52 protein-coding genes (2 of these 52 only partly in view) are annotated in these 57,671 nt (G+C 41.1%); 35 read left to right on the top strand and 17 right to left on the bottom strand.

The window, feature by feature from the left end; all coding sequences use genetic code 11:
* Positions 1–78 carry the start of an aspartate aminotransferase family protein gene (locus HG263_RS07295; RefSeq protein ID WP_171625410.1) on the bottom strand. Its footprint begins 1,149 nt before the window's first position, so the window shows 78 of its 1,227 coding nt (coding positions 1–78); the start codon lies at positions 76–78; the stop codon falls past the left edge of the window.
* A gap of 163 nt (positions 79–241) precedes the next feature.
* On the opposite strand from HG263_RS07295, the gene HG263_RS07290 reads away from it, so the two are divergent.
* Positions 242–670 (top strand): Lrp/AsnC family transcriptional regulator, encoded by a 429-nt coding sequence (locus HG263_RS07290; protein WP_171625409.1) that lies wholly within the window; start codon positions 242–244, stop codon positions 668–670.
* 110 nt (positions 671–780) lie between these two features.
* Here the strand turns inward: HG263_RS07290 and HG263_RS07285 are convergent, their stop codons facing one another.
* The gene (locus tag HG263_RS07285; protein WP_171625408.1) at positions 781–1,134 is read right to left on the bottom strand and encodes a hypothetical protein; all 354 of its coding nucleotides are present in this window, start codon (positions 1,132–1,134) and stop codon (positions 781–783) included.
* 420 nt (positions 1,135–1,554) lie between these two features.
* Here HG263_RS07285 and HG263_RS07280 point away from each other — a divergent pair, with 420 nt between their 5' ends.
* The 16 genes from HG263_RS07280 (at position 1,555) to HG263_RS07205 (ending at position 21,355) form a co-directional block, all read left to right on the top strand.
* Positions 1,555–1,974, top strand: a complete 420-nt coding sequence (locus HG263_RS07280) for a helix-turn-helix domain-containing protein (RefSeq protein WP_171625407.1) — start codon at positions 1,555–1,557, stop codon at positions 1,972–1,974.
* 70 nt (positions 1,975–2,044) lie between these two features.
* Positions 2,045–2,461 carry a VOC family protein gene (locus HG263_RS07275; protein WP_171625406.1) on the top strand — a complete coding sequence of 139 codons (417 nt, stop codon included), beginning with the start codon at positions 2,045–2,047 and terminating at the stop codon, positions 2,459–2,461.
* A 24-nt stretch (positions 2,462–2,485) separates the two neighbouring features.
* On the top strand, positions 2,486–2,800 hold the full coding sequence (locus HG263_RS07270; RefSeq protein WP_171625405.1) for a hypothetical protein: 315 nt from the start codon (positions 2,486–2,488) through the stop codon (positions 2,798–2,800).
* A gap of 720 nt (positions 2,801–3,520) precedes the next feature.
* Entirely contained in the window at positions 3,521–3,823 is a 303-nt protein-coding gene (locus HG263_RS07265; RefSeq protein WP_171625404.1) for an isoamylase early set domain-containing protein, read from the top strand.
* A gap of 8 nt (positions 3,824–3,831) precedes the next feature.
* Complete coding sequence (gene malQ, locus HG263_RS07260; RefSeq protein WP_171625403.1) at positions 3,832–5,817, top strand: 4-alpha-glucanotransferase; 1,986 nt, start codon at positions 3,832–3,834, stop codon at positions 5,815–5,817.
* Positions 5,814–8,039 (top strand): 1,4-alpha-glucan branching protein GlgB, encoded by a 2,226-nt coding sequence (glgB, locus tag HG263_RS07255; protein ID WP_171625402.1) that lies wholly within the window; start codon positions 5,814–5,816, stop codon positions 8,037–8,039. The genes malQ and glgB overlap by 4 nt, the downstream gene beginning before the upstream one ends.
* 3 nt (positions 8,040–8,042) lie before the next feature.
* Positions 8,043–10,088 (top strand): glycogen debranching protein GlgX, encoded by a 2,046-nt coding sequence (gene glgX / locus HG263_RS07250; protein ID WP_171625401.1) that lies wholly within the window; start codon positions 8,043–8,045, stop codon positions 10,086–10,088.
* Positions 10,081–12,564 (top strand): glycogen/starch/alpha-glucan phosphorylase, encoded by a 2,484-nt coding sequence (locus tag HG263_RS07245; RefSeq protein WP_171625400.1) that lies wholly within the window; start codon positions 10,081–10,083, stop codon positions 12,562–12,564. Before glgX ends, HG263_RS07245 begins: the two co-directional genes overlap by 8 nt.
* Positions 12,565–12,594: 30 nt before the next feature.
* Entirely contained in the window at positions 12,595–13,893 is a 1,299-nt protein-coding gene (gene glgC / locus HG263_RS07240; RefSeq protein WP_171625399.1) for a glucose-1-phosphate adenylyltransferase, read from the top strand.
* A gap of 12 nt (positions 13,894–13,905) precedes the next feature.
* Positions 13,906–15,447, top strand: coding sequence for a glycogen synthase (locus tag HG263_RS07235; protein ID WP_171625398.1), 1,542 nt, complete (start codon positions 13,906–13,908; stop codon positions 15,445–15,447).
* 225 nt (positions 15,448–15,672) lie between these two features.
* The gene (locus HG263_RS07230; RefSeq protein ID WP_171625397.1) at positions 15,673–16,890 is read left to right on the top strand and encodes an EAL and HDOD domain-containing protein; all 1,218 of its coding nucleotides are present in this window, start codon (positions 15,673–15,675) and stop codon (positions 16,888–16,890) included.
* A gap of 20 nt (positions 16,891–16,910) precedes the next feature.
* Positions 16,911–17,999 (top strand): DUF418 domain-containing protein, encoded by a 1,089-nt coding sequence (locus tag HG263_RS07225; protein WP_171625396.1) that lies wholly within the window; start codon positions 16,911–16,913, stop codon positions 17,997–17,999.
* A gap of 107 nt (positions 18,000–18,106) precedes the next feature.
* Positions 18,107–18,997, top strand: a complete 891-nt coding sequence (rluF, locus tag HG263_RS07220) for a 23S rRNA pseudouridine(2604) synthase RluF (protein WP_171625395.1) — start codon at positions 18,107–18,109, stop codon at positions 18,995–18,997.
* A 325-nt stretch (positions 18,998–19,322) separates the two neighbouring features.
* On the top strand, positions 19,323–19,757 hold the full coding sequence (locus tag HG263_RS07215; RefSeq protein ID WP_171625394.1) for a VOC family protein: 435 nt from the start codon (positions 19,323–19,325) through the stop codon (positions 19,755–19,757).
* Between the two features lie 76 nt (positions 19,758–19,833).
* On the top strand, positions 19,834–20,307 hold the full coding sequence (locus HG263_RS07210; protein WP_171625393.1) for a peroxiredoxin: 474 nt from the start codon (positions 19,834–19,836) through the stop codon (positions 20,305–20,307).
* A 58-nt stretch (positions 20,308–20,365) separates the two neighbouring features.
* Positions 20,366–21,355, top strand: coding sequence for a fatty acid desaturase (locus HG263_RS07205; protein WP_171625392.1), 990 nt, complete (start codon positions 20,366–20,368; stop codon positions 21,353–21,355).
* A gap of 56 nt (positions 21,356–21,411) precedes the next feature.
* On the opposite strand, the gene HG263_RS07200 is transcribed toward HG263_RS07205, so the two are convergent.
* Both HG263_RS07200 and HG263_RS07195 read right to left on the bottom strand, forming a co-directional pair.
* Positions 21,412–24,468 (bottom strand): efflux RND transporter permease subunit, encoded by a 3,057-nt coding sequence (locus tag HG263_RS07200; protein ID WP_171625391.1) that lies wholly within the window; start codon positions 24,466–24,468, stop codon positions 21,412–21,414.
* A gap of 2 nt (positions 24,469–24,470) precedes the next feature.
* Positions 24,471–25,550 carry an efflux RND transporter periplasmic adaptor subunit gene (locus HG263_RS07195; protein ID WP_171625390.1) on the bottom strand — a complete coding sequence of 360 codons (1,080 nt, stop codon included), beginning with the start codon at positions 25,548–25,550 and terminating at the stop codon, positions 24,471–24,473.
* Between the two features lie 106 nt (positions 25,551–25,656).
* Between HG263_RS07195 and HG263_RS07190 the strand changes: the two genes are divergently transcribed.
* The 14 genes from HG263_RS07190 to HG263_RS07125 all read left to right on the top strand — a co-directional run bounded on the left by HG263_RS07190 (position 25,657) and on the right by HG263_RS07125 (position 36,527).
* Entirely contained in the window at positions 25,657–26,553 is an 897-nt protein-coding gene (locus HG263_RS07190) for a LysR family transcriptional regulator (RefSeq protein ID WP_171625389.1), read from the top strand.
* Complete coding sequence (locus HG263_RS07185) at positions 26,537–26,872, top strand: MGMT family protein (RefSeq protein ID WP_171625388.1); 336 nt, start codon at positions 26,537–26,539, stop codon at positions 26,870–26,872. The genes HG263_RS07190 and HG263_RS07185 overlap by 17 nt, the downstream gene beginning before the upstream one ends.
* 58 nt (positions 26,873–26,930) lie before the next feature.
* Positions 26,931–27,506: an LON peptidase substrate-binding domain-containing protein gene (locus HG263_RS07180; protein WP_171625387.1), complete on the top strand. Its 576-nt coding sequence runs from the start codon at positions 26,931–26,933 to the stop codon at positions 27,504–27,506.
* A gap of 116 nt (positions 27,507–27,622) precedes the next feature.
* Positions 27,623–28,189, top strand: coding sequence for a sigma-70 family RNA polymerase sigma factor (locus tag HG263_RS07175; RefSeq protein ID WP_439331985.1), 567 nt, complete (start codon positions 27,623–27,625; stop codon positions 28,187–28,189).
* Positions 28,182–28,832, top strand: coding sequence for a ChrR family anti-sigma-E factor (locus tag HG263_RS07170; protein WP_171625385.1), 651 nt, complete (start codon positions 28,182–28,184; stop codon positions 28,830–28,832). Before HG263_RS07175 ends, HG263_RS07170 begins: the two co-directional genes overlap by 8 nt.
* 12 nt (positions 28,833–28,844) lie before the next feature.
* Positions 28,845–29,801, top strand: coding sequence for a YbgA family protein (locus HG263_RS07165; RefSeq protein ID WP_171625384.1), 957 nt, complete (start codon positions 28,845–28,847; stop codon positions 29,799–29,801).
* Positions 29,801–31,186 (top strand): deoxyribodipyrimidine photo-lyase, encoded by a 1,386-nt coding sequence (gene phrB / locus HG263_RS07160; protein ID WP_171625383.1) that lies wholly within the window; start codon positions 29,801–29,803, stop codon positions 31,184–31,186. The genes HG263_RS07165 and phrB overlap by 1 nt, the downstream gene beginning before the upstream one ends.
* Positions 31,187–31,612 carry a nuclear transport factor 2 family protein gene (locus tag HG263_RS07155; protein WP_171625382.1) on the top strand — a complete coding sequence of 142 codons (426 nt, stop codon included), beginning with the start codon at positions 31,187–31,189 and terminating at the stop codon, positions 31,610–31,612.
* Positions 31,612–32,322 carry an SDR family NAD(P)-dependent oxidoreductase gene (locus HG263_RS07150; RefSeq protein ID WP_171625381.1) on the top strand — a complete coding sequence of 237 codons (711 nt, stop codon included), beginning with the start codon at positions 31,612–31,614 and terminating at the stop codon, positions 32,320–32,322. Before HG263_RS07155 ends, HG263_RS07150 begins: the two co-directional genes overlap by 1 nt.
* On the top strand, positions 32,319–33,572 hold the full coding sequence (locus HG263_RS07145) for an NAD(P)/FAD-dependent oxidoreductase (protein WP_171625380.1): 1,254 nt from the start codon (positions 32,319–32,321) through the stop codon (positions 33,570–33,572). Before HG263_RS07150 ends, HG263_RS07145 begins: the two co-directional genes overlap by 4 nt.
* Positions 33,569–34,303 carry a DUF1365 domain-containing protein gene (locus HG263_RS07140; RefSeq protein WP_171625379.1) on the top strand — a complete coding sequence of 245 codons (735 nt, stop codon included), beginning with the start codon at positions 33,569–33,571 and terminating at the stop codon, positions 34,301–34,303. Before HG263_RS07145 ends, HG263_RS07140 begins: the two co-directional genes overlap by 4 nt.
* A 1-nt stretch (position 34,304) precedes the next feature.
* Entirely contained in the window at positions 34,305–35,567 is a 1,263-nt protein-coding gene (locus HG263_RS07135) for an SAM-dependent methyltransferase (RefSeq protein WP_171625378.1), read from the top strand.
* Positions 35,530–36,051 carry a DUF2878 family protein gene (locus tag HG263_RS07130; protein ID WP_171625377.1) on the top strand — a complete coding sequence of 174 codons (522 nt, stop codon included), beginning with the start codon at positions 35,530–35,532 and terminating at the stop codon, positions 36,049–36,051. The genes HG263_RS07135 and HG263_RS07130 overlap by 38 nt, the downstream gene beginning before the upstream one ends.
* Before the next feature lie 200 nt (positions 36,052–36,251).
* The gene (locus HG263_RS07125) at positions 36,252–36,527 is read left to right on the top strand and encodes an HU family DNA-binding protein (protein ID WP_152087661.1); all 276 of its coding nucleotides are present in this window, start codon (positions 36,252–36,254) and stop codon (positions 36,525–36,527) included.
* Positions 36,528–36,582: 55 nt separating this feature from the next.
* On the opposite strand, the gene ilvN is transcribed toward HG263_RS07125, so the two are convergent.
* The 8 genes from ilvN to HG263_RS07085 all read right to left on the bottom strand — a co-directional run bounded on the left by ilvN (position 36,583) and on the right by HG263_RS07085 (position 46,288).
* A complete protein-coding gene (ilvN, locus tag HG263_RS07120) occupies positions 36,583–37,080 on the bottom strand; it encodes an acetolactate synthase small subunit (protein WP_171625376.1) in 498 nt (165 codons plus the stop codon).
* A complete protein-coding gene (locus HG263_RS07115; protein ID WP_171625375.1) occupies positions 37,080–38,804 on the bottom strand; it encodes an acetolactate synthase 3 large subunit in 1,725 nt (574 codons plus the stop codon). Before HG263_RS07115 ends, ilvN begins: the two co-directional genes overlap by 1 nt.
* A gap of 399 nt (positions 38,805–39,203) precedes the next feature.
* Positions 39,204–40,211, bottom strand: a complete 1,008-nt coding sequence (locus tag HG263_RS07110; RefSeq protein ID WP_171625374.1) for an isocitrate dehydrogenase — start codon at positions 40,209–40,211, stop codon at positions 39,204–39,206.
* 239 nt (positions 40,212–40,450) lie between these two features.
* Positions 40,451–42,142: a WSC domain-containing protein gene (locus tag HG263_RS07105; protein WP_171625373.1), complete on the bottom strand. Its 1,692-nt coding sequence runs from the start codon at positions 42,140–42,142 to the stop codon at positions 40,451–40,453.
* Between the two features lie 2 nt (positions 42,143–42,144).
* Positions 42,145–42,528, bottom strand: coding sequence for a DUF3192 domain-containing protein (locus HG263_RS07100; protein WP_171625372.1), 384 nt, complete (start codon positions 42,526–42,528; stop codon positions 42,145–42,147).
* Positions 42,529–42,594: 66 nt separating this feature from the next.
* Positions 42,595–43,383: a flap endonuclease Xni gene (gene xni, locus HG263_RS07095; RefSeq protein ID WP_171625371.1), complete on the bottom strand. Its 789-nt coding sequence runs from the start codon at positions 43,381–43,383 to the stop codon at positions 42,595–42,597.
* Positions 43,380–44,723, bottom strand: coding sequence for a nucleotide 5'-monophosphate nucleosidase PpnN (gene ppnN / locus HG263_RS07090; RefSeq protein ID WP_171625370.1), 1,344 nt, complete (start codon positions 44,721–44,723; stop codon positions 43,380–43,382). The genes xni and ppnN overlap by 4 nt, the downstream gene beginning before the upstream one ends.
* 14 nt (positions 44,724–44,737) lie before the next feature.
* Positions 44,738–46,288 carry a GGDEF domain-containing protein gene (locus HG263_RS07085; protein WP_171625369.1) on the bottom strand — a complete coding sequence of 517 codons (1,551 nt, stop codon included), beginning with the start codon at positions 46,286–46,288 and terminating at the stop codon, positions 44,738–44,740.
* Between the two features lie 178 nt (positions 46,289–46,466).
* Between HG263_RS07085 and HG263_RS07080 the strand changes: the two genes are divergently transcribed.
* The 3 genes from HG263_RS07080 to HG263_RS07070 all read left to right on the top strand — a co-directional run bounded on the left by HG263_RS07080 (position 46,467) and on the right by HG263_RS07070 (position 50,113).
* Entirely contained in the window at positions 46,467–48,245 is a 1,779-nt protein-coding gene (locus tag HG263_RS07080) for a M61 family metallopeptidase (RefSeq protein WP_171625368.1), read from the top strand.
* Between the two features lie 150 nt (positions 48,246–48,395).
* Entirely contained in the window at positions 48,396–48,773 is a 378-nt protein-coding gene (locus HG263_RS07075) for a SpoIIAA family protein (protein ID WP_216628384.1), read from the top strand.
* 392 nt (positions 48,774–49,165) lie between these two features.
* Entirely contained in the window at positions 49,166–50,113 is a 948-nt protein-coding gene (locus tag HG263_RS07070; RefSeq protein WP_171625367.1) for a heme-binding protein, read from the top strand.
* A 45-nt stretch (positions 50,114–50,158) separates the two neighbouring features.
* On the opposite strand, the gene HG263_RS07065 is transcribed toward HG263_RS07070, so the two are convergent.
* Positions 50,159–50,776: a hypothetical protein gene (locus tag HG263_RS07065; protein ID WP_171625366.1), complete on the bottom strand. Its 618-nt coding sequence runs from the start codon at positions 50,774–50,776 to the stop codon at positions 50,159–50,161.
* A 329-nt stretch (positions 50,777–51,105) separates the two neighbouring features.
* On the opposite strand from HG263_RS07065, the gene HG263_RS07060 reads away from it, so the two are divergent.
* Complete coding sequence (locus HG263_RS07060) at positions 51,106–52,281, top strand: FAD-dependent monooxygenase (RefSeq protein ID WP_171625365.1); 1,176 nt, start codon at positions 51,106–51,108, stop codon at positions 52,279–52,281.
* A 23-nt stretch (positions 52,282–52,304) separates the two neighbouring features.
* On the opposite strand, the gene HG263_RS07055 is transcribed toward HG263_RS07060, so the two are convergent.
* The 4 genes from HG263_RS07055 to HG263_RS07040 form a co-directional block, all read right to left on the bottom strand.
* A complete protein-coding gene (locus HG263_RS07055; RefSeq protein ID WP_171625364.1) occupies positions 52,305–53,441 on the bottom strand; it encodes an alpha/beta hydrolase in 1,137 nt (378 codons plus the stop codon).
* A gap of 34 nt (positions 53,442–53,475) precedes the next feature.
* On the bottom strand, positions 53,476–53,781 hold the full coding sequence (locus HG263_RS07050; protein WP_171625363.1) for a YciI family protein: 306 nt from the start codon (positions 53,779–53,781) through the stop codon (positions 53,476–53,478).
* Between the two features lie 228 nt (positions 53,782–54,009).
* Entirely contained in the window at positions 54,010–55,812 is a 1,803-nt protein-coding gene (locus tag HG263_RS07045) for an alpha-keto acid decarboxylase family protein (protein ID WP_171625362.1), read from the bottom strand.
* A 59-nt stretch (positions 55,813–55,871) separates the two neighbouring features.
* Positions 55,872–57,671 carry the 3' portion of an FAD-dependent L-amino acid oxidase gene (locus HG263_RS07040; RefSeq protein ID WP_171625361.1) on the bottom strand. 168 nt of this gene lie beyond the right edge of the window, so the window shows 1,800 of its 1,968 coding nt (coding positions 169–1,968); the start codon falls outside the window, past its right edge — the gene reads right to left on this strand; the stop codon is at positions 55,872–55,874.

The following is a 57,671-nucleotide window of genomic DNA, read 5'->3' as shown; positions in this document are numbered from 1 at the left end:
ACCTTTAACAGGAATCACTTCTGATGGGTTGTAATTTGGTACCATAACCTGATCGAATAATTCGCGGTTAGTTTGCATGACGACGTCCTCTTAATTTACTTCAACTTGTTGTGCATCTTTTTTAAACAAATATAAAGATGCTGATTTATCAACATTATTACGATGATTTACGTAAATTTGCAGTGCAAAAATAAACAAATTGATTAAAATAAAAAAAAAATTAACGAAATAATTTAGCAAAATGATAAATTCACAAGACGAAAAGCTAATTGCTTTGCTAAGAAGTAACGCCCGCGCCAGTATTTCAGATTTAGCAAGAAGCCTAGATTTATCTCGCTCAACCGTGCAAAGCCGCTTACAAAAATTAGAGCAATCTGGCGTGATCAAAGGCTACAGTGTCGAGTTTGGTCAAGAGTACTTATCTGAACTTGTAGAAGCCCATGTATCTATTAAAGTGAAGCAAAAGCTGACCACCAAAACCAACATTGCCTTAAAACACATGAGCAACATCAGTGCCCTATATGCCATCAGCGGCGAATACGACATGATAGCGGTGGTCGAAGCACAAAGCCTGCAACAGCTCAGTGTTATTTTGGATGACATCGGTAATTTAGAAGGGGTAGAGCGCACCAACTCATCGGTTATTTTAGAAACCAAGTTTAAGCGTTAAGGTAAAGTGCTATAACCTTTGCCTTGAGGAAATTTGGTAGGTCGGATAAGCGAAGCGCCATCCGACATAAAAGTAACGCGACACAGTTGTGGAGTCGTCGTTAAGGGCGCTTAACTATTTGAAGCTGCTAGCGCTGCAAATGGTATTTCGCATATTACAACTATAATCGGGACGAAAATTGAGTAAAGAAGGGCTTTCGTTGCGTTGTAATCAAGCATTAACTTGATCACTAAGAATGGGATCAACAAATAAAATACATAACCTAGTAATGCAAAACCTGGTGTTAGCTCATAAGAAAGTACAAACATATTAAACAACCACAGTACAACCGAGGACACGATAACGATAGCAAATGCCTGCCACCAACCAATTTCGGCATGAAATTCGTCTAACTTTTGATACTTTTTATCTAACAGTTTGTATATGAGAGCTAAAATCAATCCAGCCAATGCAGCATGCAACATAAAGAGGGTTCCTTTTTAATTATTAGTTATTGGTTTTTCTATTAGCAGCCTATTTCGCACAGCCAACTGTGCGAGATACTAGCATAATCGCTATAAGCTGTACCTTTTTTATTAGACCATTTAAATGGCGAAAGCGGATAAAACGCTCGAATTATTGCCGTATTTAAATGAAAATAAACGTGTAGGTTAAATATACCTAAGGCGCTATCCAACTACTTAAAAAGTTACGAATGACCTTCAACGTTCGAGCGAATAAAAAGCGCGTTACAACTGCGCAGAATCAAATAATTCACAGGTCAAATCTTGCCATAAAAGCCAATGGTCAGTAATGAGCATGAGGCGTGTAAACAAGGTCATTTGATTTCTCTTATTACTGAATTAATATGGGTTATATTCACGTGCATTCAAAAAGGACATTTTGTGGCGATAAACCATAAATCTAAACGGTTGACTGCGAGCAGGGATTTTATCGCAGATAATTATCACGCTCCGCTGAGCTTATCCGATATCGCAAAGCGTTCATACATGTCTCGTTATCATTTTTTGCGTGTTTTCAAAGATACCTATGGAGAAACGCCCAACGAGTTTTTAATTCGCCTTAGAGTCGAGCAGGCAAAAAATATGCTTGTTACAGAGAACTTTACTGTCTCAGAAGTTTGCGAAAAAGTGGGTTATACGAGCCTGGGTAGCTTTTCATCGTTGTTTTTAAAGCAAGTTGGTATGGCACCTACTTTATATCGCCGTAAGCTTTGGGCTTTGTCTAGTGAAGCATTTCGTTTTCCTTCACAAGCTATACCAGCATGTTATGCCTATCATTTTTTGCGCAAATTAACTAAGTGAGCAATATTGGAGAAATATCACTTTGATTAAATCTATAAAATAAAGATGAATTAACAACAAGGACTTTAAAATGATCACATCCATAGCGCATACAACCATATATGTACTTAATCAGGACAGCGCACTTGATTTTTACAAAAACAAACTCGGTTTTGAGGTCGGTGATGATATGAAAGTGGAGGGCGACTTTAGGTGGCTAACGGTACATCCAAAATCTAATCCACAACTTCAGCTGGTATTGGCAGAGCCAAAAGAGGGGCCGATGTTCACTAAAGAGTCTGCTGAAAAAATACGAAGTTTAATCGAAGAAGGCGCATTCGGCGCGGGTGTTTTTGAAACTGACGATTGCCAAAAAACCTATCAAGAGCTTGAGGGCAAAGGCGTGGAGTTTATTCAGCCACCTACTGAACAACTTTATGGTATCGAAGCCATGGCCTTAGACAACTCGGGAAATTGGTTTAGTTTGGTTGAACGAGTAAATACTTAACCTCAGCTGCGGATAAGAGTTTTGATGGCTCACAATGGAGATGTTGTAACCTTTTCAATATCCAATGATGGTATTTCGCTCAATATCAAGGCATTTTCGCGAAGTAATAGCGTGCTATTACAAGTGAAAATAACGAAGAGAGTGTGCGAAATAGCTTTATTGGGCAAATTCGCTTATGTGCAGCTGAGGTTACTTAATAATACGCAAAGCCAGCAAGGCATCTCAAATAGTGCCTGCTGGTTTATAAAGCACAATTCAAAAGTAACACAGCACAGCTTAGCCGTAACGCCTAAACTTTACTCGCTCAGCTATGACTGGCACTTAAATTGGCAGTCATGATAACTGCTACTTTATTAAAACCATCAATTTGTTCTGGCATAAGGCCATGGCGCATTTTTTGTTTATGGGGTGGGTAAGCTCTGCCTCCAATGTGATTTTCACTTTGCTACAAGCGTGAGTAATCAAATATCTACTGTCGCATGTTTTACATTAGTCTTATCACGCTAAGCGTGGTAGCATCAGTCACGGTTAGCATCAACACCATAACCAAGCAACCATAGGCGAATAATCGCCATCTTTCCTATTTTCAACAAGTTATTTAAGCCCTGATGTTTGCACACACAGTAGATAACGGCCAAAAACATCTAAGCATTACATACCTAAGCTAATTAGCGCAGATAAGTATGAGTTGTCACTTTACTGATTGTTTCGCAACAATGTTAAATATTTGTTTTATTTTATCGTAACTCATTGAGAGTATGATTAATTTTATTCACTTTACAGCCATATCACTTCGTATTAACGTAGCAATCTGTTAATAGCTTGATAGTTGGTCTGTGTTTTGCTGTATAGCCTATATGCATTAAACACAGTCCGATATCACAAGATATTGCACATCAATGGTGCAATATCATTAAAGATGCACTGTCATAATGCGTAAACACTCTTTTGATTTACTATTGTTATGACTACCACTGTTTCCGATTGTTAAGCAGTTAAAGGCACGGCACTGTGGCAAGGATTAATTTACCATCACTAATGGTTTATTTGGAGCCTGCTATGTTAACCAAACGCTTTTTTAAAACTAAAGATGAAGCCGAAGTCACCTTTGAATTTTCGCACCCTAACGCCCAAAAAGTCGAACTTGTTGGCGAGTTTTCCGATTGGAAACCGCTGGCGATGAAGTTTGTTAAAAAGGACAAAGCTTTCAAACTTAAACAACGATTACCCGTTGATAAACAGTATCACTTTAAATACCTGATCGACGGCGAGCAGTGGGATAACGATAGCCAAGCAGACGCTTATGTACCAAACAGCTTTGGTACCGACAACAGTATCGTCAACACCCAACGTCTAGCGTAGTCGCCTATATGCAAGGGTTATCTCAGCTGTTTTACTTGCACGGTATTGGCTACGACTATACAAAATACACCGGGGAGCATGTGGTATTTGACCAACAAACTAGAGCGCAGGCGCTGCGTTGTTGTGGTGTGGATACTACAGATTTGGCTGCTATCGATAAGTTAAATTTTGAGCTGGATATTGCACCATGGCTTAATGTTATTGGTGAAGTGTGTTTGGTGGAGCAACAAGACTCCCTACTAAAAATGCGACTACCAGAGCATCAGCTCAATGGCATTGCCAGTGTTTATATTAAAGCGCTTAACTACGAACATCAGTTTGCACTGACAAGCGGCGCCGTTATTGGTGAATATTTGTTTGAAGGCACGCGCTACGTCGAAGTAGCCTATCAAATTAAAGCTATCCCTACTGGCTATTTCGATACGGATATTTATTTGCCATCGGGTAAGTACCAAACACAAGTTTGGTCGGTACCCAGCGAATGCTATAAACAAGCAGCACAGCCATCTTGTGGTATTTCTGTGCAACTGTATACGTTAGCCAGCGATAGAAACCTTGGTATTGGCGACTTTGCAGACCTACAAGAGCTAGTAATACAAAGCGCTAGCCACGGCTGTGATTACATCCTTTTAAACCCTCTACATATGCTGTTTAAAGAGCAGCAGCATAGGGTGAGCCCATATAGCCCAAACCATAGAGGTTTGCTCAACCCCTTATATATCGCTGTTGATTGGTGTGATGACTTTGCGCAAAGTGACCAGATTAAACATCAGTTTGAGTTATCTTTAAATGCATTGAAGACGAATAAACAAGCGCCATTTATTGATTACGAGTTGGTTAGCGAGCATAAATATCGTTTGTTAGACATGCTCTATCAACACTTTAAGCAACATCAAACGCCTAAAGTTGTGCAAGCGTTTGCATGTTTTAAACGTGAATTCGCCACGCCACTTGAAGTGCTTAACAACGATGAGTGCCAAATTTATTGGCAATATCTAGCCACACAGCAGCTCAACCGGTGTCAGCGATTAAGCCTAGAAAACGGTATGGCCGTTGGGCTAATTAATGACTTAGCGGTAGGATGCGCAGAAGATAGCCTTGAATTTAACGCCAATAGGGCACTCTATGCAGATAAAGCACATGTAGGTGCGCCACCTGATCCATGGGCCGAAGCTGGCCAAGATTGGGGCCTTCCAGCGCTCAATCCAATTGAGTTACGCAGCAATAAGTTTGAATTTTTTAAACAATTACTACGTAGCAATATGAAGTCTGTTGGCGGATTGCGCATTGATCATGTCATGGCTATCAGACGTTTATGGTGGTGCTTTTCAGTGCAAGGTACGCTGCAAGGTTGCTATGTATACTACCCATTTGAACATCTTATTGCGCTACTCAAAATAGAGTCTCAACTACAGCAAACCATGATCATCGGTGAAGACCTAGGTGTGGTCCCGCCGGAAGTGCGTTCGGTCATGCTCGATGCCAATATATTAGGCAACGTGCTGTTTTACTTCGAGAAAGACCAAAACGGCGAGTTTGTGCAAGCGCAACATATTAGAAGCCAAGTGTTACTAATGGTCGCAAATCATGACGTACCGCCATTTAACGCTTGGTGGCAAGGTGAAGACTTGATTGTAAAAAGCCAATACAAACTATTAGACACACAAGCACTGCCAAATGAGCAAAGTAAACGAGATAACGAAAAAGACCGGCTTCTACGCTGGTTTGAAAAAGCAGGCGTAGAGCATTTTAACAAGCAAAGCGACGCTACAAAGGTTTATGAAGCTTTAATTACGCAACTCGCTAAATCTAACGCTACGATGCTGTGCATTCAACTTGACGATTTAGACGAACAGGATTTACCGGTGAATATTCCAGGTACTTACCTCGAATACCCTAACTGGCGACGCAGGCTCAAACATAGCATCCGCGACATTTTTACCAACAAAAGTGATTTTATAAATTCAATAACTCAAAGCAGGAAAGGATTATGAACAGTGTAGTATCAGCAAACAAACCAGTTCGAGATTATTCAGAGCAACTTAATGCATTACAAAGTGGTTGCTATGCTGATCCCTTTTCATTTTTAGGCTTGCACCCAATATCTGCAAATGAGTACGAATTAAGAGTTTATTTACCCGGTGCTGATTCAGTGAGTATTGAGCTCAAAAAAGGCCCAGTTAAACTCAAGCGCTATTTAACCAGTGACTTATTTTTGCTGTCATTAACCACACCATTAAGCCATGACAATAAACTGATTATTGAATACTCAAAACAAAAACAAATTAAACACGATGTTTATCGCTTTGGTTGCCACTTAGACGAGCAAGCCCTGTATCTTTTTAATGAAGGGACGTTAGAGCACGCATACCAACACTTGGGCGCGCATTTTATTACACATGAAGGTGTCGAAGGGGTGCGTTTTTCTGTTTGGGCCCCTAATGCCAAAAGTATTTCAATTATTGGCGACTTCAATTGTTGGAACCGCTGTGAGCACTTTATGCGCTTTCACCCAGCCAGTGGTATTTGGGAGCTATTTATCCCTCAGTTACAGCCAAACCAATGTTATAAATACTCTATTGTAGATGGCTACGGTCATGTTCAAGACAAAGCCGATCCGTTTGCTTTTAAAATGCAACAAGCACCGGGGACAGCTTCAGTGTTGCAACCTTTAAAGAAACATAAAGCACTCACCGACACACAACGTCTTGAACGCGCTAAACGCAACCATGTTAGCGCACCGGTAAGCATCTACGAAGTACACCTTGGTTCGTGGAAGCGCCGACCAACAGAAAATAACCGCTATTTAACTTATCGCGAACTCGCTGACGACCTGATTCCTTACGTTAAAGATATGGGCTTTACCCATCTGCAACTCATGCCGATAAGTGAATACCCGTTTGACGGCTCTTGGGGATATCAACCGGTTGGCCTGTTTTCACCGTCGAGCCGCTTTGGCAGTTTTGAAGACTTTATTTATTTTACCGAGCGCTGTCATGATGAAGGTCTTGGACTATTAATTGATTGGGTGCCCGGGCATTTCCCTTCAGATCCACATGGTTTACACAAATTTGATGGCACCCATCTGTACGAACATGCCGATACAAGGCAAGGTTTTCACCCCGATTGGAATACCTATATTTACAATTACGACCGCCCAGAAGTTAAAAGCTTCTTGCTCGCGAACGCCATTTATTGGTTAGAAGAATTTAAAATTGATGGACTACGCGTCGATGCCGTTGCCTCTATGCTTTATCTAGATTACAGCCGAAAAAACGGTGAGTGGATAGCGAACAAATATGGTGGCCGTGAAAACCTAGGAGCTATCGACTGCCTACAACAGGTAAACACCCGCTGCTATGGCACCGATTCCAGTATTATGATGATTGCAGAAGAGTCAACCGCTTGGCCAGGAGTTACTAATACAGTTGATAACAATGGCTTAGGCTTTGGCTTTAAATGGAATATGGGCTGGATGAACGATAGCCTAAACTATATGAGCCGTGACCCACTTTATCGCCAACACCATCATCATGAAATGACTTTCTCAATGGCCTATGCCTATTCTGAAAACTACATTTTACCGCTCAGTCATGATGAAGTTGTACATGGTAAAGGCTCACTACTGAGCAAAATGCCCGGAGATGATTGGCAGCAATTTGCCAACTTAAAAGCTTACTATGCATTTATGTACGCCCACCCAGGTAAAAAGCTGTTATTTATGGGGAGTGAATTAGCAAGCCGACACGAGTGGGATCATAACAAAGGACTGGAGTGGCATTTACTTGAACATGAGTCTCACAGTGCCATTCAAAAAACGGTTAAACAGCTAAACAAACTCTACACTACTACGCCTGCATTATATGAGTGTGATCATACTCCAGCAGGCTTCCAATGGATCGACTGCAACAATGCGGCACAAAGTTTATTTAGCTTTGCGCGTTTTGGCAAAGAAAGTAAAGAGCTGTTAGTTGTGATTAGCCATCTAACACCTCAGGTTTATCACCAGTACACCGTCGGTGTCCCTAAGTCAGGCGTGTATGAAGTCGTACTCAATACTGATGACGAGGAATTATACGGCTCTGGAGTAAAAGTTGTTGGTACTACGCAACAGCTAGTTCAAACACAGTCAACACCTTCACACGGTTTTGAGCAAAGTATTGTGATTAGCATTCCACCTTTGGCAACACTTTACTTACGTTGGATCACAGGCTAAGCGATGCTCAATTCAAGACGGGGTAGCTGTCGCCCGCTTGGCAGCACAGTTATTGAAGATGGCGTTAACTTTGCTGTATATGCACCTGAGGCTAAAGCTGTATATTTATGCTTATTTGACACCAGTGGCCACAGTGAAATTGCACGTATCTCTATGTATCTGCACGAAGGCGGCATTTGGAGCGTATATGTTTCACCACTCAACGTGGGGGCTTTATATGGTTACCGAGCCGATGGCGAATATAGCTCACCGAAGGGGAAGCTTTTTAATGTCAATAAACTTCTGCTCGACCCATATGCAAAAGATTTACAAGGTGAGTTTACATGGAGTGAGCGACATTTTTGTCACATGCCGGTTGGCAAGCTCAGTCACTCAGACAACGCCATTGATATGCCTAAGTCTAAAGTGGTTTCTATCGCAAAATATGAGGGACAAAAACCTAATATCCCGTGGTCAAGAACCGTCATTTACGAATGTCATGTAAAAGGTGCAACTGCAAGACACCCAGAGGTGTTACGTACATTGCGAGGTAAGTTTTCAGCACTTTGCGAACCGTCGTTTATCAGTCATCTTAAGTTTTTGGGCGTAACAACGCTTGAGCTTTTACCAGTTCATGCTTTTGTTAGTGAGCAATTTCTGACTACGAAAGGTTTAACAAACTACTGGGGTTACAATACGCTTAGTTTTTTTATTCCTCACAAAGCCTACTTGTGCAGCGCCGATATACGTGAATTTCAAACGATGGTCACTTCTTTACACCAAGCTGGCATCGAAGTGATCTTAGACGTTGTATATAACCATACCGCTGAGGCAGGCGTTGACGGACCTACATTGTCGCTTAAAGGACTTAATAATCAGGGCTATTATCGCAGTGTAGCCGGACAACCTGAAGTTTATATCAATGATACTGGTTGCGGTAACACGCTTAATATTGATGACCCATATGCGCTTGGATTAGTACTCGATAGCTTACGATACTGGGTAGAAACAATGGGCGTAGACGGTTTTAGATTTGACTTAGCCACTATTTTAGCCAGAAATAGCGACGGTTTTAATCGCTACCACGCATTTTTACAAGCCGTAATTCAAGACCCAATTTTGCAACAAGTTAAACTGATCGCTGAACCGTGGGATATTGGCCCTGGGGGATACCAATTAGGTGCATTCCCAGCGCCTTGGCGTGAATGGAATGATAAATATCGCGACACAGTTAGGCGCTTTTGGCGAGGTGACCAAAGTGTACTGCCAGATTTAGCTAAGCGTATTCATGGTTCACATGACTTATTTGAGCATAATCTACGCGGTCCTTTAAGTTCTATTAATTTTATTACCAGCCACGATGGGTTTACCTTAGCTGATTGGGTGAGTTACGAACATAAACACAATGAAGCCAACGGCGAACAAAATCTAGATGGCCATGGTGCTAACCACTCTATGAACTGTGGAAAAGAAGGCTTTTCAACTGATCCAAAAGTGACGTCTCTACGCCTAAAAATGCAAAAAAATGCCTTATTAACACTATTTCTTTCTAAAGGCATACCAATGATTGCTTCGGGCAGTGAATTTGGTCATTCGCAAGGTGGTAACAACAACGCATATTGCCAAGACAACCGCAGCAATTGGCTAGCGTGGAAATCGTCTCAGTTTAATCACAGCCTAACGTTTTTTATCAAAGAATTGGTTACGTTACGTAAGCAGTTTGATGCGTTTGCACACCCTTTTTATATACATACCGACGATAGTCGTTTTTCAGTTCATTGGTTAAATGAGCATGGCGAACCGATGCAACCACAACAATGGCACGAAGCTGAACGTCAATGGCTGGTTTATATGCTGGTCGATAAGCAACAGCAAAAGGCACTGCTTATCATGTTTAATGCCAGTAAAGAGCCTTTGAATATGGTATTTCCAACACCGCCTTTTAGTGCGCAATGGCAATTGGCACTCACAAGCTGTAAAAGTGCAGACGTTATCGAACACTCAATCTCTATTTCTCCCCAATCTAGTTGGGTTTTTACATCTGTAAATGAAGGAATTACTCATGGCTAAGAAAAGCGCTGAAGTGTGCGTAGTAAAGCATTGGCAAGAAGCACCTAAACTTGATGAAAGTACCTTCAGTGACGATTTGATGCGTCACTTTTACTACACGTTAGGACGAGACAAAGTCGGCGAGTCCCAACTGTACTTATACCACGCATTGGCTATGACCATTCGCGATAGACTGATATCTCGATGTAGAGCCACCAATCAATTCCTAAAACAGAAAAAGACCCGCAAGGCCGCATATCTGTCACTCGAATTTTTGATGGGACGCGCGTTAGGTAATGCTGTATTGAACCTAGATTTACACAAAAGCACCGAAGATGCGCTCAAGCAATACTGCGCCGATTTAGAAAGCGTCGGGGAGGCAGAACACGATGCAGGGCTTGGTAATGGAGGCCTTGGACGTTTAGCCGCTTGTTTTTTAGATAGCTGCGCAAGTTTGGCTTTACCTGTGATTGGCTATGGCATTCGCTACGAATACGGCATGTTTAATCAATCGATTGAGCAGGGCAATCAAGTAGAGCAACCCGATAATTGGCTCCGTGAAGGGCACCCTTGGGAGCTTGCTGCACCTGAGCAATCACAACGTATTAAATTTTTTGGCCATGTCGAGACTTTTCGCGATAAAAGCGGCAGAGAGCACCGACAGTGGGTCGATACTCAAGATGTCTTAGCGGTGCCATACGATGTACCTATACCCGGCTATAAAAATGGCGTAGTAAACACTTTGCGATTATGGAAATCAGAGGCGACTGACGAATTTGACTTGTCAGAATTTAATGCTGGCAGTTACTCAGAAGCAGTCGCCAAAAAGAACTTAGCAGAACAGATAACTATGGTGCTGTATCCAAACGATAGTAGTGAAAATGGTAAAGAGCTGCGTTTACGTCAACAATATTTTCTCTCTAGTGCCAGCTTACAAGATATCCTGCTGCAATGGGTTGAGCTATACGGTGCTAACTTTGCTGATTTTGCTGATTATCACGTTTTTCAATTAAACGATACACACCCAAGTATTGCCGTCGCTGAACTAATGAGACTGTTTGTCGATGTTTATGAGCTTGGCTGGGATGACGCTTGGCAAATAACAACTCAAACGATGGCGTATACCAATCATACTTTACTCCCAGAAGCCTTAGAAAAGTGGTCAGTGCCTTTATTTGAAAAGCTATTGCCGCGATTATTAGAAATCATCTACGAAATTAATGCTCGTTTTCTAAAGCAAGTATCACTGCACTGGCCGGGCGATGTTGATAAACAACGTGAGTTGTCGTTAATCGAAGAGGGCGACGTGCCGCAAGTGCGTATGGCTTATCTCGCCATCGTAGGCAGTTACTCCGTAAATGGGGTCGCGGCGCTGCACACTGAACTATTAAAATCAGGTTTGTTCAAAACTTTCTACGAACTTTGGCCTGAAAAATTTAATAATAAAACCAATGGCGTAACACCTAGGCGCTGGCTTGCACATTGCAATCCAAGTTTAAGCAAACTGATCAGCGACAAAATTGGTAGCGGTTGGATAGCTAACTACAGTGAAATTTCTAAACTGCGCCGTTATTACGACGACGAAAAGTTCCAAAAGCAATGGCAGAAAGTTAAAACAGCCAACAAACAAAGATTGTGTGATTTGGTTAAACAACGCTGCGACGTAGAGTTTGATGTCAGCATGATGTTTGACGTGCAAGTTAAGCGTATACATGAATATAAACGCCAACTCCTCAACATATTACATGTTATTCATTTATATGACCGTATTTTAAAAGGCGACGTACAATCTCTTGCCCCTAGATGTGTGCTTATAGGCGGAAAAGCCGCACCTGGTTATTATATGGCAAAAAAAATAATCAAGCTGATCAACAACGTCGCTGCAGTTATCAACAGCGATGACAAGGCAAAGCCTTATCTCAGAGTGGCGTTTTTTCCAAACTATAACGTCACTGCAATGGAAGCGATTTGCCCCGCTACCGACTTGTCAGAACAAATTTCAACCGCCGGCAAAGAAGCCTCTGGCACTGGCAACATGAAGTTTATGATGAATGGGGCTATCACTATTGGCACACTTGATGGCGCAAATATTGAGATCCGCGATAACGTCGGTGCTGATAACTTTTTCCTATTTGGCGCTCATGCAGAACAAACAGAAGAAATACGTGCCCAATACAACCCACAAAGAATAATTTCGCAAGACGCAAATTTAAGTTCGATTATGCGCCTATTAGAAAGCGGCCACTTCAACCTACTAGAACCAGGTGTTTTCGATGATTTGATCAACGCCATTAAAAGTCCGCAAGACCCATGGCTCACAGCCTATGATTTTGCAAGTTATATAGACGCCCAACAGAAGGCATCTGACACTTACTTAGATCAGCCAACTTGGACACGTATAAGCATTTTAAATACCGCGGCCAGTGGAAGTTTTTCCAGTGACCGGACCATTTCGCAATATTGCGACGAAATCTGGCGCCTAGCGCCAATGCAATAGACCACTACACAAGGATATTTGGAGAAAGTTATGCCCAGTTACGCAAACCGCTACATAAGTAGCTTAACCAGAGAAACCTACGCTTTAATTTTAGCTGGTGGTCGAGGCTCTCGTTTACATGAATTAACCAATTGGCGTGCTAAGCCCGCTGTGTATTTTGGTGGTAAACATAGGATCATCGATTTCCCTCTATCAAACTGCATCAATTCTGGGATCAGACGTGTTGGCATCGCAACACAGTACAAATCGCATTCGCTTATTCGCCATGTCAATAGAGCATGGGGACACTTCAAAAAAGAACTCGGTGAGTCGGTCGAAATTCTACCTGCATCACAGCGCTATGGCGATGAGTGGTACTGTGGAACAGCAGATGCGGTGTTTCAAAATATGGATATCATCCGCCACGAATTACCAAAATACGTGATGATCCTTTCGGGCGATCACGTCTATCGTATGGACTATGGTGCATTGTTAGCTAAGCACGTAGAAACAGGGGCTGACATGACAGTGTGTTGTATTGAAGTGCCCTGTGAAGAAGCGGCGAAAACATTTGGTGTAATGACCGTTGATAGTGACAAACGTGTTCGTCGTTTTGATGAAAAACCAGCTCACCCAACCTCTATTCCGGGTAAAGATGGTTTGTGCTTAGCATCTATGGGCAACTATGTTTTTAACACCGAATTTTTGTTTGAACAATTAAAACAAGATTCGGAGCGTGAGGGATCGGGTCGAGATTTTGGTCATGACATCATCCCAGCTATCATTGAGGAACATAATGTATTTGCATTTCCATTTCGAGATCCAAGCTATGAAGGGCAACCCTACTGGCGTGATGTGGGTACATTAGACTCATTTTGGGAAGCAAATATGGAACTGGTATCACCAGAGCCACAACTTGACCTGTATGATCCTACGTGGCCAATTTGGACCTACCAGGAGCAACTTCCTCCCGCTAAATTCATTTTTGACGATGATGATCGCCGCGGTATGGCTGTTGATTCAACGGTATCTGGTGGCTGTATTATCTCTGGTTCTAAAGTTAAAAAATCATTACTCTTTTCAAATGTGCATGTGCATTCGTATTGTGAAATTGAAGGCTCCGTCGTACTACCCGGTGTCGTTATCGAACGTAACTGTAAAGTACGTAACGCCATCATCGATAGAGGCTGCCATTTACCAGAGGGCTTAGAAGTTGGATTTGACCCTGATTTAGATAAAGACAATGGCTTTAGAGTCACAAATAAGGGTATAGTGCTGGTCACAAGAGAAATGTTACTTGCGTATAACCAAAAGCAACTGACAAATAAAGAAAAACTTCAAACTGCATAAATAAGGCGTAGCATGCGGGTATTAATGGTTGCAGCCGAAAATGATCGGCTGCCAAATTGTAAAGTTGGCGGCGTCGCCGATGTCATTCGCGACATACCTTATGCATTAAGTGCACAAGGTGTCGTCGTGAAAGTCGTTGTCCCTGATTATGGGCAAAGTCATTTAAATAGAACATTTGTTGGTGATATTGCAGTGCCTTTTCGTCAACACTTAGAAACTGCGACTTTGTGGCAAGTCGAACAAAGCGATGGGGTAACACAATATGTGATTTCCCACTCTTTGTTTAGTGAACATCAAGGCGCAATTTATTGTAATGATGACCACAATCGTCCATTTGCTACCGATGCAACTAAGTTTGCATTTTTCAGTGCGGCGGTCTGTGAAGCCATAGAGCATAAGATGTTTGATGATCTGGATGTCTTACATTTACATGATTGGCATGCAGCGTGTGTCACTGTGCTACAAACATTTAGCCCTAGGTTTGTCTATTTAAAACAACTAAAAACGGTTTATACCGTTCATAATTTGGCTTTACAGGGAATACGACCGTTTGGACACGATGAATCGTCCTTAGAGGCATGGTTTCCAACGCTTGGCTATGATGGCCAACAACTGTGTGATCATCATCACCCGCATTGTTTTAACCCCATGCGCAGCGCTATTTGTTTGGCTGATAAAGTGCACGTGGTCTCTCCAACGTATAGCGAGGAAGTGCTCCATAGCAGCGAACCCGACAGAGGATTCTTTGGTGGCGAAGGCTTGGAGCACGATATGCAAATCGCTAAGCGCCAAGGGAAACTTGTGGGTATACTCAATGGTTGCGAGTACCACGAAAACGATAATGCGCACAATATTACACTTGATCAATATTACAATTTGATAGATTGTGAGCTACTTCAATGGATGGCAAAACAACCTCAACTATTAGCTTGCCATTACATTGCGCATCAGCGACTAAAGAATTGGCAGTGCGAAGTTTCAAACGGCCCTCTTATTACCAGTGTTGGCCGATTAACTGATCAAAAAGCGTTATTGCTTAGACAAAGTTATAGTCAAGGTATCGTGCTTGATGAGTTGGCTCTAATCGCAGCTAACATTGACGCTAGAATAATCATCTTAGGTTCTGGCGACCCGCACTTAGAAAACCTTTTCACTCAGGTGATGTCGCGTCATGAAAATGTGCTCTATTTAAATGGCTATGGACAAAATCTTGGTGACTATTTATATCAGCTTGGAGCGCTGTTTCTGATGCCCAGTTCATTTGAACCATGTGGTATTAGCCAAATGCTCGCGATGCGCGCAGGCCAACCATGCTTGGTACATCAAGTTGGTGGGCTCGTTGATACTGTTACCCATTTACATAATGGCTTTGCATTCTCAGGAGACGATTTAGCAGAACAAGCTTCCAAGTTAATTGAGACATTCAAATTTGCACTCACTATGTATCAATCCAACCCTAATCAGTATACTCAGTTAGCTAATAATGCCTCGCAAGCAAGATTTACTTGGCACTCATCGGCACAGGAATACATTTCGCAATTGTATGAAATGTAAGAAGCAATACATATATTTTACATTGCGTAAACATTTTTATAGTATTCCCTAAAAAGCAGGCTAAAGCCTGCTTTTTAATTTGTAGCTGCTATAGTTATTAAGTTAAATTTCATGCGTATTAATATCTTAGTTCTATATTAATTTTAGTCATTTAGGTTTAGAATCGCACTTTATACAAAGAATAAAGTGCTACATTTGAAGTGGCAAATACCGAGGAGTCAACGTTTGAAGGTTTTTGTTGCTCGACAAGCAATTTTTAACCGCCGTAAACAGGTGGTGGCTTACGAGTTATTATTTCGAGATGGTACACGTAACAGTTTCCCTGACATTGCTGAAGACGTTGCAACAGCAAAGCTGATAATGGATAACCAGTTAAATTTGGGGACTCGCTATCTCACATCTGGTAAAAAAGCGCTCATAAACATCGGACCCGATTCTCTAAAGCAAGAGTTAGCGCACTTTTTACCCGCAAGAGATGTCATTTTAGAGCTATTAGAAAGTATTAACCCGACATCTGACAACTACGAGAAAGTCAGGCAATTATTTCACCAAGATTATAGACTCGCCCTAGATGACTTTGAATATACAAAAAAGTGGGAACCATTTTTAAAACTGATTAGATTAGTAAAGTTTGATATTCAACAAAATTCTTTAGACTCCATTTCTGAATTGGTCGAGGAATTTAAAAGAAGAAAGAATATGAAACTACTCGCAGAGAAAGTCGAGACCGAAGCCGAGTTTGAACAAGCCAAAGAAATGGGTTTTCATTTTTTCCAAGGCTACTTTTTTGCCAAGCCCCGAGTTATCCAACAAAATGACATTGAAACAAACCACGCCATTGTAATGCTCATATATTCTGAAGTGTTAAGAAAACACATGAATATAGATAAAATTGCACGCTTATTTGCACAAGATACAGCGCTTGCGTATAAACTCCTGCGCTTAATCAACTCTGGTGTTTTTCCTCTCAAAAATCGTATTGAATCATTAAAACAAGCGCTTGTTTACTTAGGTGATGAACGTATTAAGAAGTTTGTTGGCCTGATTATGACAGCGCATGTTGCAGAAGGTAAACCAACCGAGTTAACACGCCTAAGTATCGTTCGCTCTCGGTTTTGCGAATTAATTGCCAAATCAGTTAATCCCAATATTAAAAGTATGAGCTTTTTAACTGGTTTGTTTTCTTTGCTGGATGCGATTTTGGACAGGCCTATGGAGCAAGTTGTATCTCGTCTGCCGTTCCCTGAAGAATTACATGACGCGCTAATGGGTAAGCACAACTTGCTGTATTATATTTTAAATGTTGTTAAAGCATATGAAAGCGGTAGCTGGTGGCAGTTGCAAGAAGCCTGTAGCCTATTAAATATTGATGATAGCCGGCTTCCTGACTTTCATGTTGAAGCAATTCGTTGGGCCGACATGTATAATGAAACTCTATTCTAAAAAATGATATCTAACCATAAATGAACAGGATTTCTCAGCTCGACAGCTTACGGGGCATAGCCGTATTAGGCTTGTTGTTGCTAAATGTATATTATCTCGCATTATTTGAAACAGGGTATGTGCAGCCTTCATCACCTGTTATAAGCGATAGTATAATTTATTACTGCAACATACTGGCCCTTGATAGCCGCTTTCGCTCTCTCTTTTGTATGCTATTTGGTGCAGCTCTAGTAATACAATACAACAAAAACAAAGATATCGAAGCGCTTAAACCAAGGCTAATCGCCATCGCTATTTTTGGCGCGTTACACAGCATTTTTATATGGCCAGGAGATATTTTATTTAGCTACGGTATCGCAGGTTTTTTAACTTTGGCATATCTCCAGCGGGGCGATAAACAGGTATTAACGCATGGTATCGCACTGTTCGTTGCCAGTTGTGCTCTGTTGCTGTTGTTATCATTTACCTCAACAGATACGCTAATCAACCGACAAAGCTATGAATTTCAAGAAGCGTTGCTAAATGCGCCTACAGACTTGTTTGGTCTGCTAGTACACAATATTTCCATGACTGCCGTCATGTTGCTAATGTTACCCATCCTCACGTTATGGAATGCACTGGGCCTTATGCTCATTGGTATCTATTGCTTTCGCCAGCGCATTTTTACTACTGGTTTATCTAAAATGCATTTATTTTTGGTTATCACCGCGATGGCAATTTTATCTACCATCAATGTATTAATAGAAGTTGCAGGGCATCACGAATACAAAGGTATTAACGAGTCTTTTGTTTGGCTTAATGCCTTTTTTGGCGCGCTACTAATCACCCACTTAAACGCCAAGGCGAAGGGAAACCAGCTATGGATATCGCCAATTCAAGCTGTGGGCAAAATGGCGCTTACATGTTATCTGTTACAATCAATTGTTATGGTTGTATATTTTGTGTGGATCAACCCACAGGCTCGGCTTAGTTACAATCGTATTGACTATGTAGAAATTGCTTTGCTTGGTATAGGCTTACAACTTTTGTTGGCCCCTTTGTATTTAAGATGCTTTAAACAAGGCCCTTTTGAACTCGCGCTTAAGCGACTAAGCTTAAAATTTGCCTGAAATAACCCCCTTTGCTGGTTTTATAAACGACCTAAACGGATAAATTTGGGCATTTTAATATCGATTCGTTTAAAATACCCTTTTTACACATTTTAAAAGGGTGCTCGGTGGCGCAATTAACTCGACTTAATAAATATATCAGCGAAACAGGGTTTTGTTCTCGTCGTGAGGCAGACAAACTTATTGAAACTGGTCGCGTTAAGGTCAACGGAAATTCACCCGAGATGGGCTTGAAAGTGTCTGATGATGACCAGATCCTGATTGACAACAAGCCACTCAAAGCAAAGCCCAAACGCGTTTATATAGCTTATAACAAACCTGTAGGTGTTACCTGTACAACTGAGAAAAAAATACGAAGTAACATTGTCAGTGCCATAGATTATCCAGAGCGTATATTTCCTATAGGGCGTTTAGATCGCCCCTCTGAAGGGTTGATCTTCTTAACTAATGAAGGTGATATCGTTAATAAGATTCTACGTGCTGGTAATAACCACGAGAAAGAGTATGTTGTTAGCGTTGATAAACCCATTAATAAACGTTTTATTGAACGAATGGCAGGTGGCTTGCCAATTTTAGATACGGTTACAAAAAAGTGCTTTGTTAAGCAAACATCGAGCGATACTTTTACTATCGTACTAACTCAGGGACTAAATCGACAGATCCGACGTATGTGCGAATACTTGGGCTATGAAGTGACCAAACTTAAACGTGTACGTATCATGAATGTTAACTTAAATGGCCTACGTCCGGGGCAGTGGCGTCATTTGACCGATGCCGAAATGAAACAAATTAACGACTCTATTGCTGACTCGGCTAAAACCGAGGAAGGCTCAGTCGATCCAAACAAAAGAGAGCCTAAAGCAGCAAAGCACAAAGTTGCTATCAGGACTCATCATCAAAATGACGCTGTAGCTAAGCCACAACACAAGCCAAAAAAACCTAAACAAGACCATCCATCGACACGAAAATCTGGGACGCTTTCGCTTAAAAAACGTTAGCTTTTTGGGGCATAACAAGTCATTTATTGAAGCCTTTGGGTATTTATAAACAGGCTCAAACCAAAGGCAGTTCATTCTACGTCAGGTTTACGGAACTACAAATATGAAAAAATGGATTTTTCGACCGTCAATGAGGCTATTTTTATCATTATAGTTGCCAGTTTAAGGTATTCAACAAACATCTTTTCACTATATAAAAATCATCTTTTGCATATCGCAAGCCGACTTGCCTTCGGGAATAGATACGAAGTAAGCTGATTCAACCATCTGAATTAGTTGTGAGATTTAATTCATAACCTAAACATACTTACAAAAAAGGAACTTTATGCAACAAGAACTGATACATATTGCACTGGTCGTTAACGATTACGATGAGGCAATTACATTTTACACTAAAAAGTTAGGCTTTGAGTTACTCGAAGATACCTGTTTACCTGATGAAAATAAACGCTGGGTTGTAATTGCACCACCAGGGTCTAAAGGCGCAAGCATTTTACTTGCCAGAGCCAATAATGATGAGCAGCGCCAATTTGTAGGCAACCAAAGTGGCGGTAGAGTTTTTTTGTTTTTGCATACTCAAAACTTCGACAAAGACTACACCAATATGATTAGCAATGGCATTGAGTTTGTGCGTGAGCCCAGCGAACAAGATTACGGAACCGTTGCGGTATTTAAAGACCTATACGGTAATTTATGGGATTTACTAGAACTAACACCAGGGCATAGCATGGCAGCACGCATAAAAGCGATGTGCGAATAACCATAATATTTATCTGTGTTTAGATGCTGACTTTAGTATTACACTGTTAGCTCAAATCACAAACAGAGCAAAAGTTATGATCGAACAAGGACAATCACTTCCTCAAGCAACACTTAGCGAATTAACATCTGAAGGTATGGTTAATCATCAAGTTAATGAGCTTTTCGCCAACAAAAAAGTCGTTCTTTTTGCCGTACCAGGGGCATTTACTCCAACGTGTTCAGAGTCGCATTTACCTGGCTTTGTCACCTTAGCTGACAAAATCAAAGCAAAAGGCGTTGATATCATTGCCTGTGTATCCGTGAATGATGCATTTGTGATGAAAGCGTGGGGCGAGTCGCAAAATGCTTCAGAGCTTAAAATGCTCGCTGATGGCGACGCTAGTTTTACTAAAGCGCTAGGCCTTGATATGGATACCCAAACATTTGGTGGTATTCGTTCACAGCGCTATGCGATGGTCATTGAAAATGGTGTTGTCACAACACTTAATGTTGAAGCACCAAAGCAGTTTGAGCTAAGTAAAGCTGAGACTATTTTAGCACTTCTTTAACCCACTATTTGGAGCTGGCATTAATACCCAGCTCCAATATCAAATCAATGCCTTTAACATGACAACAGTAACTACACGTAATAATATCCAACACATTGTTCAAGAGATAAAACTTCAAGAGCGCCTTTTAAGACAACGATATACATTTTTAAAGTATCAGGATCAAATTAGCGTTCTCATATTACTGCTTAGCTTTGTAGGTATGGTAGGTATCGGCACCTTATACGTGCTTGGAGAGGTTACAGCGTGGACTTGCATCATCTTCGCGGCCATCTTTGCTTCAATTTCTCATGAGCTAGAGCATGACCTTATCCACAAACAGTATTTTAAGTTCAATACGTTTGCCCACAATGCAATGCTATTCATTGTATGGCTAATGCGCCCTAATACCATAAACCCTTGGTATCGCAGACGCATTCATTTACATCACCATAAAACATCAGGTTCGACGCAAGATATTGAAGAGCGCTTGGTAGGGAATGGCATAAGCAACCCATTTATCAGAGTCATTGTTATTTGTGATGGCTTACTTGGGCTTTTGCTCATGCAAAAGCGCTATAGGCAAGAGGTTAAAGGCTTCAGCTTTTTTTCGCTATTTAACTCAGGGTTTCCAATAACGACTTGCTACTTTGCAATACTCTACAGTGCTTTACTGTTTCATGGTGTTAATTTATTAAGTACTGATGTTCTGACTTTTCCTCACTGGCTAGTTGCAACTATGGATTACGTAGACATACTTATGGTGGTGCTAATATTACCTAATGTTTTACGCTCTATTTGCCTTAACTTTATAACGTCTTCAATGCACTATTATGGAGGTGTCAGCAATGTACTTGAGCAAACCCACGTGCTTAACCATTGGGTAATGCTGCCTTTTCAGTTGTTTTGCTTTAATTTTGGGGCAACTCACTCAATTCATCACTTTGTTCCAAATCAACCGTTTTATATTCGTCAGCTAATCGCAGCTAAAGTGCTACCCTTAATGAAACGCCATGGGGTCAATTTTAATGACTTTAAAAGCTTAAAAAACGCTAATCTATATACCTAGCGCTAAAAGTAAAAAAGCCACCTGAGTAGGTGGCTTAGTTATCTTTAGCTTTATGCTTACTTTGGCTGTTTGATACCAAATATTATGCAGTACATCACAGGTACAAAAATAAGAGTAAGAATGGTAGCAAAACCTAAACCAAACATAATGGTGACCGCCATCGACTTGAAAAACACGTCAAACAGCAGGGGGATCATGCCCAGTATGGTGGTAATTGCCGCCATCGACACAGGTCGAACACGACTCACGCCTGAATCAAATACCGCTTGATAAGGGGTTTTACCTTGTGCCAGTTCAAGATTTATCTGATCAATCAGTACAATACCGTTTTTGATTAACATACCTGATAAACTCAGAAGACCAAGTAACGCCATAAAACTAAATGGTGCATTCAACGCAACTAAACCAGCCGTTACACCAATGATTGCAAGCGGTACAGTAGACCAAATCACCAGCGGCTGTTTCAACGAGTTAAACAATAACACCGTGATCATAAACATCGCTAAATAGCCTACAGGAAGCGAGCCAAAAATCGCTTTTTGTGCTTTAGAAGATGACTCAAATTCGCCGCCCCATTCCATTTGGTAGCCATGAGGTAACGCAATGGCTTCAATGTCGCCGCGTACACGTGCGAATAACTTTGCGGGTGTCTCATCTCCAATCACATCGTGATCTGCCATAACTGTTATAGTGCGTTTGCGGTCTCGGCGCATAATCAATGGGTCTTCCCACATAACATTAAAATCATCAACCACTTGGGTAATTGGTACATACACCCCGAGTACAGGACTAAATATTTGTAAGTCACTTAAGTTTTCAACGTTTTTACGTTCTTCTTCAGGGGACCTTGCAACAATTGGTAACAGTTGGGTGCCATCTCTGTATAAACCAATCTTGTTGCCAGATACACTGGTCAGCAGTAATTGGTCTACGTCGCTTTTACTGATCCCCAAACGTCGAGCTTTTTGTTCGTTAAATTCAGGGCGAAGCACCTTGGTACGCTGGCGCCAATTATCTTTGATATTAAATGCGCCAGCGTCTTTAGCCAGCACCGCTTTTGCCTTGGCCGCTAGTTGACGCAGTACTACAGGATCTGGCCCAGAAAAGCGTGCCTCAATTTTTGCATCCGTTGAGGGACCAATTTCCATCCGCTTGATTTTCAGCTCACCCGATAAAACATGGTCTTTTTCAAACGTCCTTAGCTTAGCTATCATCTCTTTTACAGCTTCGCGGTTGGTCACTCGAACGATCAGCTGACCATAAGCGCTGTATTGCTTTTCTGGGGCGTAAGTCAGCATAAACCGTGGTGCGCCTTGGCCTATCGTGGTTGTCACTTCTTCTACTAACGACTGAGATTTTAAAAACGATTCAATCGTTGCCAAGTTATCAGCTGTACTGCGTATATCAGCCCCTTGATAGTGCCAGTAGTCCACATAGAACATTGGTGTATTAGATGCTGGAAAAAATGATTGCTTAACTGATTTGAAGCCTACAATTGATGAGGCTAATAACAGCAACATTAAGCCAACAGTAATTGCCCGATGCGTTAGAGAGAATGACAGTACCGCTTTATAAACATTAAATATGACGCCCTTATAAGGGTCTTCAGAGTCTGCTGACGAAGACTGCTTGGGCGCTTTAAACAACATATCTGCAAAGAATGGAGTCAGTGTTATCGCAGTTACCCAACTTAATAATAAAGAGATCAGTAATACCCAGAATAATGAACCTGCAAATTCACCGCTGGCATCGCTACTCAAGCCTATTGGAGCAAATGCAGTGATGCCAATAACTGTTGCACCTAATAATGGCCACTTGGTTTGCTCAACAATGTTAACGGCTGCTTGAAGTTTGCTTTGACCGCGCTTTAAGTTTATTAGTATCCCTTCGGTCACCACAATGGCATTATCAACCAACATACCCAAAGCTATAATCAATGCACCGAGTGAGATACGCTGTAGATCAATGGCAAATACTTTCATGAATATAAACGTGCCCAATACCGTCAACAGTAAGACCGCACCAATCAATAAGCCACTTTTAACCCCCATAAATACAAGCAGGACAACAATAACGATGGCGACAGCTTCCAATAGGCTAACAATAAAGCCATCCACTGACTTTTCTACTTCATTCGGTTGGTGGTAGACAGTATTAATCTCCATACCGTGAGGTCGTTGGTATTCTAAGGAATCTAGATGTGCATTAATGGCTTTACCAATATCGACCACATTTACGCCAGAGCTAAATGACACACCGATTAGTAGGGCACGTTGTTGATTATAACGGGTAATGTGATTTGGAATTTCAGCATACTCACGAGTTACTTTTGCGACATCGCCGAGGTAAATAAGCTCTTTGGCACCCGCTTTAGAGATCAACAGGTGTTCAAGCTCTTTAACATCTTGAAACTCACCAGTCGGGTGTAAACGTATTGATTCGTCGCCAACGCGGATTTTACCAGCATTAGATACACTATTTTGGGATTGTAAAAGGCCAAAGATATACGACGGTGCAATACCTAATTGCGACAACTTTTGCGTTGAGATCTCAACGATGACTTGCGCTTGTTGCTCCCCAGCAACGGTGACTTTACTAACTCCGTCAACAAGTACCAGTTCGCGCTTTAAATAGTCTACATAGTCTTTTAATTCATCATATGAATAGCCTTCACCCGTGACCGCATACATAACACCATATACATCAGCAAAGTCATCGATAACCTTTGGAGTATAAACACCCGGCGGCAGGCTCGCTTTGAGATCACTTATTTTGCGACGTAACTCATCCCAAATCTGGCGTAAATCTTGTTTACGATAGTTGCTTTTCATTTCTACCGTAATTTGCGATTTACCAGCCGAAGAGATTGAGGTCACATAATCTACATAAGGTAGTTGCTGTATCGCATTTTCTATTACAAATGTAACTTCTTCTTCCACTTGCTGTGGAGATGCTCCGGGATAGAGCGTGACTACCATCGCTTTTTTAAGCGTGAACTCAGGGTCTTCGAGTTGTCCTAAGCCAAAATAAGACACTGTTCCTGCTAATAACAGCAGTAGAGCAAACATCCAACTGATGACTTTATTTTCAATTGACCATTTAGCTAGACTCATAATTAAAGGCCTCGCTCCTTAGTCCAAGGTCTAACCTTCAGGCCTTCTTCTAAGTGATGTACGCCAGCACCAACAATGATCTCACCACCATTAAGTCCAGATATTACTTCAATGCTTTGGTTGTGCATTTTTCCAACCGATATCGCACGTTTACTTAGCGTTTGGCTCTGTTCATCAAATATCCATACAAATGCATTGTCATCTAACGGTTGAGTACGCTCAGAAAATACGGCAGAAATAGGTACATATAATTTTTTCACCGCTGTGTGCGTCACTTGACTGCGGTCAATGTAAACATGTCCCGTCATGCCGGCAAGCAGGTTAAAATCTTTTGGAATCGGTAAAGTAAAAACAACTTTGTAGCTCAAGGTGGCAGGGTCGGCTTGTGTATCCCACTCCTTAATGGATAACTCATAAGACTTATCTGGGTAGCCATCAAACACCACTCGAGGATGATAATCTAAATCTTTATCTACTCGTGCAACGAGCTTTTCTGGCACTTGTATAACAACATCCATCATATCTCGCGTCTCTAACCGCAAAATATTTTGTTTAGCGACTACGTTTTCGTAGTTTTTTACAAATACCTTAGCAATAGTGCCACTAAATGGCGCTCTGAGTTCGCTATTTTGTAAATTCGTTTTTGCTATCTTTAACGCAGACTCCGCTACTTGCTTATTTGCCAATGCCTGATCGTATTCAGATTTACTGGCAATTGATTTTTTAAAAAGTGACTCGACACGCGCCAGCTGAGATGAGGCTAGGTCATATTGTGCTGTACGCTGCTCAAGCTGTAATTGAAAGTCTTCAGGGTCTAACTTTGCTAGCAATTGGCCCTTAGTGACTTCTTGCCCAGCTAACACTGGAAATTCCATCAACTCACCGTTCACTCTAAACGCCAAATACGATCCTTGATTTGCAACCACTTCAGCAGGAAAGCTTCTGATGTCGCTTTGTTCACTGTTTGCAACGGTTACTAGCTTAACAGGTCTAATTACCTCAGTGTGACTCTGTGGTTGCGCTTGTTCTTGGCAACCTAACAGCAGTGTTAGCAGCGTTACTATCGCAGCGATTTTATACATGTAATAACTCCATCTACGTTATTGACGAAAAACTTGTGCTGCAGAGTATAAAAAATCCATATAAAATTAAAATTATATAATATTAGAATCTTTATAAGTTTTGATTATGAAAATTTCAGACCTAGAAATACTTCAAGCGGTTGCAAAAACTGCTAGCCTAAGTGAGGCTGCACAACAGTTGTATAAAACACAACCCGCTATAACTCAAGCGCTTAAAAGACTTGAAGAACAACTTGGTTTCACGATTGTAAACCGCAATAATTACCGTGTGACGCTCACCGAAAAAGGCAAGCGATTCTGTGATGAGTCGGCCAAGCTATTAGTATTTCGCGATGACTTACAAATTTTAGCTAAAGAGTTTTCCCTTGGTAATGAAGCAAGATTCAATATTTGTTATGAACCTCTGTGCTACCAAACTCAATATAACTCAGTGATCAGTGATGTTTTTAAGCAATTTCCTCATACTGAAATAGCCATCACCAGTGGTAAACGCTTTGTCGCATTGGAACAAGTTAACAATGCCGATGCAGATTTAGGAATTGGTCCTTGGTTTGATCTATTCCATGCTACAGGCGATTTAGAATCAATAGCTATCGGCGAAATCCGTCTTGGATTGGTTGCCAAAAAAAGCTTATTACCCACCAAGTTGAATTATGAACAACTTGCCAATTATCCTTGTCTTGCCATGTTTGAAAGTGGTTTTAACTTTGACAGTGAGCGGCTCGCTTATGCTCGAGGCGCCGGCATGATGAAATTAGATGACATCGCGTCGATAAAGTCATTTTTGCTTAGCGGGACTGGTTTTGCCATGATAAGCCTTAGCCATTGCCAAGCGGAACTTGATGCTGGGCTACTTGAGCAAATAAATGTCACAGATAGACAAAGCACTTTTACTGCTAAAATCCATGCTTTTCGCAAACAAGCCCGACATCATGGTCCTGTGGCGCGTGCGATTTGGCAAAAGTTTCAGCAAATAGGGACTCAATATGCAAAACAACAATAGTGGAGCCGATGAAGAGTTTAAAGCTAGGGTATACACCCTGATAGGTGCCATACCTAAAGGCAAAGTCGCCGCATATGGACAACTTGCAAAAATGGCTGGCGCGCAAAATCAGTCAAGAGCAGTTGGAAGACTGTTAAAGAACTTACCAGAGGGAAGCTCTTTACCGTGGCATCGCGTGATCAATAGCCAAGGAAAAATTTCATTTGCGCTCAATAGCGATAAATATAAACAACAACGTCAATTGCTTGAGGCAGAAGGCGTAGAGTTTCAAAACAATAAAATCCGTTTAAAAACTTACCAATGGCTTGCCTACGAATGATCGTAAATTTGCCACAGTACGTAACTAACTACATATTTTCGTTGACCTGTGGGTAACTATGATACGTGCCATTTTTCCACTTGGGGTATTTTTACTACCAGGAGGATATACCAAGTTAAGAATATTTGAACCGCGATACCTTACTATGGTTGGGGACGCGTTAAAGCGTGATAATGGTTTTGTGCTATGTAGGCATACAGACAATGCCTACTTAAACGTGCCTAAAGAGGGGGTTTACGTGCGTATCGTTGACTTTTCTCAAGACGGAAACGGACAACTGTTAATTGATGTGTTTGCCGAACACAGAGTTAGCATAAAGAACCCTTATATGGACGAACAAAACTTGCGCCACGCACATATCAATATAATTGCAGAACCACTGTGGCGCTATCAAAGTACGCTGTCTTCTCACTTTACCAGCCAAATGGGTGAGATGTTGTCTAATGTATTTTCTCAAAATCCTGAAATTGATGAGCTATATCGAGACAAACATTTTGAAGACCCGGTTTGGGTAGCAAGTCGGTGGTTAGAGCTTTTACCCATGAAAGAGTCAGAAAAACATAAACTTAAATCGTCGGTAAACTTTGAACAAGTGGTCAGTTTCCTCCATACTATTTTAAATGAATCACAGTGATCCATTAGATACTCAAATACGTAAAACTGGTTATCGATAGTCTTAAAAGATAACGAGTTATGGTCGACCAAGTATCCACATGCGATTCACCCTCAATCGCGAGAAACAGTAACAACATGGAACAAGCGCCAAGCCAAGCTTTATCTGACGCACTATGCAAAGTGGCTAGCTCGAGAGACAAGCAAGCCTTTGCTACGCTGTTTGAGTATTTTGCACCTAAAATTAAACGCTTTGGAATTAAACAGTTCGGCAACGAAGCTTTAGCAATGGAGCTGGTTCAGGACACGCTTACATCAGTGTGGCGAAAAGCACATTTGTATCACCCAGATAAAGGGGCTGCAACGACATGGGTGTATACCGTAATGCGTAACGCATCGTTTGATGCGTTACGCAAAATGAAAAGCAATAAGGAAGAACATTTTAGTGAAGAGATCTGGCCGTTGCTGCAAGACGAGCAAGTTGTAGATGACGGTTTTGCAGACCATCTTCAAGATAATAAAATTAAAGAACATATCAGCAAACTGCCACCTGCACAGCAAGATGTGGTAAAGGGCGTTTATTTTCAACAAATGTCGCAAGAGCAACTCGCCGAGCAATTGGATATTCCAGTGGGTACAGTTAAATCGAGATTAAGACTTGCCTTACAAAAACTAAGAGCAGAAATGGGAGACAGTAATGATTAAGCACCATCCATCAGAGCAGCTACTTTCCCAGTACAGTCTCGGAGAGTTACCAGCAACACTCAGTATCGCGGTTTCAGCTCACTTAGAATTTTGCGCATGTTGTAAAAGCAAAGTTGACACAATTGAAGTCGCCCAAGCAGATACAGCGTTCGCAGATACCACATCACCGTTTGATAACGATGACTTTGCGGATATGTTGTCAATGATAACTCAAAGCAGTGACGTTGACACCGTGGCGCAATATGAACCAGAAGTATTCAGTTATCAAAGTAAAGAGCTAAGCCTGCCACGCGCCATAGCTGCTATTGACAGGAGTAACTTTGTTCAACTTGGCAAACTGTCACGATCTAGGTTAAAGCTTGATGATGGTGAGATGCGAGCCAGTTTACTACAAATAGCGCCACATGGAGAGATCCCGCATCACACGCACACGGGGTTTGAGCTCACTTTGTTGCTAGATGGTGAGTTTTCAGATGAAAAGGGTAGTTATGTGCCTGGTGATTTTATTTGGTTAGATGCAAGACATAATCACCAACCAACAACAGCTGAGGGGTGTTTATGCTTTACAGTTGTTAATAGCGCATTGCACTTCAATAAAGGTCTAAGCAAATTACTAAACCCTATCGGTAATTTAATTTACTAGGTGATATTAACAATGGAAAATTCTTCATCAATAAGGATCGGAATTAGCGCTTGCCTCGCAGGCGATAAGGTTCGCTTTGATACAGGTCATAAGCGTTCTAATTTTTGTATGGATGAACTTGCGCAGCACGTTGAATACGTGAAGTTTTGCCCAGAGGTAGCTGTAGGGTTGCCAATCCCAAGGCCAACAATAAGACAAGTAAAAGTCGGCGACACTATCAAGGTGTGTCGCCCTGATGGCACAGGAGATGTTGGCCCAAAACTTACCCAATACGGTAAGAAGGTTGCGACAGAGCATGCAAGTTCATTATCTGGGTTTATCTTTTGTGCCAAAAGCCCAAGTTGCGGTATGGAACGTGTGAAAATTTATAACGAAGCTGGCACCGGTAATACATCAGAAGGTGTTGGCTTTTTTGCGCAACAGATTATGCAGCATAATCCATTATTGCCGTGCGAAGAAAACGGACGATTAAATGACCCTCATCTTCGCGAAAATTTTGTCATGCGCGTGTATGTATTTAAAAGTTGGCAGAACTTAAACTTACACAGTGTCGGAATGCACGAACTCACGCAATTTCATGCTAAGCATAAATATCTTGTTATGGCGCACAATTATGAATCTTATCGAGAACTGGGGCGCTATCTTGCTCAAGCATCTGAAACGCCCATAGAGCAGGTTAAGCAAAGTTATATTTCCGGCTTGATGAAAGCGCTAGCCAGTCCTGCATCTCGTAAAAACCAAACGAACACGTTAGCGCACCTTCAAGGTTACTTTAAAAACGATTTATCTAAAATTGAAAAGCAGGAGTTATGTAACGCCATTGACCAGTATCGACAAGGTTTGGTTCCTTTATATGTACCGCTGACTTTATTAAAGCATCACTTAACTGTACACCCCAACGAGTATTTGGCACAACAAGTGTACTTCGACCCCTATCCGAATGAACTTAAGTTAAGGTTTGGTATTTGATGGCTCCAATATTGTGGTTTAGGCGAGACCTACGTTTTTTTGCCAATGACGCCTTAATCGAGGCTGTAGAAAATGGTGCCAAAGAGGCACTTTTTTTTGTATGCCAAAAGCAGTGGCAAACACATAATGCTGCGCCCATTCAAATTGACTTATTAAAACGCCGAGTAGCTTGGCTAGGACAGGCTTTATGTGACTATGGTATCTATTTACATATTGTAGAAGTAGATGATTTCAGTGACACACCACAAGCACTTAAACGTTTTTGTGAAAAACATAATACACAACGTGTGTATGCAAATCGTGAATACGAAATCAACGAGTGTCAACGAGACAAAAAATGTCTCGAATTGGGTATAGACCTTACTTTGTTTGATGGAGATTTAGTTGCGCCGCCGCATAGTGTCACCACAAAAAGTGGTGATATGTTCAAAGTGTTTACCCCGTTCAAAAAGGCGTGGCTGAAAAAGTTTGAACAACATCATTTTTTTATACCCAGTTGGCCACTAGAAAAGAGTAATAAGCATACGCGTTGGCACCTCCCTGAATGTTTGCAAGGCGACGGTAGCTCACTTAAATGGCCAATAGATGACGATACCATAAAAACAATTGCAAACCACTTTATACAAAACAAGTGTGAAGAGTATCAATCAGTTAGGGACATCCCCAGTATTAAGGGTACCTCTGGTCTGAGCCCTTATTTAGCGCTTGGGATGGTATCTGTTAAGCAACTCCTTGCCCAGCTGCAACTATTCTACCCTGATATTTTACATACCACGACTAAACCTGAATTTTGCTGGGTGAATGAGTTGATCTGGCGGGAGTTTTACCGTCATTTGATTATTGCATTTCCTAATTTGTGCAGGCACGAAAATTTCAACAAAAAATACAATGCGGTGCAATGGCAATATGACGCAACACAATTTAAAGCATGGTGCGAAGGAAAAACAGGCTACCCCATTGTCGATGCAGCTATGCGGCAGTTGAATCAAACCGGTTGGATGCATAACCGACTACGTATGATAGTCGCAAGTTTCTTAACTAAACATTTGCTTATCGATTGGCGCCATGGAGAAAAATACTTTATGCAGCATTTAATCGATGGCGATTTTGCCAGTAATAATGGCGGTTGGCAGTGGGCTGCAAGTACCGGTTGCGATGCTCAGCCATATTTTCGGATATTCAATCCAATAACCCAAAGCGAAAAGTTTGATCCTCAAGGAGATTTCATCCGTAAATATGTACCAGAACTGGGAGATGTACCATCAAAATATATTCATTTCCCACACGACTATCTGGTTACAAAGCAAAATACCCAATACGCACAACCTCTGGTTGATCACAAAGTGGCAAGGGTAAGGGCTTTAGAAGCATTCAAGGTGTCATAAATGCATAATGTGATTGCACGATTTATAGATATGTATAATTTGCTCAGTGCTGACAATTTGTCACCATTAGAGCTGGTATATCATAAGGATATTCAGTTTATTGATCCCCTGCACCACGTCACTGGGTTAAGTCAGCTTAAGTCATATTTTGCGAACATGTATGCGAATGTACAAACGATCCACTTCGATATCAAAGAAACATTCGATATTGAAGGCAATGGCTTTGTATATTGGCAGATGCGATTTCAACACAAGCGAATTAATGGTGGTAAAGAAGTGGTAGTCAATGGGCACAGCCACCTTCGCTTTGAAGACGATAAAATCATTTATCACCAAGACTACTTTGATGCAGCTGCCATGTTGTATAGAAATATTCCGCTGCTCAAACAGCTTATCGGTTTCATAGACAAAAGAGCGGCAAAATAATGAAACGGGTGCTAATAACAGGTGCAACATCGGGCATTGGACGTGGACTTGCAGAGCAATATGCAAACGATCATATCGTTTATGCATGTGGTAGAAATGAGCAAGCCCTTAGTGAACTAACTCAAATTGCCAACATAACCGCACTACAGATGGATGTAACAAAAATAGATGAGATCAAATCCCAATGCGCCCAAATCGACGCACTAGATTTACTGATTCTCAACGCAGGTAATTGTGAATATATTGATGATGCCAAACACTTTGACAGTGCGCTTTTTAAACGGGTTATTGATGTAAACCTACTTTCATTAGGATACTGTCTGGAAGTGCTACTGCCACGACTACGCGAGGGTGGGCAGTTAATCATTGTCAGCTCCAGCGCCTCTTTTTTAGCGTTACCAAGGGCACAAGCCTATGGTGCATCAAAAGCAGGCGCAACCTATCTAGCCCAGTCTCTTGCCGTGGACCTTGACCACATAGATGTGAGCGTTGTACATCCTGGCTTTGTTAAAACGCCGCTCACAGATAAAAATGATTTTTCAATGCCAATGGCTGTATCTGTGGAACAGGCGACCAAAGCTATAATGAAAGGAATATCGAAGCGGAAAAAGGAAATTCATTTTCCAAAACGCTTTACCTTTATACTCAAACTGTTGCAACTATTGCCATTTAGCATGTGGCTGTTTTTATCCAAAGGAATTAGACGTTGAAAAAAGTAGCGATTATCGGCTCTGGTATATCAGGCATGACCGCCGCATACCTGTTGAGCGACAAATTTGATGTACAAGTATTTGAAAAAAATGACTACATAGGCGGTCACACCGCCACTGTAGACGTACAAATGAACGGTCAAAGTTATGCCATCGACACAGGCTTTATCGTTTTTAATGACAGAACCTATCCTAAATTTGAAAAGCTACTCGCACAATTAGGCGTCAATCGCCAACCTACGCAAATGAGCTTTAGTGTTAAAAACACCCAGACAGGCTTTGAATACAACGGTCATACTTTCTCTACTCTATTTGCTCAAAAGCGTAATATTGTACGTCCTAAGTTTTGGCGACTTTTATATGACATTGTGCGTTTTAATAAAATCTGCAAGTCGATGCATGCAAAACAGGATTACAGCAGCTGCAACACTCTTGGTGAACTGCTCACATTAAACCACTTTAATGATTTTTTTAAACTGCATTACATCCTACCTATGGGTGCTGCAATTTGGTCAACTAGCATTAAGGAAATGGAAGCATTTGAAGTCGAATTTTTTGTTAAGTTTTTCTACAACCATGGTTTACTAGATATAACTAATAGACCGCAATGGTACGTTATACCAGGGGGCTCAAGAGAGTATATCGCACCACTTGTCGACAAGTTCAAAAACAATATTCAATTAAATGCCGACATCAAAAAAGTTGTTCGTAATGAGTCTGGCGTAGAAATTGTGATGGCCGATGGGCAGTGTAAGAACTTTGATAAGGTTGTCTTTGCATGTCATTCAGATCAAGCGCTCGCCCTGTTAGACAGTCCAAGTGAAGATGAAGTGGCAGTACTCGGTGCCATTCCTTACACGGCAAATTCGGTCGTTTTACATACCGACGCCAGCTTGTTACCAAAACGTCAAGCCGCATGGGCAAGTTGGAACTATCTACTTGATAAACAAACTGATAAAGCGGCTGTTGTTACTTATCAAATGAACATTTTGCAGCAGCTGGAAAGTGAACAACCATTTTGCGTTACGCTTAATCACGAAGACGGGATAGAGCCAAGTAAAATACTGCGTCGATTTACTTATCACCACCCAGTATTCAACCGCAGCAGTATCGCAGCGCAAAAACGCAAACCCCTTGTTGACGGTAAAAGGCACAGCTATTTCTGTGGCGCATATTGGTTTAATGGCTTTCATGAAGATGGTGTTCGCAGTGCTGTAGAGGTTGCTAAGCAAATGGGAATCGAGTTTTGAGTGCACCTCTCAATAGCGCATTATATCTGGGGGATGTGAAACACAAACGTTTCACACCAACGCTGCATCAGTTTCATTATCCACTTTACATGATGTGGTTAGATTTAGACGAAACAGCACAGCTTAATCATGTTCACCCACTGCTTGGCACGTCAGGGATTAAACTACTAAAGTTTAATGAAAAAGACTACTTAACTAACTATACCGGTAACTTAAAAGAACGTGCGATCGCTGCGGGCCAAGCACTCGGTATCGACAGCGTTCCCAATAACGTGTTCTTACTATGCCAAATGCGGTGCTTTGGAATTTATTTCAGCCCAGTTAACTTCTATTTTTTTACCAATGAGCAAGGCCAATATACACATATGTTGGCCGAAGTGAGCAATACACCTTGGAACGAACGCCATTGTTATTTAGTGAAATTGAATGAAAAAGTGAACTTTAAAAAAACTTTTCACGTATCTCCTTTTATGGATCTAGATATGCACTACCATTGGCAAGTAACAATAAGCAATCGCAGTGTTTTGATACATATTGCAAATAAGCGAGGTGAGACACTCCTATTTGAGGCAAAGTTACGGCTAAAGCGCCAAGCACTTATGCGCTCAAACGTGTCTTCTTTGTTAAAGCGGTTTCCTGCCATGACTGTGTCTATATTTAGAAGCATTTATTGGCAAGCATTAAAGTTATTTTTTAAAAAAGTGCCTTTTTTAGGACACTCGGGGCGTTAATATGGAAAACACAACATCAATTCACAATCAGCTTCCTCTGTCTTGGCCTGAAAAATTATACAGCAAGCTCGTTTTTTCAGCATTCAATAGCATAGAAACAGGGCACCTCACTGTACTTATGGGCGGTGAGAGATATGAATTTGGCAATCGGGAAGACGCCCTGTCTTGTACGATTACCATCGTTGATAGCGCTATGTTTAAAATGTTCGCTTTAGGTGGCAGCGTTGGCGCTGGTGAGGCGTACATTGAAGGATATTGGCGCTGTTCAAATCTAACCGCATTAATTGAAATTTTTGCTATAAATCAGGCCCAGTTAGATGCATTTGAACGTAAGTTTTCTTTTCTTACTGGGTTTGTTAATAAACTCAAACATTTGAAAAACAAAAACTCAAAGTCAGGTTCGAAGAAAAACATTGCTGCCCATTATGACCTTGGAAACGAGCTGTATAGTGCATTTTTGAGTAAAGAAATGCTCTACTCAAGCGCAGTCTATCCAAATAAGCAAAGCTCGTTAGAAGAAGCGCAACAAAACAAATTACAGGCAATTTGCCAAAGCTTAGATTTGAGTGCGAACGATAAAGTGGTCGAAATTGGCACCGGGTGGGGTGCGTTTGCGATATATGCAGCGCAAAACTATGGCTGCCATGTAACGACAACAACGATATCTGAAGAGCAACACGACTATGTCAAAAATAAAATTAAAGAGCTTGGTCTTGAACATAAAATCACCTTATTGAAAAAAGACTATCGAGACTTAGAAGGTCATTTTGATAAGCTCGTTTCGATTGAAATGATTGAAGCGGTGGGACATGACTACCTACCAAGCTTTTTTAAAAAGTGCGATTCGCTGTTAAAAGAAGACGGCGCTATGTTGATTCAAGCGATCACCATTGCATGCCAACGCTATCAACACTATTTGAAGCAATCAGACTTTATCCAACAATACATTTTTCCAGGTGGATGCTTACCTTCCATCACTGAACTTAACACGCAAATTTGTTCTAACACATCCATGGTTGTTCATAGTATCAACGACATAGGTCTGCATTATGCGAGAACATTGAATGATTGGTACAGTCGTTTTAAAAAAGCGTGGCCGACACTAGATCATACCAAATTTGATCAGCGTTTCTATCGCCTGTGGGAGTTTTATCTATGCTACTGCGAAGGGGCTTTCAAACAACGAGCCACCAGCACTATTCACTTGGTCGCGAGGAAGCCTAGATATGTTTCTTCTACCTGCGTCGATACGCTTGATTATTAATTTTTTACTGTTTCAGGCATGCTGGATGCTCGCCTTTTTATATCAGGGTGAAGCCACTTGGGCTATGTTGATATTATGCCTGTTACTGTTATTCACCCATAAAAAATATTGCAAGCAACTTACTCTGTTAGCACTCAGCTTACCACTCGGTATTGGTATAGAGTATTTGTCAGTTTATTCAGGACTTATCGCTCACCCTGAAGGCACAGTACCGTTTTGGTTAATGATATTGTGGATGGCTTTTATATTGACGTTTGACAGCTCACTAAAAGCAATTATAACGCTGCCAAACCGCTTGGGCACAGCAGTTATTGGCTTGTTTGCACCTGCAAGTTACTTGGCTGCTGCAAACTTTGGGGTGTTTGATATTTTAGTACCAATTATTCAGTTTTACGTTACATTTTCCGTACTCTGGCTGGTATGTACCTTATTTTTTATAATAATTTATGATTGGTTATTCACAAAAAGCAAATTTATCGCCTAACAGCTATTGCGAAAACGAGTAACGCTTGCTAGTTTGTAGAAGCTTGGTTAGTGCAGATACAAACTGCCGTTGAAAGCGTGCTAATCCTGACGTTTATCAATTTTTTAACTAAAATTTTCAGGAAATAGTTGCACATCTAACCAAAATGCATAAACATAGGTTTTGCTTAGGCAAAATAAAAAATGAATAGGAATCTAATAATGAATAAAGCTCAACTAGTTGAAAAGATGGCAGCAGACGCTGAAATTTCAAAAGCGGCGGCAGCTCGCGCACTTGAAGCATTCACTGGTGCCGTAACCAAGTCTCTAAAAGAAGGCGATTCAGTTGCACTGGTTGGTTTTGGTACATTCTCAGTAAAAGAGCGTGCAGCTCGTACTGGCCGTAACCCACAAACCGGTGCTGAAATACAAATTGCTGCAGCGAACATTCCAAGCTTCAAAGCAGGTAAAGGTTTAAAAGACCAAGTTAACCTATAATCTGGTTAAACAACAAAGGGACCAACAAGGTCCCTTTGTTTTATCTAATTCACCACTAGCCTTTCAACGCTTTATCTCCTCGGCCTATGCCAACAGCACCAGAACGAACTAATTCTATAATATCGCTTTCATGCCTTAACATATCTAAAAATGCTTCTAAGCGCTCCGCGTTACTTAGTAACTGTAGCGTATAGCTTTGTTTACCCATATCGATTATCGAACCTTGAAACACATCGGCTATTCGAGTAACGGCGGCTCTCGTTGCTTCGTCCTTGGCGAATACTTTGACAAGCAGTAGTTCTCTTTCAATGTGAGGAACTTCTGTTAAGTCTATAATTTTCAGGACATCGACAAGCTTATTGACTTGCTTGGTAATTTGCTCAACAACTCTGTCATCACCGTGCGTGGTAATCGTAATACGTGACAATGTTTGGTCCGCCGTTGTACCAACGGTTAAACTATCGATGTTATATGCACGCTGAGAAAACAATCCAACAATACGTGATAAAGAGCCTGGTTCGTTTTCCAATAAGATACTTAATATTCTACGCATTATGCTTTTACTCCCTTTTTGAGCCACATATCATCAACTGCACCTAGTTTAATTTGCATTGGATATACATGCTCTTTCTCATCGACACGAATATCTAAAAAGACCAACCGATCGGTAATCGCAAAAGCTTTTTCAAGTGCAGAGTCTAACTCGCTAGGGTGATCAACACGAATGCCGATATGCCCATAGCTTTGCGCTAAAGCGACAAAGTCAGGCAATGATTCCATGTATGAACTTGAATGCCTGCCACCATACATCATATCTTGCCATTGCCTTACCATACCTAAAGAACGATTATTCAGTGATACAATTTTTACCGCTAGGCCATACTGCAAGCACGTAGATAGCTCTTGAATATTCATTTGAATTGAACCGTCACCTGTAACGCACACAACATGCTCTTGGGGAAACGCCAGCTTAACACCCATAGCCGCTGGTAAACCAAACCCCATGGTGCCTAAACCGCCTGAGTTTATCCATTGTCTTGGATTTTTAAACGGGTAATACTGTGCAGCAAACATTTGGTGCTGACCAACATCAGAGCACACGTAGGCATCACCATGCGTGATCTCGTATACCTTCTCAATGACAGTTTGCGGCTTGATTACATCAACGCCCTTATCGTAAGCCAAACATTGCTGAGCTCGCCACTGAGTAATTTGTTGCCACCAATCCTCTTGAGCGCTTCTATCAATTCGGCTAGTGCTTTTATCAATGGCCGTTTGAAGTTGCTCGAGTACCGTTGCCAGACAACCAACAACAGGGATATGCGCTTTAATCGTTTTAGAAATTGAGGTTGGGTCGACATCAACATGAACGATTGTGGCCTCTGGGCAAAACTTTTTAACGTTATTTGTTACTCGATCATCAAAACGAGCGCCTAGTGCGAGAATAACATCGGCGTTAGCCATCGCTTTGTTCGCTTCCAAACTTCCATGCATTCCTAGCATGCCAATAAAATTAGGATGTGTACCGCTTATTCCGCCCAATCCCATTAACGTATTAGTAATTGGCGCATTAAGGGTTTCGACAAGTTCAGTAAGCTGCGCAGAAGTATTTGATAAGACAATACCACCACCTGAATAAATAACGAGGCGCTTTGCCCCCAAAACAGCTTCTACTGCTTTTTTGATTTGCTTTGGATGGCCTTTAACGCTTGGGTTATAAGTTCTCATCTCAATGCTCTGTGGCATGTCGTACTTGAACTTAAGTTGCGGGTTTAATATATCTTTTGGAAGCTCTACAACTACAGGCCCCGGTCGACCCGTGCTGGCTAGGTAGAAAGCTTTCGCTAGTATCGTTGGGATCTGCTGAGCATCTCGACAATTAAAACTGTGCTTTACTATTGGTCTTGAGCAGCCAACAATATCAGTTTCTTGGAATGCATCGTCACCGATCAAATTTGATGGTACTTGACCTGACAATACAACCATTGGAATTGAGTCCATATAGGCTGTTGCAATGCCTGTAACGCAGTTAGTGGCACCAGGCCCCGATGTTGCTAGTACAACACCCACTTTACCTGTTGCTCTAGCGTAGCCATCTGCCATGTGCGTCGCGGCTTGCTCATGGCGTACCAAAATATGTTCAACCTCAGTTTGCCCGAAGAGCGCATCATATAAATCCAAAACCGATCCACCCGGATAGCCGAATATATATTCCACTTCAAGTGCGGCAAGTGCTTTTACAACAAGCTCTGAGCCATTGTATTGCTCTGTTTTCATCCTCATTCCTCAGTATTATCAGTACCTGTTGGTAATTTTAACCAAAAAAAAACCCCGCAGTTGCGGGGTTAAAGCGTAAATTTGCTCAACACGGCCCCGCTGGACTTAAAGATAAGACCAGGACTAGCACATGTAGGTTAGATAAAATACGTTTCATATTTGGTGTTAATTTTTATTTGTTAATTTACGAACTTCATTAAATGTTGTTTTACAACCCATGTCAAGGGCATAGAAGTAAATGCGCATAAAAAACGCCATAAGTTTAAAAAATTAACTTACTTTGACAGATGAGAACGATAAAAAGGTGTTAAATAGATTAGAATATGCAGATTAAAACAGGATTGGTTGAAAACAATCAAATATAAAAAAGGCTGGCGATTTGCCAGCCTCCGATACTAATTATAAGCGCTCTATAACAGCCTGCGTGAAATCAGTTGTTCCGTGATTTCCGCCTAAATCGCGAGTAGTGCGGTCACCACTCTTAATTACGTCTGCTACTGCACTTCTGATACGCTCTGCGGTTTCACCCATCTCTAAATACTCAAGCATTTGAATAGACGCTAAAATAACTGAAGTTGGGTTTGCAAGGTTTTTACCAGCGATATCTGGTGCACTACCATGTACCGCTTCAAAGATTGCAGCATTTTCGCCAATATTTGCGCCTGGCGCCATGCCTAAACCACCAACAAGGCCCGCACATAGATCAGACAAAATATCGCCAAATAGGTTGGTTGTTACGATGACGTCAAACTCTTCTGGTGTCATTACCAATTTCATACATGTTGCATCTACGATCATTTCCGCAGATTCAATATCTGGATAACGCTCACCGACTTCACGTGCAACTTTTAAGAATAAACCAGATGTAGACTTAAGAATGTTCGCTTTGTGAACCGCCGTTACTTTTTTACGACCTTCGCGACGAGCCAGCTCATAAGCAAAAGTTACGATTTTTTCTGCACCTTCACGGGTGATCTTTGACATTGCTTCTGCTTCGTTACCATCTTCAGAAACTACTTGGCCAAGGCCTGAGTACATACCCTGGGTATTTTCACGTACAGTGATAATATCGATGTCTTCATAACGTGCTTTAGTGCCTGCAAATGATTTTACAGGACGCACATTTGCGTATAGGCCAAATTGCTTACGCAATGTAACGTTAATTGAAGTGAAGCCTTCACCTACAGGCGTAGTTAATGGACCTTTTAAAGTGATCTTGTTTTTTTCAATCACTTCAAGCGTCTCTTTAGGAAGTAGCTCACCAGTTTTTTCTAGTGCTGCAAGGCCTGCATCTACAAATTCATAGTCAAAATCACAACCTGCTGCATTTAAAATTTCAATTGCAGAGTCGATAATGCTTGGACCTATGCCGTCGCCTTTAATCACGGTAATGGTTTGCTTTGCCATTCTGGTTTTTCCTTTATCAAAAATAATTGTTACACCACACCCAAATGGGCACTATTGAGAAGTTTAGTAAACAAAGAGGGAAGGTGTGCGTTCGCTTGAAAATTTAAGCGCGTTTTATAACAATTTATGCGCGCTTATGCCAGTATGGAATGAAGAATCAGCCATAAACAGCGTTTATGCTTGTTATAGGTACCATTTATTGGATAAATAACAGCCTAACAATAATACCAGACTTTAACTCAATCTATCGAACAACTTGGGCTATGCTCAACAAATGCATCACAAAAAGCATCGATAGAAGACCAGTGCATCTTTTTAAGCTCTTCATCTAACAATTGTTTTTGCCATGCACTGAGTGCTTGCGACTCTCCTAAGGTATAAATAGATAACAGTTTAATAGCTACAATTTGTCGACCTTGTTCATTTAAAGTTTGCTTTTGTAAAGTTTCGCTCTCTAAAAGCGCTTGGTGCGACGGTGAATATTTAAAGTAATTTTCAATAAACGCTTTAAATAATGCTTCATCCAATCGGTCAAAACCAAATAAGTGCGCGATAGAAACACCTTTGTCAGCTATTTCTTCCATCGTCGGTTTTACCCGGCGCATTATATTCGTACTGTGTTCGTTCAAAATAAAGTATATAGCGGCCGTAAACGGACTTAACAGTTGTTCAAACTGCTCCCCTTGAGTAAGACTAAATAATGTCGTTATCAGTTTATTAATATGGGTGTACTTGTTCCAAACGTCATTCGCAAATGGATGATGCAACTGCGAAATTAATGTTTCTAATAATACCCGCTGGCACAATAGCCCTGCGGTATCTAAACCAACCATAGTCAGGCAGTGGCGTAACGTCGTCGCTTTTTGCCCTTGACGGTTATATTGTCTTGCAGCTAACTGCAAAGCTTGCGTTATTTGGTAATAGGGCTTGATGGTCTTTTCTATTGCCTTAAATTCCAAAAAGTGTTGCTTTCCAAGTGCGGTGATAGCTTGCCAAATTTCTAATTGCTGCGATTGCATAGTTTGACACTGTGGTATCTGTTCGTTAAACCAGATTGAATAGAGCAGTGTTTTATCAGACGTTGCGATTGGCTGGTATTGAGGAGAAAAACGCCTAGTGGTTTTAATCATACCGACGGCTTTATAATTATCTAGCAATGCTAAAAGGTGGCCGTTGTGCGTTGCAGACAAAACTAACGCGCCTTGTCCTTTGTAGTTGACTAATGCACCGCCGGGATACTGGGTGATTTGCTTTGACAGCGCCAATAATGAAAGCTGTGCGAATTCATTATGCGTACCAAGATAGAGTGACTTTATTGTTTGGATTATTGTAAACGTTTTTACATGTGATCTGGGCGTGATGGCTTTTGCAATGCGCTTGGCTAATGTCACTAATATACTTGTATTATCATACAGCGGAATCGCTTTGTTACCCGTTATCGCATTAGAATACTTATCTAAACGAGACAATATTCGTTGCAATTGCCCTTGCGGTACATTGGCACTATCAAGCATGGTAATCGTAAATTGATGCCTAAGCTTTACGAGCTTGCTCTCTTGCTTACTCAGCACTTCAGAACGAGCCAACTTATTCGCTTCATTTGAACAGCACAAATAATCGCTCAGCGCTGCAACAACCAGTTCTTCTGTGAATGCTTCTTTATAGCCATTGGCACGGCAAAATGCACATACCAAAATACACTGATTAACCGTAAGATTTGTAGTGTAACCATAGTTGGATGCATAAAACTGTAAGTGAGCATGCATGGCATTTGGGTGCGTGTAGTAACACTGTACAAAACGTTCTGCCAACTGGGTGAGAGTAGGGTAAATAGCAGGCCATTTTTGTTTGTTGTAATAAAGCCTTAGCGCTTGATGAGTATGTTCAAATAGACGCTTTAAATGAGCAGGGCTTGGCTTAAAGTCTGACATATTTATAATGCCTTTTCATATGCAACACTTGCTGCAGGGCCCCACAAAATCAATTTTCCGTTATCAAATAACAGTCCCGTACATTCATCTTGAGTTGTGATCCCATCAGGTTTCACCAATTGAGTTCGATAATATACAATTTGTAAGGTCTTATCTGGCTGTTTCTTTACATAAGTTAAGTCAGGGCTACCCAGTGTTTCTAGTACTTCATTAATGCTAAGCGCCTGATCAGGCTTGAGCTTGCTTATAAAGCGCTTGTTAAATGCCTCTCGGTCTTGCCAGATCATCGCTTGAGGGTCATCTTTATAAAAATTAATGACTAACATCACGATTGCCGCATAAACAGCTAAACCCAACACTATGTACTGCAATACTTTCTTTATCATAGAAACCCTACCTGCTTATCGTCGAAGAGTATAGCAGAGCAAGGATTAAGGCCAATAAAGATGCGACTAATTAACACCACTACCTAAGCGCCTCAATTGCTTCAAATTAAAGCCCAAATAGATGTCATTTCTTAATGTTACAAGTTGCTTGCTAATAATGTAATCATCCATTCCTTTGATTAGTTTAGTTTTAATACTTGCTTTGCAATTCGCATCCTCAATCGCTGCAGCAACATTTTGATAGTCTGTCACTAATTGTATTGCTGATTTTTGACCTATACCCACAACGCCAGGTATGTCATTGGTTTTATCCCCTGCAAGCGCCCAAAAATCTACGAGCTGGTCTTTGTTTACACCAAATCGCTCCAAAATACTCTTGTCGGTAAGCCAATCTCGTTTAAAATAATCGTATATTTCTATATTATTACCGAGCAACGGGTAAAAACCTTTATCCGTTGAGATAATAATAGAAGCAATACCGGCACTGCTGGCCTTTGTTGCGAGCGTTGCGATTACATCATCAGCCTCATCCTGTTCAGGTGTGTAAACAGTCACACCTTGTTCAACAAACGCCTCAGAGATTGTCTGCAAATTTTTTGCGAGCTGCTCGGGCATAGGCTTTCGGCTATGCTTGTATTTGTCATAAAAGTGATAGCGCCAACTTTTTTCACCATCAAACACGGCCACTGCATGACTGGCTTGAGTCATATCCAATAACTTCTTAGTCGCATGACTTACTCGACTTTTACAAGAAAGTATCATTTGCGATTCACTACGGTGAGTTTGTTGCTCATCTACGGCGTAGATGCGCCTAATCAAATTAAGCGCATCTATAAGGACTAGTTTATGTTTCATGCTCTTATTTGATAGCAGGGGATGTATTTACTACCCGGAAGCTTCATACGACCTTGTTCAACAAAAGCGCGTAATAACTTATCCATATCCTTCATTAATGAAGTATCCCCACTTAATATATAAGGCCCATGCTGCTTAATTGCTCGGATCCCTTCGTCTTTAACGTTGCCTGCTACGATTCCTGAAAAGGCACGTCGCAAATTAGCAGCAAGCTGCTGAGTGGGTTGATTAAGGTGTAAATCAAGCGCTGCCATATTTTCATGCGTTGGGGCAAATGGCATTTGAAATTCATTATCAATTTTAAGTGTCCAGTTGAAGTAATAAGCATCACCTTGCTCTTTTCGATACTCTCTGACTTCTTTCATACCCTGTTTGAGCTTTTGCGCAACAAGCGCAGGATTGTCAATGATCACTTCAAATTTATCTAACGCTTCGTCGCCCAATGTACTTTTTACAAATAAGCAGATTTCTTCGAAATACTGAGCTGCTTCCTTGGGACCGGTGAGTATAACAGGCAAACACTGCTTCTCATTCTCAGGGTGAAGCAAAATTCCCAACAAATACAGCAATTCTTCAGCCGTACCAGCACCACCAGGAAAAATAATAATACCGTGTGCAGTACGCACAAATGCTTCTAGCCGCTTTTCGATATCAGGTAATATGACCAGTTCATTGACGATAGGATTAGGTGGCTCAGCCGCGATGATACTAGGCTCGGTTAAGCCCAAGTAACGATTATTGCTGATCCTTTGCTTTGCGTGGCCTATCGTTGCTCCTTTCATTGGGCCTTTCATCGCACCTGGTCCGCAGCCTGTGCAAATATTTAACCCACGCAAACCAAGCTGATAACCAACTTCTTTTGTGTATCGATATTCAGTTTCATTAATTGAGTGCCCGCCCCAACAGGTAATAATGTTAGGGTCGCTATTCACTTCGAGAGCATCTGCGTTGCGCAGCATATCAAACACCATATGTGTTATTTCTCTAGGCGTATTTATTTGGGTTTCGTGGCGCTGACATATAAATAAAATATCTCTTATGACAGAGAAAATATGTTCATGGATCCCCAAAATTATCTCACCATCCACAAAGGCTGTGTCGGGAGGATTGCTCAACTCAATTTTTATGCCGCGCTCTCGGGCTATGAGTTTAATATCAAAGTCTTGATATTTATTATAGATTTCTGAGCTTGAGTCTGTGTGACTGCCCACATTTAACACCGCAAGAGCACAATTTCGAAATAGCCTATATCTTTCGCTGTTAGAAGATTGCTGTAATAGGTCTACCTCTAATTGAGATAACAGGTTTAGTACACCAGTTGGATTTAACTGTACTTGCATAGGCATTCTCCTTGTTATTCACGAAGGCAAAGACGGTCTCGACCGCTATTTTTCGCCTCGTAAAGTGCGCTATCTGCTCGATCAAATGCAGCTAGCGGGGTGTCACCATCTTTAAACTGCGTTGCACCTAGAGATATGGTGATTTGTACTTGCGTCTCTTTAAACTTAAAAGGGATCGACTTTATTACACTACGTAATTTTTCAAGTGGCGGCTTTGCATGCTGTAAGTGCATACCAGGCATCAACAACACAAACTCTTCGCCGCCGTAGCGAGCAATAAAATCCGTTTTACGTATTGCTTTTTTTAGTGCTCTTGCAATTACTTGCAACGTTTTATCACCCGCACTGTGTCCATATTTATCGTTAATAGATTTAAAGTGATCAACATCAATCACAACCAATGTTACATCACCTTTATTTATGCCAAATTGGTGAAATTCTTGATTAAACCTGTCGTCAAACGCGGCTCTGTTTGGCAGTTTCGTTAATCCATCAAGTAAACTTTTAAAGCGCTGCTCAGACAAGCGCTTTTTGTAGGTGTTAACTTTACTCTCAAGCACATTGATACGATCGTTGATCTTTTCGAAGCTTTCATATAACGCTTTTTTATCTTCGCTTTCAATGCGTTCACGTTCTATCAAATCTTGGCTTAATAGTTTTAACTCACCATCAACTAAACTTTTTAACTCACTAATAGAAGTTGCCTGTTGTGTACGAGCATTTAAGCCTTCAATTTTCGACTCTATTTGCTTATTTAGATTGGTAATTTGCTTATTAACATTTTGTGAATGCTTAGTAGTTGCAACGATAGAACTATTGAGTTCTTCTAAAGTTTGATTGAGTGAAACTAAAAAGCCCTGTGCTGATTGACGCTCTCGGCTAATACTTTTAACGATCACCTTGATGATATTCAACGAAGAATTAAGTAATGAGTCGATGCTGTCATTAAGGCTAATTGCATTTTTAATCGCTTTAACTTCTTGAGAAACGTCTTCGTCAAAAGTTAATTCGTTTGCCAAGTTCAATAATTCATTGGCTATTTCTGGCGACTGTTGTACCTCACCTTGATCACTGACTATATCGGCTTTGGATAATTTAAGTTGCAACGCCTGCTGATATATCCCTGATAACTTCTCTAAAATAGGGATGTAATCATTGGTGGTGTTTATATTTGAAAGCTCATGGTCTAGTAAATGACGCAGTTTTCTGCGGCCATCTTCAGGTAGCCCTCTGATTTTTTGCAGTTGTTTACCTGCTTGGCTAATACTTTGCTGTAACGCACGATTATTGGTATTGATTGTCGCTTCTTGGTGTTTGAGGATTTCATTCATACTCTCAATCAAGGGTTCCAATTCTTCGAACCCCATCCCTTTTTGCAACACACCTCGAAACTTTGCCAGCTGATTGTCAAGCGCAACGTCCTGACCTTTGCAGCTTAACGACAATTTAGCGGCGAAATTAGATAACACATCTACCTGATGCTTACGCGCAGTCTCTAAGGCTTTTCTAGCTTTAATAGTTTGTTCTAGTTTTTTTTCTAGCAGCGCAGAATTTTTAGTTACCAATATTAACTACTTCCATCATCTCAGTGTTTTAACTTAAGTTTACATCAATTATCTACGTTATGTTCACGAATTTTACGTTCTTTGCGATTTACCGAATATATTGTGTATTCGCCGAGTTTGTTAGACAAGCCACGGTGTTTTGGTATGCTCGGCGCATTACTTTCAACTCGGTCTAACAATGCATTACAAACATTTTCTTTTATCTCTTAGCTTACTATCGCTCAACGCATTAGCAGAAGTAGAATATAAACTGGTCATCGATCAAGCACAGCACCACCTTGGCAATGTTTCTGTAGCATTTCCAAAATCAGCGCAAGCTCATCTTGACGTTAAACTACCAGATTGGCGCACCGGACGCTACGAAGTATTGAATCTTGCCAATGGTATTCGTCATTTTAATGCGACGGATCAAAAAGGTAATCCTCTAAGCTGGCACAAAATAGACAAAAGTACTTGGCGAATACATATCGACAATCCAACTAAAGTCAAAGTTAGTTATCAAGTTTACGCCAACGAACTGGGCAAACGCGCCAGACATATTGATGACAGCCATGCATTTATTGATGCTTCGGGTTTCTTCATGTTTTCTGAATCTTTTCGTCAAGAGTCTGTTTTAGTCGATTTAGACGTTCCAAAACAATGGCGCTCAGTATCAGGGATGAACTTTGCTCATGATAAACATAGTTTCACAGCACCTAATTATGATGTTTTAGTAGACTCTCCCATTGAAACTGGAGTAAATGAGTTACATAAATTCACCGTTGATGGACGTGACTATGAATTGGTCATTTGGGGGCAGGGGAACTATGATGTCGAAAAGATGCTGAGTGATCTAAAAAAGTTAGTCAAAACAGGCTCCCTTATTTGGCATGACTACCCTTATCAGCGCTATGTCTTTATGGTTCATGCCACCAGCGGTGCTCGCGGCGCAACAGAACATTTAAACTCGACTATTATTCAGCGCCATCGCGATAGCTTTGCAAAACGTAAAGATTACGTCGGTTTTATTTCTACCGCAGCACATGAATTCATTCATACCTGGAATGTAAAAGCATATCGCCCAGCAGGGTTAGTTCCTTACGATTATATAAACCCGAACTATAGTGATTTACTGTGGCTCTCAGAAGGTTCAACAAGCTATGTAGAAGACTATCTGTTGTTAAGTGCAGGGATCACCACTGCGAGCGAATTTTTTAAAAACTTAACTCAAACACTCAATATGCATTTCTCAACACCAGGCAGGCAAATCCAGTCGGCTGCTCATTCAAGTTTTGACAAATGGATTAATCAAGGTGCAGATCACGGCAAAAACTACAGTACCAATATTTACAGAGAAGGTTCGTTGATATCATTGGCCTTAGACATTGATTTGTTGGTAAACAGTGATGGCCAAATTAGCTATCGAGATGTGCATAAGCAACTATACAAGCAATTTAAGCTCCCAAATTCATTCACCAGTAGGGATGTACAAGATATTTTGCAACAGATATCAGGACAAGATTATAGTGATTGGTGGAATAGACATATAAATGAACCTTTGAATTTGGACATACAACCGTTGTTGGATAAGGTTGGACTTGAGTATGTGCATCCAGAAGACGCAAAGCCAATTGCTAACTTACAAGTAGAAGCAAAAAGTACAGGGCAACTACTTACACTAACCCATGTAGCTCGTGACAGCTCAGCCTGGCATGCGGGTTTAACATCTGGTGATAAAATAGTTGCCTTTAATGGACATCATGTAAGAAAAACCTTGGCGGATTCACTGTCTTACTTCAAAGGCAAAGAGAAAGTGAAGGTCGATTTTATTCGCAGAGATCAGTTAATGAGTACCGACGTCATACTTGACAATGATTTTGATAAACCAAAAATCGTACGTGCTATCTCATCACCAAATGCCTCCCAACAGAAGCTGTTTAAAGCTTGGACAGGCATAGCGCATCCAGCTTCTCAATAATCAACCTGTGTGGTTCAGCTTCTTTAGATGGCTGAACCACTGTCCATTTTAGCCAAAGTATGCGCTGCATCAAAAACAAAGCACTCTTATAGTTGTTTTACGCTCATTCAATTACTAGATTGATAATACAGTTTCCAATGGAGGTGAATTATGTCGCAACAACACGGCTTTTCTGTAGGCATTGAGCGGATGAATGATCAGTTTGTCGTCCATCTGAAAGCATTTGGCACGCTCACCCATGAAGATTATAAAACTATCACTCCAATGCTAGAGGGAGCGTTTCAACAAGTAGAACATCCTCATATCAAAGTAATTGCTGACATGACTCATCTAGAAGGTTGGGAATTGAAAGCTGCTTGGGATGATTTTAAACTAGGTTTAAAATATGGCTCTAGCTTCGATAAAGTGGCGGTAATTGGTGCACGTCCTTGGCAAGATACACTGGCAAAAATCGCAGGGTGGTTTATGGGTGCCAAAGTCGAAAAATTTAGTGATTATTCACACGCTAAGGCGTGGTTGCTTGAATAGCGTTAAAATAGCAAAAGCCTTAATTTAAAGTAACGCATTCGCTTTTCCTATACATAAGGGGAGTGATAACATCTCCCCGTTGCCAACCACACCCGGATACATACAACCCTATTGTCAACTCCTAAAAGGAGTTAAAAACCTCGACATGATGTTAAGCAAAATATGCTACTAACTCACTTCAAATTTCCCATTTGTTCAATACAAAATAGTATAAATAAAACTTCATTTGAGAACAGCGAGATCTTGATGTTCAAGTTAAAACAATAACCTATGAATAAAGCATTGGAGCGCAACTATTTTTTGGTAGCAAGCCTTATTGGCTAATTAGAAGGTGTTGGACTACACATAAGAGGCTAATTGTAGCAATCGACACTGAAAAAGTAGGAGGGAATATGTCTAATTCAGGTCAAGTAGAACAACATCTATCAAGGCGCAAACTCGAATCCACAACAAAGGTAGAACCAGCGTTAGGACCACTCGGTCAACTACCCGGTGTGTGGAAAAATACAGGCCAATTTCAAGGTCACGGTTGGAACATGATTGCACTACCGTTTCCTATGGGCAACCACGACTACCGCTTACTCAACAACCAATATAACGAAACACTGACGTTTCAACTCGTCGACAAAAATGTTCCTAATCGTGGTATGAACGGCGATCAGGAGGTATTTACCGTTGACTATGTACAAGCGATCGAGCAGATCGCTGCCGCCGATTTTCCTGACTCTGGTTTAGCTGGGGGAGCAGGGCTGGCAATTCATCATGAACCTGGCCTGTGGTTGCACATGAAAGACCATACAACTGGGGATATAAATATCGCAAGACTGTCAAGTATACCGCATGGGGGTGCTGTAATGGCGCTAGGTAAAAGCGATAAAAGTACCAGTGGATTTGATATACCTAACATAAGTGGGCTGCCTATTGGTGTTAATCAAGATCTTACTAATCCTTATCTAGAACCCTATGCTCATTTTAATAACCATCCATTTAAAGGGGTATTCAACCCTACCCAACCAAATGATCTATTAACATCAGCAATTGCACCCTTTTTTAGCAATAACCAAGTAGCAAACGTTACGCAACTAAAAGTAGACTCAGCATTGGGAAGTGGTGGCGTAAACAACATTCCTTTCGTCACTCGCCAAGCAAATGCTGCTGAAGTAAGCTCTATATTCTGGATCTATGAATTAAAAGAAAAACACCCTAATGGCGAGCCAAGGATGTTATTACAATATACTCAAACCGTCATGTTGGAATTCTTCGACAGTCCAAATGGTCCGGGATTAATTAAGTGGCCACATATCAGTATTAACACGCTTGAAAAACAACCAAGCAATTAATTTGTATAAGCAGCCCTGAGGCTGCCTAATTTATGCAAAAAACAGTTATTGCTCTACTTGTCCCATAGGGGAAAGAAGTCTGCCTTTTTCATCTTTTGGTGGTTCAAGCGTATTATACTTTTCGAGTGCTTGCTCGGATAATTGCAAACCAATATCGTCATCATATGATTCATCAGTGCCCACAGATGAGATACCTTGACGCCTTATACTGCAGTATCCTTTACGCTCTAAGTACGCATTACCGAAGAACCAAAAGCTACCGAACTTAGTGTTCTCTACCCATTCGTGCCAATGGCCAGCACCAATTTCTGGGCGAGAGTCTTTTACCTGAGTAACCAGCTCCCACTGCATACCATCGTGACCTCGCTCACTCCAAAAGTCACCATACATAAACACTTGGTCGCCTTCTTTTTCCGCTATACCATTCCAGTTTGGATACGTATTTGACACCCACCTGTAGATTTCATGTGTGCCATTGGTACCCACAAAATAGAAGCATAACCCTTGTGTAGCCCAACGAGAGTGAGTTGAAGAACGATCGTCATGAAAGGTAATCGTCCACTGGTTACCCTCTTGGGTAAGCGTTGGTTTATACAGCTGCGCTTGTGCTGCAGTACTAGCAAGCGTCAACGCTGCAATACTAAAAGCAAGTAAATGTTTCATAATTGTTCTCTCCTTATATGAATAAAATGTCTCCTTGAGGAGTCCTTTAGACGCGATAAGCGTCGCAACAATTATGGTTAATCTGTGCTAATTAATAGTTTTACTATGTATGTATGGATAGGGGTAATCTGTACGATTGCCCAACTTTGTTTACTAATAATATGACTAATTACATCGCTTAGTAGTTATCTTTTGAGCTTAGTCATTTTTGTTATTGCTCTGACACTTTGAAAGTACATACTTTTTGTTACAACTTACCCAAAATAAAACCAAATACTGTGTGGTATTGTGAATTTTAAATTACCAAGTGGACGGATAGGACTTCACATATGAAAATAGCAATTCTTGGGGGAGGTGTTGCAGGGCTAAGTACTGCCATCGCGTTAAAGTTAAAAGGTTTTGATTGTCACATTTATGAGCGCCATAGTGCGACATCGGATATGGGAGCGGGTGTTGTCTGTTGGCCAAATGCCTGCTTTGTATTGGATAAACTAGGTGTTTTAGATAACCTTAGCAAGGTCTCGGGTTTGATAACCACTATGAAGCGTATAGATCAAGACAATGAAATTTTAGGCTCTCTAGATATAACCAAGCTAAACAAGCTTATGCACTATCCAAGCTATGCTGTTTTACGCAAAGATTTGATGAAAATACTTGAAACTCGCTGTAAAGAGCTCGCTATTCCAATCCATTTTAAGCACCAAATTACCTTTTTAAGCAAACATAAAACCACAGGGCAAACGCTCGTGCATTTTAATAATGGAAAACATATTACGCCTGATGTAATCATTGGTGCAGAAGGTAGAATGAATTCGCTAACCAGACAATTCGTTCATGGCAATAACCAACCTGTATTCCAAGGGTTTATAAATTGGATTGGTGTTTATCAAAGTGACACACCATGTTTTGACGAAATGTCAGTTTATGATTATTGGGGGGTAGGGAAGCGCTTTGGTTTAGTGCCTACTTCTAACAAAACCGCCTATTGGGCTGGAGGAATAGCAATAGATAATATTGACCTTTCTTACACGACTCACGTTAAACAGAGATTGCTTGACTATTTTGTCGACTGGCCCCCTATCACTTGCGAAGTTATCGCTCGAGCACAAGAGGATAAGATCAAGACTATTTTTGTTCATGACCATGATCCGATAGACACTTGGTACAAAGACAATGTGCTACTCATTGGTGATGCAGCACATGCGCCGCTACCAACGTCTGGTCAAGGAGCCTGTCAGGCGCTCGAAGATGCGTGGCACTTAGCTAATTGCTTGAGTTCAAAGGCTTTTGATATTAAAACCGCATTTAAACAATTCAACACCATCCGAAGTTCTAAAACGGCCAATATAACTATGTTAGGCCGGCAGTTGGCTCAGTCAATATTTAATATTGACCCACAATTTTGCGAACAACGTAATGAGAACGCAAAAAGTGCTGACTTATCACAATTAATATCAGGCATGGCGAATGGCTTTAGCAGTGGCCTACCCATCTTGAATGGGTAAACCACATTAACTATTTAAACAGACTATTTCGAGGCATTAATTGAGTTTAAATATTTGTTTTGACTAGTAATTTCACTAGTAAATATCGAGTCGTTTCGTTGCGCAAGTTCTAGAGCCAGCTTTGAAGCACTAAGCGCTTGATTAATTTTGTCATCTAGTTCATAAGCAGTTGCTAAACTGTCCCACAAAATTTCAGACTTAGGGAAGTCTTTAACACCTTGCTCTAATATCTCAACCCCCCAATTTGTTTTACCTTCATAAGCAGCCTTCAAACCATATACGTTGTATTGATGCAGTGATAACTTAAATTCGTAATCATAATCAGCAACGATTGATTTATAATATTGACGAAGTTCCTTAAGCGGCATCACGTCGATTTCAGGTACTGCATTCCAATCATTGAATATGGTTTTTAACGCCGTTGCGTTGCCAACCAATGGTGTACTATCGTGTGTGTCTTCGGGGAAGCTTTTTGAAAACCAGTGTAAGTTATCGATCTTATTCGCTTCTAATGCTTCGAGCATTGCTTGATAAGACTCACTCATTTCGCCTGGCTCATTGGCGATACTTAAAAACCAGCGTTTTGGTGAAGTTAAATGATCGCGTTTCATCCCTGCGTAGTGTTTTACTAACGCTTTATCATCCCACCAAAAACTGGGGCTGATTGAAATATGGGCGTTAAATAAACTACTTTTCTCTAGTGCTAGATAACTGGTGAACAACCCAGCTAAAGAATGACCTGTAATCATATAATAAGGTGCCACGCGATATTTTTCTTGTAACTTAGGAAGTAGTTCTTTGTTTAGGAAATCTTTAAATAAGTGTGCTTTTCCTGAACGGCCAGCAAATTGTTCATGCTCAGTGGGTGTGAAATAAAGCATTCTTTTGAGGGTACTGACTGACACCACTATCATCTCAGGGGCTATGGCGTATGTACTTAAAAATTGATTACCTGCAGCGATATGTTGAAACTGTGTAGAACCATCGAGTACCACTAAAACTGGGTATGAAGACGAGTTAGAAAGCGAATAAGTGTCGGGTAAGGAGACTTGAATCGTTGGGCTTTCATCAATAATCGCTGATTTTATAACAAAGCGCTCTGATTTGGCATAACTTACAGAACTAAGTACGAGCGCGAATAGTAGTATGAATATTTTCATGTTCTTCCTTTGCGTGGTGGGGTTATTTGGCTGTTTAAGAGTTTTTGTATTGCTCTACAGGCACCAGCCTTGCTTCTTTGATGTCAATATTTTCCCAAACATTATTAGTGACATATGGGTCATTATTAAGCCAATTATCTAATTCTTCTCGTGTTGAAAACTCTACATGAACTGACGAACCAATCATTTTTCCTGTTTCATCAAGCATAGCGCCACCACTTAAAAAGTTACCCGTCTGTATTAGTGCGGTTATCCTGTCGAAATGCTGTTCTCTCACTGCTAATCTGCGCCGTATGGCGTCTTCATCCGTATAGTCGTATGCAGTTATAATATATTGCATTGCTTTTCCTTTTATACATGCTATTGCACCCACCGTTCGAACATAAAAATGGGTTACTGCGTTCTAATTACAAGAACACGCGTACTCTATAATAAACAAAGAGTTATTTAAAGAATTGCGCAAAAAATTATTGCAAAATTGGGTGTGTAAAGGGGATTTACAAAAAACAAAGGGGAATTGTAAATAAGGCCCAGAGACTTAACTCTGAGCCTTATTACAAAGTGACTTTTAAAACTTACCCGCTGGCGGCCAATTTGGATTATCAATCTCATCTTCACCAACTGCACTTCCGGCTTCTTGTGCAATTGACAAAGGTACGTTTTCCTTAGGAATACAGACTTCAACCACAAAGTTACTTTCAGGGTTGCATCTTATTTCTTCCATCACCGCCATCAGCTCACTCATATGGCTCACGGTGCGACCCACGCCTCCAAAAGCGTCAGTGACTTTGGCAATTTTCCAACTTGGTAGCTCATTGTATGCATAAACGTTATCGAGTAACTCATCTTTGTAATCGACAGGCGGCTGTCTGAATGGGTTAGGATTAACTAAGTATTGCTCAATACCATAAATACCGTTGGCGATGACAAAGACAACGGTGTTTTGACCGTACGCGTGCTGATCAGCAACAGCTTGGCACGTCTCGTGAAATGCGCCATCACCAACCACCACTACTGCACGTTTGTCTGGCATCGCACATTTAACACCAGTACCCGCAGGCACAGAATAACCGATAGACAACCATGCAGCCTGTGCAACAAAGCCATTACGAGAAGGAATTTTAACTCCTTGTGCACCGATAAGCGGGAAGCCTGCATCTACAATCATCACATCGTCTTCGCTGATCCATTGGCTCATTGCATGGAAGAAATTATCATAACCAAGTGTGCTATCAGAGTTTGGACAAGTACGGGCTTGTTTTGCTAGGGCATTGGTCAAGCGCAGGCCTGATAACTTTGCAGATTCAACGACAGCTAGTTCAGTGAACTTTTCTATCAGTGCATCTAGGTATTGGTCTAACTGCACAGATGGATAGAAATTTGCACCTACAAAAACACCATCGTGTGCAGCCAATACCGTTTTGCTGCTACGTATATCTTCGTTGCCTGTGTCTTTGCCCGTTGTCCAGGTACCAATACCAATTAGTGCGCCATCTTCTCCGACAAGCTGGGTTATCTCTTCGTTTTTAAGCGTAACACACCCTTCAAACCACGGATGAGTTTCTTCAATTACTGACTTACTTAATGCCGTAGTCACAAAATGTATATGCTTATTAGGTAGCGTATGGGAATGATTAAGTAACCCCAATAGCTCTAAGAACTTATCTTGTAAACCATAGCGTTGTAACTCAATACCCGCCCAAAAAATACTGTTTGGTTTGTCCAACATCAATTCAACGGTTGCTTGTGCAGCATTACTTGCCTCACTCACGGTGATTGTTGCATTAACGCCTGAAGCGAGCTTTCCTTGAGGTTTTTGACATGGAGTACGCCACACGTCTTCGGCCACTTCAAAGTAAATAGGGCGCTTTTGAGTTAGCATAGCAGTGATAGCTGAGTCTATTTGGTAGGGAGCCTGTTGTGCGTTAGTTATTCTCTCAGCCGCCACAGTAATAGGCTTAAACATATGAATATCAACAAAGTCATAACCCGTAGTGTGGGAATATAACAAGCCAGCTTGTTTTGATATTTGATCTTCTTTATTTGTTGGTGCGCCATTGATCAGGATAACTGGTACTTGCTCAACAAAAGAACCTGCTATGGTATTGAGTAAACTAAACGCCCCCACACTGTATGTGACATACAGTGCGCTAACACCTTTGAAGCGCGCATAAGCATCCGCGGCAAAGCCAGCACATATTTCATTAGCGTTACCAGAAATTTTTATCGGTGAATTATCATCAGACAAAATAACATCAAGAAGTGCGGCGGTGTAGTTTCCCGCTACGCCAAACATTTGTTCAACACCAATTTCTTCTAAACGCTGCTTTAAATAATCAGCAACGCAATATTTATCAATTACATTATTCATACTTATTCTCAAGACTTTAAGGCAAAAAAAAGGAGGCGCAGGGCCTCCTGTTGGTCTAATTAAGCTTTGTCGAAATAGGTTAAACTAACACCTAAGATGCTGTTTCTATCAAATCTTTCGTCGACAGGTGCATCGCTCAATTTAAGTTTAGGATCAATATATTCATGAATTAATCGCGATGCGTTTTCTTCATAAGCCACTTTGATGGCAACCGAAGGCGCTACGCCGGTTTGTTCTTTGTATAGCTTATCTAAGGGCTTCAAATTGAAGCCTTTTTCTAACACCAAGTCAGTGGAGCGAAGTGCCCCCTCAACCCAACCTTGATAGTCTGAGAATGCTTCGCCGCAGGTAAACAAATTAGGTAGAGGCTCTGTTAAATCGGCCATTACCTGCTTGTCATCAGCCCCCACAGCCCACTGGTGTACGCCATATCCGAATTGCTGACTGGCCGGTAAATCAAAGTCAACACTGCCTTCCCAAATGCGCGCACTCGTTAGTACTGGTTGCGGCACATAGCGTGTGTCAAAAATATCTTTAAAGAAAGCGGTCGCCTGCTCAACTACCGCAACCGACGCAGGATAGATGTCTGATGGCACTTCACATATGTATTGATCTTGATTTGGGTTATGGTACAGCTCACCTTTGTTTTGCAGTGTGCTCCAAAAGTTAATATTCAAATAGTCACAGTAAATCGTTAACGCAGCAGGGCGGTCATACTTTTGTGTATTAATTTCCTTAACCCTAGCCTGTGCCTCTTCGTTATCATGCGTTTTGCGTTCCTGATACATTAGCGCTGCAACAAGTGGTTCATTAACTGCATAAAATGGATAGACTGAACCGGTCGGCAAGTCAGCAAAGTTAGGGCCAAATTCTACCGAAGGACGCCCTGTTATACCTTTTGCCCACCATGGCGTATCGTAATATAAGTTGATTTTAAGCAGTGGTTGATTCGTTGCTGTTTGCAGCGTATTCCAAAGCTTTTGAGACTCTTCTTTGGGTAATTCATTAAATGCATTAGAACCTATAAATAGTCGCTCTAGTGCAAGTCTAGGTAGCCCTAAAATAACCTTTTTGGCACGGAGGGTACCGCTCACGTAGCAACCATCCTCTTGCGTGCGCGTATAACGGAGAATATATTCTTGGCAATGTTTGTCGTAATCAATGGCTTCTATTTCTGTTTTTAAATGAATTCGCTCTTGGCCTATTTGTTCAACTAATGCGTTAGGTAAGGTACTAAAGCCATCTTTAAAGGTGCGGAAGTTTGCATCTGCTGGAAAATCTTCAAGTAGCTGATATGCCACACCCGCATTCATTTTGGATAAAAAGGTGCCATTAAACCCAAGTGCTCGATAAAGCATCGTTATACACTCTTGCGAATAGCCCATATCAGAGAAAAGGTCCCATAATGACCATTCGTTTAACCCTTTATCTTTCCACTTACACTCTAAACGGAAGTTTTGCCAAAACTGTGGGCCTTTGATTTTAGGGCGCTCATTAAATTGAGGGTTTGCTTGTAAAATACGATTAAATACTACATTTACTATTTCGGTGGGATTCATCCCTTGTTCGCTCTGATCCAAATTATAAAGTTCTGACCAAATAGCAAAATTATCTTCCTTGGCTTGGTCTACTGAAAAGCTTTGTCCACGGAAATATAAGCGATTATTACCACCACTATTCATTGGAAATGGTACGATGTCGTCCTGCAAGTCGAGCTTTAAAAACAAGGCCATTAAGTCATCCATACCATCAAACAAAAAACGCATTCCACCTTGTTCTTCTTTCACTGTGATGGTGTCTGGCTGATTAGGGCCTTTTTTTTGATTGTTAAACTTAATTAGATCTGAGTCTAAACGGCC

Origin of the sequence: Pseudoalteromonas caenipelagi, from assembly GCF_013140855.1 — a bacterium.
Lineage (GTDB): Bacteria > Pseudomonadota > Gammaproteobacteria > Enterobacterales > Alteromonadaceae > Pseudoalteromonas > Pseudoalteromonas caenipelagi.
The sequence above is the reverse complement of the archived record's forward strand: the minus strand, read 5'-3'. Positions and strand labels throughout refer to the sequence as shown.

What these genes read in the sequence shown, in the direction of transcription:
- HG263_RS07105 (WP_171625373.1), bottom strand. Translation starts at nt 42,142, where the DNA reads ATGTCAGACTTTAAGCCAAGCCCTGCTCATTTAAAGCGTCTATTTGAA.
- HG263_RS07060 (WP_171625365.1), top strand. Translation starts at nt 51,106, where the DNA reads ATGAAAATAGCAATTCTTGGGGGAGGTGTTGCAGGGCTAAGTACTGCC.
- HG263_RS07155 (WP_171625382.1), top strand. Translation starts at nt 31,187, where the DNA reads ATGCATAATGTGATTGCACGATTTATAGATATGTATAATTTGCTCAGT.
- glgX (WP_171625401.1), top strand. Translation starts at nt 8,043, where the DNA reads ATGCTCAATTCAAGACGGGGTAGCTGTCGCCCGCTTGGCAGCACAGTT.
- HG263_RS07225 (WP_171625396.1), top strand. Translation starts at nt 16,911, where the DNA reads ATGAACAGGATTTCTCAGCTCGACAGCTTACGGGGCATAGCCGTATTA.
- HG263_RS07125 (WP_152087661.1), top strand. Translation starts at nt 36,252, where the DNA reads ATGAATAAAGCTCAACTAGTTGAAAAGATGGCAGCAGACGCTGAAATT.
- HG263_RS07265 (WP_171625404.1), top strand. Translation starts at nt 3,521, where the DNA reads ATGTTAACCAAACGCTTTTTTAAAACTAAAGATGAAGCCGAAGTCACC.
- HG263_RS07190 (WP_171625389.1), top strand. Translation starts at nt 25,657, where the DNA reads ATGAAAATTTCAGACCTAGAAATACTTCAAGCGGTTGCAAAAACTGCT.
- HG263_RS07055 (WP_171625364.1), bottom strand. Translation starts at nt 53,441, where the DNA reads ATGAAAATATTCATACTACTATTCGCGCTCGTACTTAGTTCTGTAAGT.
- HG263_RS07245 (WP_171625400.1), top strand. Translation starts at nt 10,081, where the DNA reads ATGGCTAAGAAAAGCGCTGAAGTGTGCGTAGTAAAGCATTGGCAAGAA.
- HG263_RS07170 (WP_171625385.1), top strand. Translation starts at nt 28,182, where the DNA reads ATGATTAAGCACCATCCATCAGAGCAGCTACTTTCCCAGTACAGTCTC.
- HG263_RS07200 (WP_171625391.1), bottom strand. Translation starts at nt 24,468, where the DNA reads ATGAGTCTAGCTAAATGGTCAATTGAAAATAAAGTCATCAGTTGGATG.
- HG263_RS07210 (WP_171625393.1), top strand. Translation starts at nt 19,834, where the DNA reads ATGATCGAACAAGGACAATCACTTCCTCAAGCAACACTTAGCGAATTA.
- HG263_RS07045 (WP_171625362.1), bottom strand. Translation starts at nt 55,812, where the DNA reads ATGAATAATGTAATTGATAAATATTGCGTTGCTGATTATTTAAAGCAG.
- HG263_RS07270 (WP_171625405.1), top strand. Translation starts at nt 2,486, where the DNA reads ATGGCTCACAATGGAGATGTTGTAACCTTTTCAATATCCAATGATGGT.
- glgB (WP_171625402.1), top strand. Translation starts at nt 5,814, where the DNA reads ATGAACAGTGTAGTATCAGCAAACAAACCAGTTCGAGATTATTCAGAG.
- malQ (WP_171625403.1), top strand. Translation starts at nt 3,832, where the DNA reads ATGCAAGGGTTATCTCAGCTGTTTTACTTGCACGGTATTGGCTACGAC.
- ilvN (WP_171625376.1), bottom strand. Translation starts at nt 37,080, where the DNA reads ATGCGTAGAATATTAAGTATCTTATTGGAAAACGAACCAGGCTCTTTA.
- HG263_RS07135 (WP_171625378.1), top strand. Translation starts at nt 34,305, where the DNA reads ATGGAAAACACAACATCAATTCACAATCAGCTTCCTCTGTCTTGGCCT.
- HG263_RS07080 (WP_171625368.1), top strand. Translation starts at nt 46,467, where the DNA reads ATGCATTACAAACATTTTCTTTTATCTCTTAGCTTACTATCGCTCAAC.
- HG263_RS07065 (WP_171625366.1), bottom strand. Translation starts at nt 50,776, where the DNA reads ATGAAACATTTACTTGCTTTTAGTATTGCAGCGTTGACGCTTGCTAGT.
- HG263_RS07150 (WP_171625381.1), top strand. Translation starts at nt 31,612, where the DNA reads ATGAAACGGGTGCTAATAACAGGTGCAACATCGGGCATTGGACGTGGA.
- HG263_RS07050 (WP_171625363.1), bottom strand. Translation starts at nt 53,781, where the DNA reads ATGCAATATATTATAACTGCATACGACTATACGGATGAAGACGCCATA.
- HG263_RS07285 (WP_171625408.1), bottom strand. Translation starts at nt 1,134, where the DNA reads ATGTTGCATGCTGCATTGGCTGGATTGATTTTAGCTCTCATATACAAA.
- HG263_RS07070 (WP_171625367.1), top strand. Translation starts at nt 49,166, where the DNA reads ATGTCTAATTCAGGTCAAGTAGAACAACATCTATCAAGGCGCAAACTC.
- HG263_RS07110 (WP_171625374.1), bottom strand. Translation starts at nt 40,211, where the DNA reads ATGGCAAAGCAAACCATTACCGTGATTAAAGGCGACGGCATAGGTCCA.
- HG263_RS07175 (WP_439331985.1), top strand. Translation starts at nt 27,623, where the DNA reads ATGGAACAAGCGCCAAGCCAAGCTTTATCTGACGCACTATGCAAAGTG.
- HG263_RS07195 (WP_171625390.1), bottom strand. Translation starts at nt 25,550, where the DNA reads ATGTATAAAATCGCTGCGATAGTAACGCTGCTAACACTGCTGTTAGGT.
- HG263_RS07205 (WP_171625392.1), top strand. Translation starts at nt 20,366, where the DNA reads ATGACAACAGTAACTACACGTAATAATATCCAACACATTGTTCAAGAG.
- phrB (WP_171625383.1), top strand. Translation starts at nt 29,801, where the DNA reads ATGGCTCCAATATTGTGGTTTAGGCGAGACCTACGTTTTTTTGCCAAT.
- HG263_RS07100 (WP_171625372.1), bottom strand. Translation starts at nt 42,528, where the DNA reads ATGATAAAGAAAGTATTGCAGTACATAGTGTTGGGTTTAGCTGTTTAT.
- HG263_RS07235 (WP_171625398.1), top strand. Translation starts at nt 13,906, where the DNA reads ATGCGGGTATTAATGGTTGCAGCCGAAAATGATCGGCTGCCAAATTGT.
- xni (WP_171625371.1), bottom strand. Translation starts at nt 43,383, where the DNA reads ATGAAACATAAACTAGTCCTTATAGATGCGCTTAATTTGATTAGGCGC.
- ppnN (WP_171625370.1), bottom strand. Translation starts at nt 44,723, where the DNA reads ATGCAAGTACAGTTAAATCCAACTGGTGTACTAAACCTGTTATCTCAA.
- HG263_RS07275 (WP_171625406.1), top strand. Translation starts at nt 2,045, where the DNA reads ATGATCACATCCATAGCGCATACAACCATATATGTACTTAATCAGGAC.
- HG263_RS07130 (WP_171625377.1), top strand. Translation starts at nt 35,530, where the DNA reads ATGTTTCTTCTACCTGCGTCGATACGCTTGATTATTAATTTTTTACTG.
- HG263_RS07180 (WP_171625387.1), top strand. Translation starts at nt 26,931, where the DNA reads ATGATACGTGCCATTTTTCCACTTGGGGTATTTTTACTACCAGGAGGA.
- HG263_RS07185 (WP_171625388.1), top strand. Translation starts at nt 26,537, where the DNA reads ATGCAAAACAACAATAGTGGAGCCGATGAAGAGTTTAAAGCTAGGGTA.
- HG263_RS07290 (WP_171625409.1), top strand. Translation starts at nt 242, where the DNA reads ATGATAAATTCACAAGACGAAAAGCTAATTGCTTTGCTAAGAAGTAAC.
- HG263_RS07215 (WP_171625394.1), top strand. Translation starts at nt 19,323, where the DNA reads ATGCAACAAGAACTGATACATATTGCACTGGTCGTTAACGATTACGAT.
- HG263_RS07115 (WP_171625375.1), bottom strand. Translation starts at nt 38,804, where the DNA reads ATGAAAACAGAGCAATACAATGGCTCAGAGCTTGTTGTAAAAGCACTT.
- glgC (WP_171625399.1), top strand. Translation starts at nt 12,595, where the DNA reads ATGCCCAGTTACGCAAACCGCTACATAAGTAGCTTAACCAGAGAAACC.
- HG263_RS07165 (WP_171625384.1), top strand. Translation starts at nt 28,845, where the DNA reads ATGGAAAATTCTTCATCAATAAGGATCGGAATTAGCGCTTGCCTCGCA.
- HG263_RS07075 (WP_216628384.1), top strand. Translation starts at nt 48,396, where the DNA reads ATGTCGCAACAACACGGCTTTTCTGTAGGCATTGAGCGGATGAATGAT.